Origin of the sequence: Streptomyces sp. NPDC006368, from assembly GCF_040612535.1 — a bacterium.
In the GTDB taxonomy this organism is placed as follows: domain Bacteria; phylum Actinomycetota; class Actinomycetes; order Streptomycetales; family Streptomycetaceae; genus Streptomyces.
The window spans coordinates 1-57,671 of record NZ_JBEXQK010000037.1; the positions used below are offsets into that span (position 1 = coordinate 1).

General features: G+C 72.4%; 48 protein-coding genes, 2 pseudogenes and 1 riboswitch (1 of these 51 running past the window's edge). Of the genes and pseudogenes, 36 read left to right on the plus strand and 14 right to left on the minus strand.

Going from position 1 to position 57,671, the window contains the following annotated elements:
- Positions 1-107: 107 nt before the first annotated feature.
- The gene (locus ABZZ38_RS23395; RefSeq protein WP_356743111.1) at positions 108-1,403 is read right to left on the minus strand and encodes an extracellular solute-binding protein; all 1,296 of its coding nucleotides are present in this window, start codon (positions 1,401-1,403) and stop codon (positions 108-110) included.
- 238 nt (positions 1,404-1,641) lie between these two features.
- Here ABZZ38_RS23395 and ABZZ38_RS23400 point away from each other — a divergent pair, with 238 nt between their 5' ends.
- Positions 1,642-4,422, plus strand: a complete 2,781-nt coding sequence (locus ABZZ38_RS23400; protein WP_356743113.1) for a glycosyl hydrolase — start codon at positions 1,642-1,644, stop codon at positions 4,420-4,422.
- Between the two features lie 63 nt (positions 4,423-4,485).
- Here ABZZ38_RS23400 and ABZZ38_RS23405 read toward each other — a convergent pair whose 3' ends face one another.
- Both ABZZ38_RS23405 and ABZZ38_RS23410 read right to left on the minus strand, forming a co-directional pair.
- A complete protein-coding gene (locus ABZZ38_RS23405) occupies positions 4,486-5,538 on the minus strand; it encodes a LacI family DNA-binding transcriptional regulator (RefSeq protein ID WP_356743224.1) in 1,053 nt (350 codons plus the stop codon).
- Positions 5,539-5,688: 150 nt separating this feature from the next.
- Positions 5,689-7,266 (minus strand): M1 family metallopeptidase, encoded by a 1,578-nt coding sequence (locus ABZZ38_RS23410; protein ID WP_356743115.1) that lies wholly within the window; start codon positions 7,264-7,266, stop codon positions 5,689-5,691.
- A gap of 260 nt (positions 7,267-7,526) precedes the next feature.
- On the opposite strand from ABZZ38_RS23410, the pseudogene ABZZ38_RS23415 reads away from it, so the two are divergent.
- The 4 genes and pseudogenes from ABZZ38_RS23415 to ABZZ38_RS23430 all read left to right on the plus strand — a co-directional run.
- Positions 7,527-8,879 (plus strand): annotated as a pseudogene (locus ABZZ38_RS23415) (CocE/NonD family hydrolase); the annotation flags it as partial.
- A 62-nt stretch (positions 8,880-8,941) separates the two neighbouring features.
- On the plus strand, positions 8,942-10,231 hold the full coding sequence (locus tag ABZZ38_RS23420; RefSeq protein WP_356743117.1) for a M14 family metallocarboxypeptidase: 1,290 nt from the start codon (positions 8,942-8,944) through the stop codon (positions 10,229-10,231).
- Positions 10,232-10,346: 115 nt separating this feature from the next.
- Positions 10,347-12,083: a BCCT family transporter gene (locus ABZZ38_RS23425; RefSeq protein ID WP_356743226.1), complete on the plus strand. Its 1,737-nt coding sequence runs from the start codon at positions 10,347-10,349 to the stop codon at positions 12,081-12,083.
- 387 nt (positions 12,084-12,470) lie between these two features.
- Positions 12,471-14,108: an ABC-F family ATP-binding cassette domain-containing protein gene (locus tag ABZZ38_RS23430; RefSeq protein ID WP_356743120.1), complete on the plus strand. Its 1,638-nt coding sequence runs from the start codon at positions 12,471-12,473 to the stop codon at positions 14,106-14,108.
- Between the two features lie 46 nt (positions 14,109-14,154).
- Here the strand turns inward: ABZZ38_RS23430 and ABZZ38_RS23435 are convergent, their stop codons facing one another.
- The 4 genes from ABZZ38_RS23435 to ABZZ38_RS23450 all read right to left on the minus strand — a co-directional run bounded on the left by ABZZ38_RS23435 (position 14,155) and on the right by ABZZ38_RS23450 (position 18,079).
- The gene (locus tag ABZZ38_RS23435; protein ID WP_356743124.1) at positions 14,155-14,334 is read right to left on the minus strand and encodes a hypothetical protein; all 180 of its coding nucleotides are present in this window, start codon (positions 14,332-14,334) and stop codon (positions 14,155-14,157) included.
- Between the two features lie 146 nt (positions 14,335-14,480).
- Positions 14,481-16,862 (minus strand): Tex family protein, encoded by a 2,382-nt coding sequence (locus tag ABZZ38_RS23440; RefSeq protein ID WP_356743126.1) that lies wholly within the window; start codon positions 16,860-16,862, stop codon positions 14,481-14,483.
- An 83-nt stretch (positions 16,863-16,945) separates the two neighbouring features.
- Complete coding sequence (locus ABZZ38_RS23445) at positions 16,946-17,077, minus strand: LPFR motif small protein (RefSeq protein WP_356743128.1); 132 nt, start codon at positions 17,075-17,077, stop codon at positions 16,946-16,948.
- A 135-nt stretch (positions 17,078-17,212) separates the two neighbouring features.
- Complete coding sequence (locus ABZZ38_RS23450) at positions 17,213-18,079, minus strand: hypothetical protein (protein ID WP_356743131.1); 867 nt, start codon at positions 18,077-18,079, stop codon at positions 17,213-17,215.
- A gap of 123 nt (positions 18,080-18,202) precedes the next feature.
- On the opposite strand from ABZZ38_RS23450, the gene ABZZ38_RS23455 reads away from it, so the two are divergent.
- Both ABZZ38_RS23455 and ABZZ38_RS23460 read left to right on the plus strand, forming a co-directional pair.
- A complete protein-coding gene (locus ABZZ38_RS23455; RefSeq protein WP_356743133.1) occupies positions 18,203-19,171 on the plus strand; it encodes a GlxA family transcriptional regulator in 969 nt (322 codons plus the stop codon).
- 12 nt (positions 19,172-19,183) lie between these two features.
- On the plus strand, positions 19,184-19,807 hold the full coding sequence (locus ABZZ38_RS23460; RefSeq protein WP_356743136.1) for a DJ-1/PfpI family protein: 624 nt from the start codon (positions 19,184-19,186) through the stop codon (positions 19,805-19,807).
- 70 nt (positions 19,808-19,877) lie between these two features.
- On the opposite strand, the gene ABZZ38_RS23465 is transcribed toward ABZZ38_RS23460, so the two are convergent.
- A complete protein-coding gene (locus ABZZ38_RS23465) occupies positions 19,878-20,627 on the minus strand; it encodes an enoyl-CoA hydratase/isomerase family protein (RefSeq protein WP_356743138.1) in 750 nt (249 codons plus the stop codon).
- A gap of 100 nt (positions 20,628-20,727) precedes the next feature.
- On the opposite strand from ABZZ38_RS23465, the gene ABZZ38_RS23470 reads away from it, so the two are divergent.
- Together ABZZ38_RS23470 and ABZZ38_RS23475 are read left to right on the plus strand one after the other, a co-directional pair.
- On the plus strand, positions 20,728-21,375 hold the full coding sequence (locus ABZZ38_RS23470) for a DUF308 domain-containing protein (protein WP_356743140.1): 648 nt from the start codon (positions 20,728-20,730) through the stop codon (positions 21,373-21,375).
- A 129-nt stretch (positions 21,376-21,504) separates the two neighbouring features.
- The gene (locus ABZZ38_RS23475) at positions 21,505-22,005 is read left to right on the plus strand and encodes an ATP-binding protein (RefSeq protein ID WP_356743228.1); all 501 of its coding nucleotides are present in this window, start codon (positions 21,505-21,507) and stop codon (positions 22,003-22,005) included.
- 147 nt (positions 22,006-22,152) lie between these two features.
- Here ABZZ38_RS23475 and idi read toward each other — a convergent pair whose 3' ends face one another.
- From idi to galE, 4 genes are all read right to left on the minus strand, one after another.
- Positions 22,153-22,746, minus strand: a complete 594-nt coding sequence (idi, locus tag ABZZ38_RS23480; protein ID WP_356743142.1) for an isopentenyl-diphosphate Delta-isomerase — start codon at positions 22,744-22,746, stop codon at positions 22,153-22,155.
- Between the two features lie 119 nt (positions 22,747-22,865).
- Entirely contained in the window at positions 22,866-24,143 is a 1,278-nt protein-coding gene (locus ABZZ38_RS23485; RefSeq protein ID WP_356743144.1) for a bifunctional class I SAM-dependent methyltransferase/N-acetyltransferase, read from the minus strand.
- 232 nt (positions 24,144-24,375) lie between these two features.
- Positions 24,376-25,317, minus strand: a complete 942-nt coding sequence (locus tag ABZZ38_RS23490) for a cation diffusion facilitator family transporter (protein ID WP_356743146.1) — start codon at positions 25,315-25,317, stop codon at positions 24,376-24,378.
- Between the two features lie 230 nt (positions 25,318-25,547).
- Positions 25,548-26,531 (minus strand): UDP-glucose 4-epimerase GalE, encoded by a 984-nt coding sequence (galE, locus tag ABZZ38_RS23495; protein ID WP_356743148.1) that lies wholly within the window; start codon positions 26,529-26,531, stop codon positions 25,548-25,550.
- A gap of 182 nt (positions 26,532-26,713) precedes the next feature.
- Between galE and ABZZ38_RS23500 the strand changes: the two genes are divergently transcribed.
- The 19 genes and pseudogenes from ABZZ38_RS23500 (at position 26,714) to ABZZ38_RS23590 (ending at position 47,196) form a co-directional block, all read left to right on the plus strand.
- Positions 26,714-28,873: a DUF5941 domain-containing protein gene (locus ABZZ38_RS23500; protein ID WP_356743230.1), complete on the plus strand. Its 2,160-nt coding sequence runs from the start codon at positions 26,714-26,716 to the stop codon at positions 28,871-28,873.
- Entirely contained in the window at positions 28,870-29,607 is a 738-nt protein-coding gene (locus ABZZ38_RS23505; RefSeq protein ID WP_356743150.1) for a phosphocholine cytidylyltransferase family protein, read from the plus strand. Before ABZZ38_RS23500 ends, ABZZ38_RS23505 begins: the two co-directional genes overlap by 4 nt.
- On the plus strand, positions 29,595-30,656 hold the full coding sequence (locus tag ABZZ38_RS23510) for an iron-containing alcohol dehydrogenase family protein (protein WP_356743152.1): 1,062 nt from the start codon (positions 29,595-29,597) through the stop codon (positions 30,654-30,656). The genes ABZZ38_RS23505 and ABZZ38_RS23510 overlap by 13 nt, the downstream gene beginning before the upstream one ends.
- A complete protein-coding gene (locus ABZZ38_RS23515; RefSeq protein ID WP_356743154.1) occupies positions 30,634-31,413 on the plus strand; it encodes a CDP-alcohol phosphatidyltransferase family protein in 780 nt (259 codons plus the stop codon). Before ABZZ38_RS23510 ends, ABZZ38_RS23515 begins: the two co-directional genes overlap by 23 nt.
- Before the next feature lie 8 nt (positions 31,414-31,421).
- Positions 31,422-32,294: a glycosyltransferase gene (locus tag ABZZ38_RS23520; protein ID WP_356743156.1), complete on the plus strand. Its 873-nt coding sequence runs from the start codon at positions 31,422-31,424 to the stop codon at positions 32,292-32,294.
- Between the two features lie 99 nt (positions 32,295-32,393).
- Entirely contained in the window at positions 32,394-33,332 is a 939-nt protein-coding gene (locus tag ABZZ38_RS23525) for an ABC transporter permease (RefSeq protein WP_356743157.1), read from the plus strand.
- A complete protein-coding gene (locus ABZZ38_RS23530) occupies positions 33,325-34,125 on the plus strand; it encodes an ABC transporter ATP-binding protein (RefSeq protein ID WP_356743159.1) in 801 nt (266 codons plus the stop codon). Before ABZZ38_RS23525 ends, ABZZ38_RS23530 begins: the two co-directional genes overlap by 8 nt.
- Positions 34,126-34,543: 418 nt before the next feature.
- Complete coding sequence (gene hpnC, locus ABZZ38_RS23535; RefSeq protein ID WP_356743161.1) at positions 34,544-35,449, plus strand: squalene synthase HpnC; 906 nt, start codon at positions 34,544-34,546, stop codon at positions 35,447-35,449.
- Complete coding sequence (gene hpnD / locus ABZZ38_RS23540; protein ID WP_356743163.1) at positions 35,446-36,393, plus strand: presqualene diphosphate synthase HpnD; 948 nt, start codon at positions 35,446-35,448, stop codon at positions 36,391-36,393. Before hpnC ends, hpnD begins: the two co-directional genes overlap by 4 nt.
- A gap of 76 nt (positions 36,394-36,469) precedes the next feature.
- The gene (gene hpnE, locus ABZZ38_RS23545) at positions 36,470-37,852 is read left to right on the plus strand and encodes a hydroxysqualene dehydroxylase HpnE (RefSeq protein WP_356743165.1); all 1,383 of its coding nucleotides are present in this window, start codon (positions 36,470-36,472) and stop codon (positions 37,850-37,852) included.
- Between the two features lie 38 nt (positions 37,853-37,890).
- A complete protein-coding gene (locus ABZZ38_RS23550) occupies positions 37,891-38,949 on the plus strand; it encodes a polyprenyl synthetase family protein (RefSeq protein WP_356743233.1) in 1,059 nt (352 codons plus the stop codon).
- A 177-nt stretch (positions 38,950-39,126) separates the two neighbouring features.
- Positions 39,127-41,121, plus strand: a complete 1,995-nt coding sequence (gene shc, locus ABZZ38_RS23555; protein ID WP_356743167.1) for a squalene--hopene cyclase — start codon at positions 39,127-39,129, stop codon at positions 41,119-41,121.
- A complete protein-coding gene (locus ABZZ38_RS23560; RefSeq protein WP_356743169.1) occupies positions 41,121-41,816 on the plus strand; it encodes a 1-hydroxy-2-methyl-2-butenyl 4-diphosphate reductase in 696 nt (231 codons plus the stop codon). The genes shc and ABZZ38_RS23560 overlap by 1 nt, the downstream gene beginning before the upstream one ends.
- Positions 41,817-41,821: 5 nt before the next feature.
- On the plus strand, positions 41,822-42,844 hold the full coding sequence (hpnH, locus tag ABZZ38_RS23565; RefSeq protein WP_356743171.1) for an adenosyl-hopene transferase HpnH: 1,023 nt from the start codon (positions 41,822-41,824) through the stop codon (positions 42,842-42,844).
- A 48-nt stretch (positions 42,845-42,892) separates the two neighbouring features.
- Positions 42,893-43,021, plus strand: a pseudogene (locus ABZZ38_RS23570) (4-hydroxy-3-methylbut-2-en-1-yl diphosphate synthase); the annotation flags it as partial.
- A gap of 24 nt (positions 43,022-43,045) precedes the next feature.
- A complete protein-coding gene (dxs, locus tag ABZZ38_RS23575; protein WP_356743173.1) occupies positions 43,046-44,932 on the plus strand; it encodes a 1-deoxy-D-xylulose-5-phosphate synthase in 1,887 nt (628 codons plus the stop codon).
- Positions 44,929-46,314, plus strand: coding sequence for an aspartate aminotransferase family protein (locus tag ABZZ38_RS23580; RefSeq protein WP_356743175.1), 1,386 nt, complete (start codon positions 44,929-44,931; stop codon positions 46,312-46,314). Before dxs ends, ABZZ38_RS23580 begins: the two co-directional genes overlap by 4 nt.
- Positions 46,315-46,371: 57 nt before the next feature.
- A complete protein-coding gene (locus ABZZ38_RS23585; protein WP_356743178.1) occupies positions 46,372-46,995 on the plus strand; it encodes an XRE family transcriptional regulator in 624 nt (207 codons plus the stop codon).
- Positions 46,996-47,079: 84 nt separating this feature from the next.
- A complete protein-coding gene (locus ABZZ38_RS23590) occupies positions 47,080-47,196 on the plus strand; it encodes a DUF6126 family protein (RefSeq protein WP_356743181.1) in 117 nt (38 codons plus the stop codon).
- Between the two features lie 3 nt (positions 47,197-47,199).
- On the opposite strand, the gene ABZZ38_RS23595 is transcribed toward ABZZ38_RS23590, so the two are convergent.
- Positions 47,200-48,015 carry a tyrosine-protein phosphatase gene (locus ABZZ38_RS23595; RefSeq protein ID WP_356743184.1) on the minus strand — a complete coding sequence of 272 codons (816 nt, stop codon included), beginning with the start codon at positions 48,013-48,015 and terminating at the stop codon, positions 47,200-47,202.
- Between the two features lie 655 nt (positions 48,016-48,670).
- Positions 48,671-48,832, plus strand: a riboswitch (cyclic di-AMP (ydaO/yuaA leader).
- 4 nt (positions 48,833-48,836) lie between these two features.
- Between ABZZ38_RS23595 and ABZZ38_RS23600 the strand changes: the two genes are divergently transcribed.
- From ABZZ38_RS23600 to ABZZ38_RS23635, 8 genes are all read left to right on the plus strand, one after another.
- Positions 48,837-49,727: a LysM peptidoglycan-binding domain-containing M23 family metallopeptidase gene (locus ABZZ38_RS23600; protein ID WP_356743189.1), complete on the plus strand. Its 891-nt coding sequence runs from the start codon at positions 48,837-48,839 to the stop codon at positions 49,725-49,727.
- Between the two features lie 141 nt (positions 49,728-49,868).
- Positions 49,869-50,684, plus strand: coding sequence for an SGNH/GDSL hydrolase family protein (locus tag ABZZ38_RS23605; RefSeq protein WP_356743194.1), 816 nt, complete (start codon positions 49,869-49,871; stop codon positions 50,682-50,684).
- 412 nt (positions 50,685-51,096) lie between these two features.
- A complete protein-coding gene (locus tag ABZZ38_RS23610; RefSeq protein WP_356743198.1) occupies positions 51,097-52,290 on the plus strand; it encodes an MBL fold metallo-hydrolase in 1,194 nt (397 codons plus the stop codon).
- A 393-nt stretch (positions 52,291-52,683) separates the two neighbouring features.
- Positions 52,684-52,875 (plus strand): hypothetical protein, encoded by a 192-nt coding sequence (locus tag ABZZ38_RS23615; protein ID WP_356743200.1) that lies wholly within the window; start codon positions 52,684-52,686, stop codon positions 52,873-52,875.
- Between the two features lie 184 nt (positions 52,876-53,059).
- Positions 53,060-53,623: a MauE/DoxX family redox-associated membrane protein gene (locus ABZZ38_RS23620; RefSeq protein WP_356743202.1), complete on the plus strand. Its 564-nt coding sequence runs from the start codon at positions 53,060-53,062 to the stop codon at positions 53,621-53,623.
- A gap of 25 nt (positions 53,624-53,648) precedes the next feature.
- Positions 53,649-54,206, plus strand: coding sequence for a hypothetical protein (locus tag ABZZ38_RS23625; RefSeq protein WP_356743204.1), 558 nt, complete (start codon positions 53,649-53,651; stop codon positions 54,204-54,206).
- Between the two features lie 95 nt (positions 54,207-54,301).
- Positions 54,302-56,101 carry an ABC transporter ATP-binding protein gene (locus ABZZ38_RS23630; RefSeq protein WP_356743206.1) on the plus strand — a complete coding sequence of 600 codons (1,800 nt, stop codon included), beginning with the start codon at positions 54,302-54,304 and terminating at the stop codon, positions 56,099-56,101.
- Positions 56,098-56,625, plus strand: a complete 528-nt coding sequence (locus ABZZ38_RS23635; protein WP_356743208.1) for a S26 family signal peptidase — start codon at positions 56,098-56,100, stop codon at positions 56,623-56,625. The genes ABZZ38_RS23630 and ABZZ38_RS23635 overlap by 4 nt, the downstream gene beginning before the upstream one ends.
- A 33-nt stretch (positions 56,626-56,658) precedes the next feature.
- On the opposite strand, the gene ABZZ38_RS23640 is transcribed toward ABZZ38_RS23635, so the two are convergent.
- Positions 56,659-57,671 carry the end of a tetratricopeptide repeat protein gene (locus tag ABZZ38_RS23640; RefSeq protein ID WP_356743210.1) on the minus strand. The gene runs 1,555 nt beyond the window's last position, so 1,013 of the gene's 2,568 nt are visible here — the last part of the coding sequence; its start codon lies off the right edge, out of view; it ends in the stop codon at positions 56,659-56,661.

Consider the following 57,671-nt stretch of genomic DNA (forward strand, 5'->3'; position numbering starts at 1 on the left):
TCTTCGTTTCTGGCGGAAGCAAAACCCCGGGGGGCCACCCCGACAGACCCGGCCCCACCTGGGGGGGGGGGGGGGGGGAGCCGGGCGAACCCGGCCCGCCCGCACCGTCAGCCCGTGACGTTGGCGACGCCCTTCTTCGCGGTGGACCAGGCCTTGTCCGCGGGCGTGCCCTTCCGTTCCACCTCGCTCAGCGCGTTGGTGATCTGGTCGGCGACGTTCTTGTCGTGGACGCCCAGGACCTGCACCGGCGCCGCCTTCGCCGCGTCGCCGAAGATCTGGCCGATGGGGGCGTTGGAGAAGTACGGGTCCTTGGCGCTCGCGACCTTGGCGATGGCGCCCGTGGACGAGGGGAAGTTCCCCTGCTTCCGGAAGAGCTTGGCCTGCTGGTCGGGGGCCGTCAGCCACTGGATCAGCTCGTAGGCCTCCTTCTTGTGCTTCGCCGCGCGCGGCACGCTCAGGTAGGAGCCGCCCCAGTTCCCCGCGCCGCCCGGCAGCTTGGCGATGTCCCACTTGCCGCGCCCGGCGTCACCGGCCTGGCCCTTGATGTAGCCGAGCATCCACGCGGGGCAGGGGATCGTGGCGAAGGATCCCGCGGCGAACGCCTGGTTCCACTGCGGCGACCACTGGTCCAGCTTGGCGCTCAGCCCGGCGTCGGCGGCCTCCGCCGCGGTGTCCCAGGCGGCCTTGACGGCGGGGTTCGACTCGTAGATCAGCTCTCCGGAGGCGTCGTAGTACCGCTCCTTCTCCTGTCCGATCATGATCGTGAAGAGGCTGCCGACGCTGTCGAGCCAGGCGCTCTTGGCGGGGGCCTTCGCCTTGTACTGCTTGCCGAGCTCCAGGTAGCCGTCCCAGGTGGCCCACTTCTTGGCCAGCTCGGCGCGGTCCGTGGGCAGCCCGGCCTGTTCGAAGAGGTCCGTGCGGTAGCACATCGCCTCGGGTCCGACGTCGGTGCCGAGCCCCAGGACGCGGCCGTCCTTCGTGGTCGCCGCCGACCACTTGGCCTCGGCGAACTGGCCCTTGAGCTTGTCGGCGCCGTACGCGGTGAGGTCCTCGAACTTGTCGGCCTGCTGCTGGGTGACGGAGGCGATGCGACCCACCTCGATGCCCTGGACGTCGGCGAGACCGCCACCGCCGGCGAGCCGGGTCTGGAGCGACTTCCAGTAGTCCTGTTCGTCCTCGGTGTCCGTCTGCTTGATCTTGATGCCGGGGTGCAGCTTCTCGTACTCGGCGTAGAGCCCGGCCTCCTTGTAGCCGAACGAGCCGAAGAGGTCGACGGTGATGGTGACCGTGCCGTCGGACGCGTCGTCCGAGGCGCCGGATCCGCAGGCGGCGAGCAGGGCCCCGGTGAGGGCGACCGCGCCGAGTCGGACGGCGGCCCTTCTGGCGGCTCGGGCGATGGGCATGAGAAGCCTCCTTGGCTTCGGAAGTGCGAGCGAGATCTGAGAGCGCTCTCAGAAGATGCGTCTGGAGCGTGCCCGGCGCACCCGGCCGCCGTCAAGACTCGAACGCGTAACGGCGGGGCCGACACCCCCAATTCCGTTGCGTGCGCGATCTATTGACAGTCATGTTTCAGGAGTTTTACGTTCCTCCGCAATGAGAGCGCTCTCAAGTGCTCGACCCCCACTCCTCGAGGTGCAGTCCATGAGATCCCCGCGCACCCGATCAGCCGCATTGCTCCTGGCCACCACCCTGGCCACCCTCGGCCTGGCCGGTCCCGCCGCCGTCCCGGCCGCAGCCGCCACCGTCCCCGTCGGAGCGGGCAGCTACTCGGACACACGCCCCGCCGGAACCTCCGGCCCCACCACCAACACCGGCGCCCCGGTCAGCCCCAAGCTCACCGCCGCCGCCCAGGGCAAGCCCGTGCCCACCAACGACTGGTGGTCGTCACTGGCCTTCCAGCGCTACGGCGACAACCCCTGGTCCACCCCCATGTACGGCCACCCCCTCACGTACCAGGCCACCGCCGCCGGTCTGGACATCGGCTACCCGACCGCCCCCGCGATCGTCGGCGACGGCCGCCAGTACGAGTACGCCCACAAGCGGGACCTCACCCTCGGGCTCACGGGCCTGAACGCGCCCGACACCAAGGCCGACACCTGGTCCGACTGGACCGTCACCCCCTACTGGTCCGACGGCACGCGCACCCTCCGTACGACCATCGGACACGGCCTGCCCTTCGTATACGCCAAGGGCACCGGTGGCAGCGCCCACGTGACCACCGCCACCGCGCCCACCGTCTTCGCCGACCAGGGCAACGTCCTCGGCATCACCGTCGCCGGCCACCACTACGCGCTGTTCGCCCCCACGGGCAGCGACTGGTCCGTCTCCGGCTCCACCCTGACGGCGGCCCTCGGGGCGAAGGACTACTTCTCGCTGGCCGTCCTGCCGTCCACGGACGCCCTGGCCACGTACCGGAAGTACGCCTTCAGCTTCGTGACCGGCTCCAAAGTGACCTGGAGTTACACCGGCGGCACGGTCCGGGCCACGTACACGCTCACCACGCAGGCGCAGGAGGGCACCGAGACCGGCACTCTCCAGGCCCTCTACCGTCACCAGTGGCTGAACAGTACGGACCCGCTCACGCCCTACACGTACGTCTCACCCCGCGGCACCATGAAGGTCCGCGAGGGCACCGCGTTCTCGACCGGCCAGCGGGCGGCGGCCGTGCTGCCCGGGCTGCCGAAGTCGTCCGGCGTCGACCCGGCCCGGCTGCGCGGCTACCTGAACGAGGCCGCCAACGCCGCCGACCCCTTCTCCGGCGCCACCGACACGTACTGGACGGGCAAGGCCCTCGGACGCCTCGCCCAGCTCGTGCCCGTCGCCGAGCAGATCGGGGAGACCGCGACCCGCGACAAGCTCATCGGGCTCCTCAAGGGCCGCCTCCAGGACTGGTTCACGGCGGGCGGCGCGAACGAGTTCTCGTACGACAGGGCCTGGAAGACCCTGACCGGCTACCCCGCCTCCTACGGCAGCGACACCGAGCTCAACGACCACCACTTCCACTACTCGTACTACGTGTACGCGGCGGCGATCGTCGCGCAGTACGACCCCGCCTGGGCCGCCGACTCGGCGTGGGGCGGCATGGTCAAGACGCTCGTCCGCGACGCGGCCAACCCCAGCCGCACCGACACCGCCTTCCCCTTCCTGCGCGGCTTCGACGTGTACGCCGGCCACAGCTGGGCCTCCGGCCACCAGGGCTTCGCGGCCGGCAACAACCAGGAGTCGTCGTCGGAGTCCACCAATCTGAGCGCCGGGCTGGTCCTGTGGGGCTCGGCCACCGGTGACACCGCCCTGCGGGACCTCGGCGTCTATCTGCTGACCACGGAGTCCGAGGCCATCGCCCAGTACTGGTTCGACGCCGACCAGCAGGTCTTCCCGGCCTCCTTCGGACACGACACGGCCGGCATGGTGTGGGGGAGCGGCGCCGCCTACTCGACCTGGTGGACCGCCAACCCCGAGGAGATCCACGGCATCAACGTCCTGCCGGTGACCGGCGGTTCGCTGCACCTCGGTGGGGAGAAGGCGGCCATCCGCCGCAACATCGCCGAGATGGAGCGCGAGAACGGCGGCCCGGCCGTCGAATGGCGCGACATCCTCTGGGAGTTCCAGTCGCTCGCCGACCCGGCCGCCGCCAAGTCGAAGTGGGACGCGGGCCATGCCGCGTACACGCCGGAGCAGGGCGAGTCCAAGGCGCACACGTACCACTGGATCGCCACGATGGACACGCTCGGCGCCCCCGACGCGACCGTCACCGGGGACATCCCGACCTCGGCCGTCTTCAGCAAGGGCACGGTACGGACGTACGCGGCCCACAACCACGGCTCCACCGCCCGCACCGTGACCTTCTCCGACGGCGCGAAGCTCACCGTCCCGGCCCGGTCGACGGCCACCGGGACGGGTACGGGCGGCGGCGACCCGGACCCCGGCGACCCCGGGCCGTCCACCGGGAACACCTTCCAACTGCGCACCGGCGGCACCCTGACGACGGCCACGGGCGCCACGGCCGGCAGCGACACCATCGCCTCGGCGGGCGGAGCCAACCACGACGGCACCCCGTACCAGCCGCTGGTGTACGTGGCGAAGGGCGTCACGGGCACGGTGCGGCCGGGCGCCGCCACCGCCTTCCGCCTCCAGGTGGACGCGGGCACCTCGGTGGGCCTCGGCCAGCAGGCCCGCGTCAGCTACGACCTGACCGGTGACGGCACCTTCGAACGGACGGAGACGTACCACTACTTCGCGACCGACCCCGCGGTGGGCTGGGAGGAGTACAACCAGGGGCGCGGGCTGAAGTCGGCCACGGGCGCCCTCGGCGATCTGAAGGGCGGCACCGTACGCCTTGAGGTGTGGCCCGCCATCGGCAACGGCATGGCGAAGCTCCAGACTGGTACGGACCGATCCGTCCTGGTCATCCCGTACGGATAGCCGTCCGTACGGACGGTCCTTCCGTACCGGAGTCATCGGTACGCATGGTCATCCGTACGGAGATCAGGCGGAAGCCCGCCGTACCAGTTCCGTCGGCATGATCACCGAGCCCGGGGCGCTGCCCGCCCCGGGCTCGGCCTGTTCCGGTCCGCTCAGCACGCGCATCAGCAGCCGGACCATCAGGCGGCCCATGCCCTCGATGTCCTGGCGGACCGTCGTCAGCGGCGGATCGGTGGACTCGGCGATCGACCTCATGTCGTCGAAGCCCACCAGGGCGACGTCCTCGGGCACGCGCAGCCCGCGCTCGCGCAGCACCCGTAGCGCCCCGGACGCCATCAGGTCGTTCGCCGCGAACACCGCGTCCAGGTCGGGCCGACGCTCCAGCAGCTCGGCCATCGCCCGCGCCCCGCTCTCCTCCGTGAAGTCGCCCTGCGCGATCAGCCCCGGGCCGGCGTCCAGCAGCACGTCCTGGTACCCGTCCAGCCGGTCCGTCGCGGAGGTCTGGTCGCGCGGCCCGGCGATGTGCGCGACGCGCTCGCGGCCCAGCGACAGCAGATGCCGCACCGCTTCCCGGGCGCCGCCCCGGTTGTCGCAGTCGACGTACGGCACGGCGAGGCCGGCGGTCGCGCCCGGCCAGCCCGGCCGCCCGCCGAATACCGCCGGCACCTGCACACGCCGGATGATCGCGGGGAGTTCGTCGTCGTCGTGCACCGAGAAGGCGAGGGCGCCGTCGACATGCCCGCCGCCCAGGTAGCGACCGATCCGGTCGTAGTCACCGGGCCCCTCCACCCACAGCAGGACGAGCTGGGAGTCGTGGGCGGTCAGCTCACGGCTGATGCCCCGCACCTGCTGCTCGAAGAACGGATCGGAGAACACGCGGAACTCCGGCTCGGCGATGATCACCGCCACCGCGCCGTTGCGCCGGGTCACCAGGGTGCGGGCCGCGTGGTTGGGGATGTAGCCGAGCTCCTCGACGGCCTGACGGACCTTGTCCACCAGGGGCCGGCGGACGCCCGCGCCGCCGTTCACGACCCGGGAGACGGTCGCCCGGGACACCCCGGCGCGGGCGGCGACGGCTTCCAGGGTGGGACGGGTCCCCGGGGGCGGATCGGGCAAGGCGGGCAAGGGACGCTCCTCGGCGACACGGCGGGACCGGACGTACAGAAGCAGGGTATCCGGTCGCCGAGTGGCTGTGAGAGCGCTCTCAAAACCTGGACGCCGTCACCGCCGCCCCCAAAGAGCAGGGCGGCGGTGACGGCGGGGGGCTCAGTGATCGTGCCCGTGGTCCTGGTTCTGGTTCTGGTTCTGCTCCTGGTTCTGGTCGTGGTCGTGGTCGTGGATCGTGTTCGTCGCGGCGATCTTCTTCCACGACTTCGGCTGGGCGGGGGTGGCGGCCGCACCGGGCGCGTCCGCCGACCGCGACCGCGCCGCGATGCCGGCCTCGGCCGCGGTGGGCGCCGCCGGCTTCGACGGCTGGTACAGCCAGGTGTCGAAGAGCTCCGCCAGCGGCTTGCCCGAGACGCGCTCGGCGTACTTCACGAAATCGCCCACCTTGGCGTTGCCGTAGGCCCGCTCGGTCGGCCAGCCCTTGAGGATGGTGAAGAAGTCCTCGTCACCTATCTCGTTGCGCAGCGCCTGCAGGGCGAGCGCGCCCCGGTCGTACACGGCGATGTCGAACTGGTGGTCCGGGCCCGGGTCGCCCGGCTTGACCGTCCAGAACGCGTCGTCGGCCGGGTGCTGTGCGTACACGTAGTCCGCCAGCTCCTGCGCGGTGCCCTCGCCCTCCTTCTCGGACCACAGCCACTGGCTGTAGCGGGCGAAGCCCTCGTTGACCCAGATGTCCTTCCAGCCGTCCACCGACACGCTGTCGCCGTACCACTGGTGCGCGAGCTCGTGCACGACGACGGAGACGTTGGCGCCGTTGGCGAATTGGCGCGGGCTGTAGAACGGGCGGGTCTGCGTCTCCAGGGCGTAGCCGCTGGTCACGTTGGGGACGTAACCGCCGAGCGCGTTGAAGGGGTACGGCCCGAAGACTTCCTCCAGCCACTCGGCGACCTCCTTCGTGCGCTCGATGCTGGCGCGCGCGGCGCCCGCGTTGTCGCCGAGGTCCTTGCTGTAGGCGTTGAGGACGGGCAGGCCCTTGTCGGTCTTGTCGGTGGTGATGTCGAACTTTCCGACGGCGAGCGTGGCGAGGTAGGTGGCCTGCGGCTTGTTGGAGCGCCAGTTGTAGCGCGTCCAGCCGAGCCGTGAGGACTGCGACTGCAGGACGCCGTTGCTGATCGCCTGCGTCCCGTCCGGCACGGAGACGGAGACGTCGAACGTCGCCTTGTCCAGAGGGTGGTCGTTGGACGGGAACCACCACACGGCCGAGTCGGGCTCCTGGGCGGCGACACCGCCGTCGGGCGTGCGGTGCCAGGCCGTCCAGCCGCCGATCTTCAGCTCGGACGGCTTGCCCGCGTACCGGACGACGACCGAGATGGTCCGGCCCTTCTCCAGCGGCGTGGCCGGGGTGACCTCCAGCTCGTGGTCGCCGGAGGTGGCGAACCTCGCCTTGGTGCCGTTCACCCGGACCTCGCTGACCTTCAGGCCGAGGTCGAGGTTGAAGCGGGACAGGTTCTGCTTGGTGGTGGCGAGGATCGTCGCCGTACCCTCCAGCAGGTCCGTCTTCGGCTGGTACTTCAGCCGGAGGTCGTAGTGCGACACGTCGTAGCCACCGTTGCCGCTGGCCGGGTAATAGGGGTCGCCGATACCCGGGGAACCCGGAGTGAAATCGGCCGCCGATGCCGGGATCGCCAGCAGGAGGGAGGCGGCGAGAGCGCTCGGGGCGATCAGTCTGCGGTGCACGTCAAGCTCTCCAAGTCGTATGGACGGAAGATCTCCTGAAGGCTATTCACCCCCGTGGGCACAGTCATGTCCATGGCCCCACCCGTCACACGATCGCCATTCGGCCGACATGAAGCCCCGACATGAACCTCCGGCCGGAAGCCCGGCAAGCAGCCCGACCAGAAGCGCCGTCAGGGAGAGCTCATGGCCCGTCCCCGGACGGCTGCGGCGCCTCCGCGGCGCTCTTCTGTACGGCAGTCGGCCCGTGTACGTTCCCGCCCATGCCCATACCTGTGCGCGGCATCCGCCCGGCGAGGAGACCCCTGGCCGTGGCCGCGGCGGCCGCACTGCTGTCCGCCGTCCTGACCCCGGCCGCGAGCGCGCGGAGCGACACCTCCGAATCCCCGGCCGACCCCTCGGCCTCCGTCCGCCAGTCCGTCCCCGTCCACTCGTACGAGAACGCCATCCGCGAGTCCGTCTGGGTCGACACCGGCCTCGACGGCGACCGTGACGGGCGGACCGACCGGGTCGCCGCCGACATCGTCCGGCCCCGCGAGGCCGCCCAACACGGCCGGAAAGTGCCCGTGATCATGGAAGCCGGCCCGTACTACTCCTGCTGCGGGCGCGGCAACGAGAGCGAGAAGAAGACGTACGACGCGAACGGACACCCCGTCCGTTTCCCGCTCTTCTACGACAACTACTTCGTACCGCGCGGTTACGCCTTCGTCGCCGTGGACCTGGCCGGCACCAACCGCTCCGACGGCTGCTCCGATGTCGGCGGCCCCTCCGACGTCCGGTCCGCCAAAGCCGTCGTGGACTGGCTGAACGGCCGCGCCCGCGCCTACACCAGCCGTACCGGCTCCGACCGCGCCTCCGCCACCGGCTGGTCCACCGGCGACACGGGCATGATCGGCAAGAGCTGGGACGGCACCATAGCCAACGGCGTCGCCGCCACCGGCGTCGAGGGGCTGAGGACCATCGTCCCGATCGGCGCCATCTCCTCCTGGTACGACTACTACTTCGCCAAGGGCGCCCCGCTCTACGACTCCGGCCCCGACCGGCTCTCGCAATACGTCAACAGCCCCGGCGCCCGCGCCCGGTGCGCCCACGTCCAGCAGCGGCTCATCGACGGCGCGCCGCGCACCGGTGACCGGACGCGCCTGTGGGACGACCGCGACCACCTACCGGACGCGGACAGGGTCAGGGCGAGCGTTTTCCTGGTCCACGGGCAGCAGGACCTCAACGTCCGCGCCAAACACTTCGGTCAGTGGTGGGACGCCCTCGCCCGGCACGGCGTCGAGCGCAAGATCTGGCTGTCGCAGGCCGGGCACGTCGACCCGTTCGACTTCCGTCGCGCCGAGTGGGTGCGTACGCTGCACCGCTGGTTCGACCACTACCTGCTCGGCTACGACAACGGCGTCGACCGGGAGCCGATGGCGGACATCGAGCGGGCCCCCGACCGGTGGTCCACCGACCGTCTCTGGCCGCCGCGCGCCACGCACACCACCATCCTGCGCCCCGCCAAGGGCGCGGCAGCCGGCGTCGGCACCCTGTCCCTCACCCCGGCCCGGCCGGGCGCGACCGAGACGTTCACCGACGACCCGGCTCTGGGCGAGATCGACTGGGCGTCGCGCCCGGACCCGACGCCGCACCCGACCCCGCACGTGACATTCCCGACCTCTGGAGGCAGCACCCGATGAGGCCACGCGTCCGCAGTGCCCTGCTGTCCGTCACCGCCGCCGCCCTCGCGCTGCCGCTCGTCACCGCGCCGACGTCGCAGGCGTCGCCGCCCCCGCCACCCCGCACCGGCTTCGAAGCCGGCGCCGGGGCCCGCTGGACCGCCCTGCCCGAGGAGCAACGTTTCCTCGCCGCCGTCGACCGGGCCAGCGACCGCGTGTCGATGACCCGGATCGGTACCACCGAACAGGGCCGCCCCCTTCAGCTCGTCACCATCGGCACCGCCCGTACCTCCCACACCGTGCTGCTCATATGCAGCCAGCACGGTGACGAACCCTCCGGCCGGGAGGCCTGCCTCACCACCATCCGCGACCTCGCGTACGCCAAGGACGCGGCCACCAGCCGCTTCCTCGCCCGGACGACCGTCCTCGTCGTCCCCACGGCCAACCCCGACGGCCGGGCCGCCCACACCCGCGGCAACGCCGACGGAGTCGACATCAACCGCGACCACATCGCCCTGAGGACCGCCGAGGGCCGCGCCCTGGCCGCCGTGATCCGCGACCACCGCCCCGACGTCGTCCACGACCTGCACGAGTACGACGCCACCCCGCCGTACTACGACAAGGCCCTCCTCGCGCTCTGGCCGCGCAACCTCAACACGCACGCGCGCGTGCACGACGAGGCGCGCACCCTCTCCGAGTCGTACGTCCGTCCCGCCGCCGAGCGGGCCGGACACACCACCGGCGTCTACGGCATCTGGACCGATCCCGCCACCGGCGAGCCCGTCAAGCAGGTCGCCGGGGACGGCCAGGAGCGCATCCTGCGCAACACGGCGGGCCTCAAGCACGCCGTCGGCCTGCTCGTCGAGACCAGGGTGACCCCCCTCACGGAGGCCGAGAAGGAGGACGCGGCGCTCAACAACCGCCGCCGTGTCCGCACCCACCTCGTCGCCCTGGGCAGCCTGTTCCGGTACTCCGACGCGCGGCGCGGCAGCATCGAGGCGACCACGACCACCGCCCGGCGCGAGGGCCTGGCGGACCGGGGGCCGGTCCACGTCGGCGGCGCCGACAACGACCCGGCCGAGCCGGCCGAGGTCATCCAGGACCCGCCCTGTGCCTACCGCCTGAGCCCGGAGCAGTACGCCGACGTCCGGGACGAGCTGGCCCTGCACGGCGTACGGGCGCGCCCGGACGGGGACGGCTCCGCCCTCGTGCCCCTGCGGCAGTCCCGGCGCGCCCTGGTCGCGCTGCTCCTCGACGCGCGTGCCGCGTACCGCATCACCACGGGTCAGCCCGCCACCGCCTGTTGATCCCGATTCAGAAGTGACCAGTGTGGTAGGGGGTACCGAAGAGCGAAATCACGTTGAACGCGCGAAAGGTGCCGTTGTGTCGCACGACGAACAGAAGACGGGGCAACGGCTGCGGTTGCCGGTGAAGGCGGCCCTCCCCGGCCGTCACCCGCACGAGGACAAACCGCCCGTCACCGACCGGGTGGTGTTCGGCGTGACGGCCGTCCTCACCCTCGCCTTCGTCATCTGGGGATCCACCGCGACCAAGGCGCTGGAGACCGTCTCCGACTCGATGCTGAGCGGCCTGATGCACAACGGCGGCTGGGCCTTCGTCCTGGCCGCCTCCGGCTTCGTCGTCTTCGCTCTCTGGCTGGCCGTCAGCCGGTACGGACGGATCCAGCTCGGCCAGGAGCACGAGGAGCCGGAGTTCCGCACCGTCTCCTGGGTCGCGATGATGTTCAGCGCCGGCATGGGCATCGGCCTGATGTTCTACGGCGTCAGCGAGCCCCTCGCGCACTACACGACCCCGCCGCCCGGCACCGACCCCGCCGACTCCGCGGACGCCATGCAGACGGCCATGGCCACCACGCTCTTCCACTGGACCCTGCACCCCTGGGCGATCTACGCGGTCGTCGGCCTCGCCATCGCGTACAGCACCTTCCGGCGCCGCAGGCGACAGACCATCAGCGCCGTCTTCGAACCGCTCATCGGGAAGAAGCGCGCCGAGGGCGCACCGGGTCGTGTGATCGACATCCTCGCCATCTTCGCCACCCTCTTCGGGTCCGCCACCTCCCTCGGCCTCGGTGCACTCCAGATCGGCAGCGGGTTCAGGGAGCTCAACTGGATGGGGAAGACCAGCACCGGGCTGCTCGTCGCCATCATCGCGGTGCTGACGGTGGCGTTCGTGTTCTCGGCCGTCTCCGGCGTAGAGAAGGGCATCCAGTGGCTGTCCAACACGAACATGGTGCTGGCCGTCATCCTCGCGATCTTCGTCTTCGTCGCCGGGCCGACCATCCTCATCCTCGACCTCGTACCGACCTCGCTCGCCTCCTACATCGGCGACCTCGCGCAGCTCGCCGGCCGCACGGAGGCGGCGACCGGTGGCGGCGGGGTCGCCGACTGGCTGAGCAACTGGACGGTCTTCTACTGGGCCTGGTGGATCTCGTGGACGCCGTTCGTCGGCATGTTCATCGCCCGCATCAGCCGAGGGCGGACCATCCGTCAGTTCATCGGCGGCGTCATCCTGGTGCCGAGCACCGTCAGCCTGATCTGGTTCGCCATCTTCGGCGGTACGGCGATGCGCCTCCAGGAGGGCAACCGGCTCGGGGGCGAGACCACGCCCGAGGGCCAGCTCTTCGGCGTCCTTCAGCAGTTCCCGATCGCCGGTGTGATGAGCCTGCTGGTCATGGTCCTGGTCGGGATCTTCTTCATCTCGGGCGCCGACGCGGCGTCCATCGTGATGGGCACGCTCTCACAGAAGGGGACCTTCGAGCCGGCCCGGATCGTCGTCGTCTTCTGGGGTGTGGTGACCGGCGGAGTGGCGGCCGTGATGCTGCTCGTCGGCCAGGGCAAGGGCGACGCGCTCGCCGGTCTCCAGCACCTGACGATCCTCGTCGCGGCCCCGTTCGTGCTGGTGATGCTCGGCATGTGCGTGTCCCTGATGCGTGACCTCCGCCGGGACCCGCTGATCGTGCGCGGCGAACTCGCCGAGGAGGCCGTGGAGGAGGCGGTCATCGCGGGCCACGAGAAGTACGCGGGCGACTTCGAGATCCGCATCGGCCCGGGCTCCGACACGGAGGCGCGGAAGCGGACGGACTCCGGGGGGCCGGACGACGAGGCCCCCGGCTCCGGGAGCCGTCCCGGGACCCCGTGACCCCACCCCGTACGTCCCTGCCGGCCGCACCACGCGCGCGCCCGGCCGGGGCGGGACCGGGGTGCACGTCATTCCACGGGGCGCGGGCCGTCGAAGCCCCTCGTGCCGGTCACACCGCCGGCGGCCCGCGTGGGCCGCGGGCCGCCGCGCGCCTGAAGACGCCGTGGACGGACCCGCCCGCCCGGCTCGCCGAGCGGCCCCGGCGCGGCCTGCGCATCGTGGCCGGTCGCGCATCGTGGCGGTCGAGCCGGTCGAGCCGGTCGAGCACGTCGAGCCCGTCGGCGAGGCGGTCCGGGTCGGCCGAGCTGCCCGGCCGCCCGGCCGCCGACCCTCGACGGTCGTTCGCCGGACCGCCCTGACCAGGCGCCCGATAGGATCGGCCCCCTGATGACTGCAACCCTCGTCGCGAAGGACCTCGCCGCCGGCCACGGCGAGCGTTCCCTCTTCTCCGGCCTCGACCTCGTCGTCGCACCCGGCGATGTGATCGGCCTCGTCGGCGTCAACGGCGCCGGCAAGTCGACCCTGCTCCGCCTGCTCGCGGGGCTGGACACACCCGAGCAGGGTGAACTGCGCCTGTCACCGCCCACCGCCACCGTCGGCCACCTCCCGCAGGAGCCCGAACGGCGCGAGGGCGAGACCGTACGCGACTTCCTCGCCCGGCGCACCGGTGTCGCCGCCGCCCAGGTGGCGATGGACGCGGCCACCCAGGGTCTCGTCGACGGCACGCCCGGCGCCGACGACGCGTACGCCGTGAGCCTGGAGCGCTGGCTGAACCTCGGCGGTGCCGACCTCGACGAGCGGGCCGACGAGGTCGCCGCGTCCCTCGGCCTGACCGTCGGGCTCGACCAGCCGATGACCTCCCTCTCCGGCGGCCAGGCCGCCCGCGCCGGCCTCGCCTCGCTGCTCCTGTCCCGGTACGACCTGTTCCTGCTCGACGAGCCGACCAACGACCTCGACCTGGACGGGCTGGAGCGGCTGGAAGGCTTCGTCCAGGGGCTGCGCGCCGGGACGGTCGTCATCAGCCACGACCGGGAATTCCTCGCCCGAACCGTCACGAAGGTCCTCGAACTGGACCTCGCCCAGCAGGAGATCCGGCTCTTCGGAGGCGGTTACGAGGCGTACCTGGAGGAGCGGGAGACCGCCCGCCGCCACGCCCGCGAGGAGTTCGAGGAGTACGCCGACAAGAAGTCCTCCCTCGAAGGCCGCGCCCAGATGCAGCGCTCCTGGATGGACAAGGGCGTCAAGAACGCGCGCCGCAAGGCAAGCGACAACGACAAGATCGGTCGCAAGTTCCGCAGCGAGGCGAGCGAAAAACAGGCTGCCAAGGCCCGCCAGACCCAGCGCATGATCGAGCGCCTGGACGTGGTCGACGAGCCGCGCAAGGAGTGGGAGCTACGGATGGAGATCGCCGCGGCCCCGCGCTCCGGCTCCGTCGTGGCGACCCTCCGCGACGCGGAAGTGCGGCGCGGTGACTTCCACTTCGGGCCGGTCTCGCTCCAGATCGACTGGGCCGACCGGGTCGCCATCACCGGCGCCAACGGCGCGGGCAAGTCCACCCTGCTCGCCGCGCTCCTCGGCCGCCTCCCGCTGGACGCCGGCCACGCCGCGCTCGGCTCCGGCGTCGTCGTCGGCGAGGTCGACCAGGCGCGCCGGCTCTTCCACGGGACGGAGGCCCTGCTGGACGCGTTCTGCGCGGCCGTGCCGGACACCGAGCCGGCGGAGGTGCGCACCCTGCTGGCGAAGTTCGGCCTCAAGGCGCACCACGTCCTGCGCCCGGCGACGTCCCTCTCCCCGGGCGAACGGACCCGCGCCGCGCTCGCCCTCCTCCAGGGCCGCGGCGTGAACCTGCTGGTGCTGGACGAGCCGACCAACCACCTCGACCTGCCGGCCATCGAGCAGCTGGAGTCGGCCCTCGATTCGTACACCGGCACGCTGCTGCTCGTCACCCACGACCGGCGCATGCTGGACGCGGTCAGGACGGCACGCCGCATCGAGGTGGCGGACGGCAAGGTCACCGAGCAGTGACGCACCCCCGCTGAGGGCCTGAGGGCCGCCCGCCGGCCGCCCGCCGCTACGGGCGGTCCTCGGGCTCCTCGTACGTGTCGTACATGTCGTCGTCCGACGCCGCCCCCTCGGGCTCGCCCGGCCGTGACGGCTTGCGGTCCCGGTCCCGGTCCCGGTTCGGTGCCTGGCGCTTCTCCTCCTCCAGGCGCTTGCGGACCTCTTCGGGCTTGTCTCCGACCTGGTTCATGACCGTCTCCCGTTTCCGCGTCGTCGGATGGTGGCGTGACGCGGCCAGCGTCACACAGCCGGTTCGCGCCCGCACCTCGGCCGAAACGCGCCGGGGCGGGCGGGGAAGCCCCCGCCCGCCCCGGTTCGGGCGTCACGCGTGACGCGTCAACGGCGGCCCTTGCCGTCGTTCCCGCCGCCCAGCAGGCCGGCCTTGCGCAGGGCTTCCGCCATGGCGCTGTTCGCGGGCGCCGGCGACGCCTGCGACGGACGCCCGCCGCCACCGCGCCGGTCACGGCCGCCACCGCCGCTGCCCTGGCGCTGTCGCGGGGGCCGGCCGCCCCCGCCCCGCTCGCGCTTGGACGCCGCGCCGGACTCCGTGGCCTCGTCGTCCAGCCGCAGTGTCAGCGAGATCCGCTTGCGCGGAACGTCGACCTCCAGCACCTTCACCTTCACCACGTCGCCCGGCTTCACCACCTCGCGCGGGTCCTTGACGAAGTTCCGGGACATCGCCGACACGTGCACGAGCCCGTCCTGGTGCACACCGACGTCCACGAACGCGCCGAACGCCGCCACGTTCGTGACGACGCCCTCCAGCACCATCCCCGGCTCCAGGTCGCCGATCTTCTCGACGCCCTCCTTGAAGGTGGCCGTCTTGAACGCCGGCCGCGGGTCGCGCCCCGGCTTCTCCAGCTCCCGCAGGATGTCCGTGACCGTCGGCAGACCGAACGTCTCGTCCACGAAGTCGTCCGCCCGCAGGGACCGCAGCACCGAGGTGTTGCCGATCAGCGACGCCACCTCGCCGCCCGTCGTCTTCGCCATCCGCCGCACCACCGGGTACGCCTCCGGGTGCACGCTGGAGGCGTCCAGCGGATCGTCCCCGCCCCGGATGCGGAGGAAGCCCGCGCACTGCTCGTACGCCTTCGGGCCGAGCCGCGGCACGTCCTTGAGCGCCTTGCGCGACCGGAAGGGGCCGTTGGCGTCGCGGTACGCGACGATGTTCTCGGCGAGGCCCGAGCCGATGCCCGACACGCGCGACAGCAGCGGCGCCGACGCGGTGTTGACGTCGACACCGACGCCGTTCACACAGTCCTCGACGACCGCGTCCAGCGACCGCGACAGCTTCACCTCGGACAGGTCGTGCTGGTACTGGCCGACGCCGATCGACTTCGGGTCGATCTTCACCAGCTCGGCGAGCGGGTCCTGGAGCCTGCGCGCGATGGACACGGCTCCGCGCAGCGACACATCCAGCTCCGGAAGCTCCTGCGACGCGAACGCGGACGCCGAGTACACCGACGCGCCCGCCTCCGACACCATGACCTTCGTCAGGTTCAGCTCGGGGTGCCTGGCGATGAGTTCACCGGCCAGCTTGTCGGTCTCGCGCGACGCCGTGCCGTTGCCGATGGCGACCAGCTCGACGGCGTGCTCCTTGGCGAGCCGCGCCAGGGTCGCCAGCGACCGGTCCCACTTGTTGGCCGGCACGTGCGGGTGGATCGTGTCGGTGGCGACGACCTTGCCGGTCGCGTCGACCACGGCGACCTTCACGCCCGTACGGAAACCGGGGTCGAGCCCGAGGGTCGCGCGCGTCCCCGCCGGCGCCGCCAGCAGCAGGTCGCGCAGGTTCGCCGCGAAGACCCGTACCGCCTCGTCCTCCGCGGCCGTACGCAGGCGCAACCGCAGATCGATCCCGAGGTGGACCAGGACCCGGGTCCGCCAGGCCCAGCGCACGGTGTCGGCCAGCCACTTGTCGCCCGGCCGGCCCTGCTGCGAGATCCCGAACCGGGAGGCGATGATCCCCTCGTACGACGAAGGCCCCTCCACCGGCTCCTCGGGCTCCAGGACCAGATCGAGGACGTCCTCCTTCTCGCCGCGCAGCATCGCCAGCACCCGGTGCGAGGGCAGCTCGGTGAACGGCTCGGAGAAGTCGAAGTAGTCGGCGAACTTCGCGCCCGACTCCTCCTTGCCCTCCCGGACCCTGGCGGCCAGCCGCCCGCGCGTCCACATCCGCTCACGCAACTCGCCGATCAGGTCGGCGTCCTCCGAGAACCGCTCGGTGAGGATCGCCCGCGCGCCCTCCAGCGCGGCGGCCGGGTCCGCGACGCCCCTGTCGGCGTCGACGAACGCGGCGGCCGCGGCGAGCGGCTCCACCGACGGGTCGCCGAGCAGCCCGTCGGCGAGCGGTTCCAGGCCGGCCTCGCGCGCGATCTGCGCCTTGGTGCGCCGCTTCGGCTTGAACGGCAGGTAGATGTCCTCCAGCCGCGCCTTGGTGTCGGCGGCGCGGATCCGCGCCGCCAGCTCCTCGGTCAGCTTGCCCTGCTCGCGTACCGAGTCGAGGATCGCGCTCCGCCGCTCCTCCAGCTCCCGCAGATAGCGCAGCCGCTCCTCGAGCGTGCGCAGCTGCGCGTCGTCGAGCATCTCGGTCGCTTCCTTGCGGTAGCGCGCGATGAACGGCACGGTCGACCCGCCGTCGAGCAGCTCGACGGCCGCTCTCACCTGCCGCTCGCGTACGCCGAGCTCCTCGGCGATCCTGCCTTCGATGGACGTCGTCACGGTGTCCCGACTCGCCTTCTCGTGCCTCCAGCTTGCGGATGCATTCTGCCGGGTCACCGTGCGACGTGTCGCGCGCCCTGTCCTCAGGCGCGGCGCGTCCGGCCCCCGCCGCGCGAGGCCCCGCCGAACAGCCGGGCGAGCAGCCGGAACGGCAGGGTCACCACGGTGGCGACGGCGGAACCGATCATGCGGAAGAAGTCGGCGATCGTGCGCACGGGGCACCTCCAGGTGCTGTCGGGGTCGCCCTGTGCGGATTGCCGCCGCGCATCCGGCGAAACGTCTCCCCCTCCCGGCTCTCTCCCGGCTCCCTCCGGGCGAACCGCCTCGGCGCCCGCTTCCCGGTCCCGGGCTCAGTCCTTGCCGCCCGCCAGGTCAGCCGGGAACGCGCCCGCGGCGACCGCGGCGCCGAGGAAGCCCCGCCCCAGTTCGGTGAGCCGCTCGACGCCCGCCGCGCCGAGGTGCTCGTACGGAGCGGCGTCCAGGCGGTCCGTACGGTCCTCCACCTCGGCGCGCAGGGCGGAGCCCGCACTCGTCAACTCGCCCCGCTCGTCCAGCAGGCCCCGCTCGCGCAGCCGGCCGGCCGCCGCGTCCCAGTCGGCGCGTCGCCAGCCGCGCGTGGCGAGGATCCAGCGTGGCGCCATGCCCTTGCCGGTGGCCGTGTGGCTGACCAGCGCCTCCAGCGGGTCGAGCCCGGCGTCGAGCAGCGCGGCCAGGTGCGCGTCACCGCGGTGCTCGCGCAGCAGCGTCGCGGCGTGCCAGTACGCGAGGTGCGGCTCCTCGGGCACGGGCAGGTCGGCGTGCGCGGCGTACAGCGGGCGGGCGTGGCGCGTGCACCCTTCGGCGGCGCGCAGCGCGAGCCCGGCGGCCTCCGCCATCGCCTCGGAGGTGACCGTCGCGTCGCCGAGGAGACGCCGCAGCGTGGCGTCGGCGGCCCGCAGCCGCGCCGCCAGCACCTCCTCGGGTGAGGCGATGTCCCAGACGGCCGGGAGGTGCCGGGCGATCAGCTCGTGGTTGAAGTTGTAGAACGTGGCCGCGACGACACCGGGGCCGACGGCGCCCATCGCGGCGGCGCGCCCGGCGAAGTACGCGGCGGAGGAGTCCTCGACACCGAGGCCGGCCAGCTCCTCGGCGTAGTCGGGGGAGAAGTAGAGCGACGAGTGGATCGGGTTCAGGGCGTTGTGGCAGCGGCGTCCGGCGCGCGGCGGCAGAGTCGTCATAACCGCAGGTTACCGACTGGTTGGTACGTCAGCCAGGCCCGGCTCCGCATGGCAGGCGTGATGGCAGGAAAGGTGGGCTGTTCGTCCTTGTGGACGTCCGCGCCTGCCCGAAGGATGAGAGGCATGACGAAGCGATCCGTACTCGTCGTCCTCTTCGACGACGTGCAGAGCCTGGACGTCACCGGGCCGGTGGAGGTGTTCGCCGGAGCGGCCCACGTCAGCGGTGACCCCGGGGCGTACCCGATCCGCACCGCATCGCTCGACGGATCGCCCGTCCGCACCCAGAGCGGCCTGCGGCTGGCCGCCGACAGCTCGCTGGCCGACGCCGACCGGCCGCACACCCTGCTGGTCCCCGGCGGCGAGGGCACCGCCAACCCCGACCCCCGCCTGATCGAGTGGCTGCGCACCCACGCCCCGCGCGCCGACCGCCTGGTCTCGGTCTGCACCGGCGCACTCCTGCTCGCCGAGGCCGGTCTGCTGGACGGCCACCGCGCCACCACGCACTGGGCGTTCTGCGACCACCTCGCCCGCAACCACCCGGCGGTGGACGTCGAACCGAACCCGATCTTCGTACGCGACGGGAAGCTCTCCACCTCCGCCGGGGTCACCGCCGGCATCGACCTCGCCCTCGCCCTGGTCGAGGAGGACCTGGGCCGCGACGCGGCGCTCACGATCGCCCGCCACCTCGTGGTCTTCCTCCGCCGCCCCGGCAACCAGGCCCAGTTCAGCGTCCAGCTCGCAGCCCAGACCGCCCGCCGGGAACCGCTGCGCGAGCTCCAGCAGTTCATCACCGAACAGCCGGCGGCCGACCTGTCCGTCGAGGCCCTGGCCGCCCGCGCCCGGCTCTCGCCCCGCCACTTCGCCCGCGCCTTCCGGACCGAGACCGGCACCACCCCCGGCCGGTACGTCGAGCGCGTCCGCCTGGAGCACGCGCGCCGTCTCCTGGAGGAGACCCGCGGCGGCGTTCGGGAAGTCGCCCGCGCGGCCGGCTACGGCACGCCCGAGGCGATGCGCCGCGCCTTCGTCAAGGCGCTGGGCACCCCGCCCGCCGAATACCGGCGCCGCTTCCAGGCCCCCGCACCCACCCACTGAAAGGCCACCCTCATGCAGATCGCCATCCTCCTCCACCCCGGCTTCACCGCTCTCGACGCCGTGGGCCCCTTCGAGATGGTCAGCCAACTGCCCGGCGCCGAGACCGTGTTCGTCACCAAGGAGGCCGGTCCCGTCCGCAACGACCAGGGCAACCTCGCCCTCGTCGCCGACCGCACCCTGGCCGAGGTGCCCCGCCCGGACATCGTCCTCGTCCCCGGCGGACCCGATGTGGCGGAGGCCACCCGTGACGAGGACCTGCTCGACTGGCTCCGCGCGGTGGACGCCACCAGCACCTGGACCACGTCGGTGTGCACGGGCTCGCTCTTCCTGGCGGCCGCGGGCCTCCTCAAGGGCCGCCGCGCCACCACCCACTGGCTCGCGATGGACGACCTGAAGGCGCTCGGCGCCGAACCGACCGGCGAGCGCGTCGTCTTCGACGGCAAGTACGTCACGGCCGCCGGCGTCTCGTCCGGCATCGACATGGCCCTCCACCTGGTCGGCCGGATCGCGGGCGACGGGGTCGCCCAGACCGTACAGCTGATGACCGAGTACGACCCCGAGCCCCCCTACGACGCGGGCTCCCCGGGCAAGGCCCCGGCCGCGATCGTCGCCCGCTGCCGCAATGAGGCCGCCTGAGCGGCACCCGGGGGACGCGACCGGCCGCGCCGGGTCCGCAGCCGGGCGCCCGCGCGGTGGCGCCGTCACCTCAGACCCCGTACGTGAAGCGCGGCGCCCGGCGCTCCAGGAAGGCGGCGACCCCCTCCGCGGTGTCGCCGCTGCCGCGCGCCTGGTCCGCCCAGTGCGCGTCCCGGTCCGTACGCCCGGCCGCGAACTCCTTGGCCGCCGCCTGGGTCAGCAGCGAGCGGGAGGTCAGGATCCGGGTGAACTCCGCCACCCGCTTGCCCAGTTCACCGGTCGGCAGCACCTCGTCCACCAGGCCCGTGCGCAGCGCCCGCCCCGTATCGATCAGCTCACCCGAGAACAACAGGTACTTGGCGGCGGACGGGCCCACCAGCGCCACCAGCCGCCGCGTGGACGAGGACGGGTAGACGATCCCCAGCTTCGCCGGCGTCACACCGAACAGCGCGCCTTCCTCGGCGAACCGCAGGTCGCAGGCCGCCGCCAGCTGGCTGCCGCCGCCCACGCAGTAGCCGCGCACGGCGGCCAGCGTCGGCTTCGGGAAAGCGGCCAGCGCCTCCTCGGCCCGTACCGCGAGCGCCTGCTGCTCGTCGCCGGGTTCGCGCAGCGACGCGATGTCCGCCCCGGCGCAGAAGGTGGCGCCCGCACCGGTCAGCACGAGCGCCCGGACGGAGCGGTCGGCGGCCAGGTCCGTCAGCAGCTGCGGCAGAGCGCGCCACATGGCGGCGGTCATGGCGTTGCGCTTGGCGGGGTTGCTGATGACGACGGTGGCGACGCCGTCCGTGACGCTCTGTTCCAGCTGCGGCTGCTGCTCCATGCGCCGGATGCTATCCGGCGACGCCGAACGTACGATCACAGAAGGGGGTGCCGCCCGGACAAGCGACGACACGCACGTCTGCGAGGAAGCGAGCACGCTCATGGCCGACCCCACCCCCGCACCCGCCCCGGGCCCGTCCCCCGACCCCGCTCGGGAATCCGCTCCCCGTGACGGGCGCAACCTCAAGCGCAGTTTCGGCGTGCTGGTGCTGCTCGGTGTGCTCCTGGTGATCGCGGGGCTGGTCGGGCTCCTCTACACGGGCTTCGCCACCCTCACCTCGATGCTGCTCTTCGGCTGGCTGCTGCTGGTCGGTGGCGCGGTCGGCCTGGTGCACGCCGTCCAGTCGCGCCACGAGGGTTACTTCTGGCTCGCCGTGGTGGTCGCCGCGCTCAACATCGCGGCCGGGTTCGTCGTCATCCGCCATCCGGGGGAGTCGGCGGAGGCGCTCACCATGTTCGCCGCGCTGCTGTTCCTCACCGGTGGGGTCTTCCGGCTGGTGGGCAGTGTGGTGGTGCGAGGGCCGCAGTTCGGCTGGACGCTGCTGCAAGGTGCCTTCGGACTGCTGCTCGGTCTGCTGGTGCTGTTCGACTGGCCGCGCAGCAGCCTGTACGTGCTGGGGACGTTCTTCTCGCTGGCGCTGCTCTTCGACGGGTTGGGCCTGGTGGCGATCGGGGTGGGGGGCCGCAGGATCGTCGGCCTCATGTCGACAAAGCTGTCAGAAGACAATCCGCGGCGGTCGCTCAACTGACGCTGTCATACCCGGTCGATCAGAATGCGTCGATAGTCGGTGACTTCCGTTCACCGGCCCGGTCCGGAGTGAAAGAGTCCCAACACTCGATGCGTGGCGACAATCGAGCACGAGGGTGACAGACGGACCATCGAGAGCCGCGGGGGCGTCCCGGCGCGGCCACCGGCGTACGAAGGGGTCTGGCGCTTCACCGCCCCCGCGGTCGATGTCTCCGTACCGCAGGCCCGGCACGCCGTCCGGGATCTGCTGAAACGTCAAGGCGTCCCGCTCCAGGACGATGCCGTCCAGGGACTGCTGCTGATCGTCTCGGAGCTGGTGACCAACGCCGTACGGCATGCGGCGCTGCTCTCGCCCGAGGTCGCGGTCGAGGTCGCGATAGGACCGGAGTGGATCCGGGTGTCCGTGGAGGACAACCATCCGTACCGCCCGAAAGCGCTGGAGACGGATGCCGGCCGGACGGGGGGACGGGGGCTGCTGCTCGTCCGGGAGATCACGCGTGAGGCGGGCGGGGTCTGCGACGTCGAGCACACCGCGACCGGCGGAAAGATCATCTGGGCGGCACTCCCGCTGAGACCGGCCCCGTCCCCGGCCCCGCCCGCGCCCCCGGCCATCCCCTCGCCCTCCGCCTGAAGGCACCGCGCCCACCACCGGGTGGCGGAGCCGCAGGACGGGGCCGAACCGGCGAGGACCGCAGGCCCCGCGGAACCGGCCGTCCTCGCGGCGGTGGCCCGGCCCGGACCGACCGCCGCGAGGCTCACGGGCGCGGCGTCGCCGGCCTCACCAGCCGCCGTTCTCGCCGGTCAGTTCCTTGATCGCCGGACGCGCGGCGTCCAGCACCGTCATGAACCAGGCGGAGAACGGCGCGGCTGCGTGCCGCTCGAACAGCTCCGGTGCGGTCACGAACGCCGTTTCCTCCACCTCCGCCGGGTCCGGCCTCAGTGCGGCCTGCACCATCCCGACGAAGAGATGGTTGTACTCCTGCTCCACCAGCCCCGACGCCGGGTCGGGATGGTTGTAGCGGACCGTACCCGCCTCGGCGAGCAGCGACGGCGAGACGCCGAGCTCCTCGAAGACGCGCCGGGAGGCCGCCGCGAACGGCGCCTCACCCGGGTACGGATGCCCGCAGCAGGTGTTCGACCAGACGCCGGGGGAGTGGTACTTCCCCAGCGCCCGCCGCTGCAGCAGCAGCCGCCCCGCCTCGTCGAAGAGGAACACCGAGAAAGCCCGGTGGAGCCGGCCGGGGGCCTGGTGGGCGGCGAGCTTCTCCGCCGTGCCGATGGTGTTGCCGTCCTCGTCGACCAGTTCGAGCATGATCGATGGCTTGACTCCGTTCGACGAGCTGCTCGCCGCCGTGGCTGGTGTGATCGGCATGACCATCCTTCGCTTCGGTTCCCGGCCCTGTGGGGCAGTCTCAGTCTGCCGCACAAAAGCCGCTTGTCAGGACCCGCGACCCGTGTCCATTATGTCTGCTCCGTCCGGGTGGTGGACGGTCAGACGCCGAAGGCGGGCGGATATTCGATCATGCCCCGTGCGACTGCCCCGGAAGAGTCCGTGACCAGCGCCATCATCGCCTCGTCCGGCACGTCGAAGGGCGCCTCGATGCCGTACCGCGAAGCCGGTACGAAACCGAAGCGGGGGTAGTACTCCGGATGACCGAGCACCAGGACCAGCCGCTCCCCGCGCAGCCGCGCCGCGTCCAGCGCCGCCCGCACCACCGCCTCCCCGGCGCCCTGCCGCTGGTGCGCGGGCGCCACCGCGACCGGGGCCAGCGCCGCCGCCGGCAAGCCGCCGACCCGGCACCGGGTGATCAGGGCGTACGCCGCGACCGTTCCGTCGGGCGCCTCGGCGACGTACGACAGGCCGGGCAGCCAGGCGGCCGGGTCCTCACGCAGCGCGTCCACCAGGTCGGCCTCCTCCTCCCGCCCGAAGGCGGCGGCGATGACCTCCCGTACGGCGTCCACGTCGGCGTCCGTCTCAGGCCGGGTGCGCCGGCTGGGGTCGGCCGGGCGCAGGACGTAACCGCGATAGCCGTACTCGCCACCGTGCTCGCGGCGCATGGCGATCTCCGCGCGGGTGGCGGCGAGCGCCTCCGCCATGCCGGGCACGGCCGGATCGGCCGCGTCGGCCCGCTCCCCGAGCGGCCCGTAGTACTCGTCCCAGTCGCTCTCCGGCTGCGCGTGCGTGCCCAGCACGTGGTACCCGGCGGCGACCGCCGCCGCGGTGTTCGCGGCGGCGGACCGCAGCGCGTAGTGCCGGTCCCAGAACGCTCGGGCCTCGGGGGACGGTTCGGCGGTCGTCCACTCGCACTCGGTGACGACCAGCGCGCCGCCGGGCGCGATCAGCCGTCGCCAGGAGCGCAGCGCACGGTCGAAGCCGATCGCGTACGCCGAGCTCTGAGCCCACACGAGGTCGAACGAACCGTCGGGGAACGGCGGCTCGGCCATGTCGGCCCTGACGGTGCGGATGGACCCGCCGAGCCCGCGGGCGTCGGCGGCCCCGCGCAGCTCGGCCAGGAACGGCTCGTGCAGATCGAGGGCCGTCACCTCGGCGCCGGCCGTACCGGCCTCGGCGGCCATCAGCAGGGCGGAGCGGCCGGGACCACAGCCCAGATCGAGCACGCGGGGACGCTCCGGCAGCGCACCGGGAAGGCCGGCCAAGGCGAGCAGCCGACGGGTGGTGTCGTCGGAACCGGGACCCTGCCGCGGCAGACCGTGGTGCAGGGCGAAGAAGGCGTCGTGGAGAGCGGTGGTGGCGTTGTTGTCGGACAACGTGGGAAACCCTTGGTGTGAGAGGGCCCCGGCCGACGTACCGGATCAGGTCCGGATCGGATCAGGCGGATCGGATCACGTGCGGACGTCAGGTGATCAGGTCAGGTGATCGGATCGGGCGATCGGGTCAGCCGAGAACCCGGAGGCTGAGGTTCGAAGTCGAGGGGGTGGTCACCGCGACAGTCATCAACCTCAGCTCCTCTCACGGGCATGGCACGGAACGCTGATGTTATCAGTGGCAGAGCCGCGCCTCGTGCTCCGCGTGACCGCTCGGCTCCAGCTGGAACGTGCAGTGCTCCACGTCGAAGTGGCCGCCCAGGCACTCCTGGAGGGCGTGCAGCATCTTCTCGTGACCCACGGAGTCCAGCGCGCCCGGGTCGACCACCACGTGCGCCGAGAGGACCGGCATCCCCGAGGTGATCGTCCACGCGTGCAGGTCGTGGACGTCCTCCACCCCGGGCAGCGCCAGTATGTGCGCGCGCACCTCGGCCATGTTCACGCCCTTGGGCGCCGCCTCCAGCAGGACGTCGAGGGTCTCCCGCAGCAGCTTGAGTGTGCGCGGCACGATCATCAGGCCGATCACGAGGGACGCGATCGGGTCGGCGGCCTGCCAGCCGGTGGTGAGGATGACGCCCGCCGAGATCAGCACCGTCACGGAGCCCAGCGCGTCCGCCAGCACCTCCAGATAGGCGCCGCGCACGTTGATGCTCTCCCTCTGCCCCCGTACCAGCAGCGAGAGGGAGATCATGTTCGCCACCAGACCGAACAGCGCGAACGCGATCGCCAGGCCGCCCTTCGTCTCGGCGGGCGTGATGAACCGCTGCACCGCCTCGAAGAGCAGATAGCCACCGGCGCCGAGCAGCAGCAGACAGTTCGCCAGCGCGGCGAGGATCTCGGCCCGGGCGTAGCCGAAGGTGCGCTTGTCGGTGGCCGGGCGGGCCGCGAAGTGGATGGCCATCAGGGCCATGGCCAGGCCGACCGCGTCGGTCGCCATGTGCGTGGCGTCGGCGATCAGCGCGAGCGAGTCGGACAGGATGCCGCCGACGATCTCGGCCACCATGACGGAGAGCGTGATCGTGAGCGCGATGCGCAGCCGGCCCTTGTACGCGGCGGCCGCGGTCCCGGTGGGCGGTGGGCCGCCGTGCGTATGCCCGTGGTCGTGCCCAGCCCCCATGCGGCGCCTCCCGGTGATCGAAACAACGGTCCGAGCGGCCAGTGAACTACGGGTGGGGGGTATGTGCAAGCCGGGACTGAACACCGTTGTCATATGCTCTGACCTGCGGCGATGTCCGCAGGTCAGAGCGGCGACCCTCTGCGCGGCTCGGGGTGGCGAGTGTGCGCGGGCCCGGTCGGTGGGTGCGTACGCCGGTCGTGGCTGTGCCTACGGTCAGCGGGCGCGTCCGGTCAGCGGGCGCGCGCCTCGGGGTGGCGCAGGCGCCAGCCCTCCCAGGCCGACTCGACCATCTCGCGCACGCCGTACGACGCCGTCCAGCCCAGCTCCTTGGTGATCCGCTCGACCGACGCGACGGCCTTGGCCGCGTCGCCCGGCCGGCGCGCGTCGACCACCGGCGGCGCGGTGTGGCCGGTGACCTCGGCGACCAGGTCGGCCAGCTCCCGTACGGAGACGCCCTCGCCGCGGCCGATGTTCACCGTCAGGTCCCCGGCGCCGTCCTGGACGGCCAGGCGGCGGGCGACGGCGAGATGCGCGTCGGCCACATCGGCGACGTGAATGTAGTCACGCACGCAGGTGCCGTCCGGCGTCGGATAGTCGGCGCCGAAGATCCGCGGGGCCTCGCCGCGCGTGATCCGGTCGAAGAACATCGGGATGATGTTGAACACCCCGGCGTCCGCCAGCTCCGGCCGCGCGGCGCCCGCCACGTTGAAGTAGCGCAGGCAGGCCGTGGCCATCCCGTGCGCCCGGCCCGCCGCCCGGACCAGCCACTCGCCCGCCAGCTTGGTCTCGCCGTACGGGTTGATCGGCACCGCGGGGGCGTCCTCGCCGATCAGCTCGACGTCCGGGACGCCGTACACGGCGGCGGAGGAGGAGAAGAGGAACCGCTTCACCCCGGCGGCCACCACGGCCTCCAGCAGCACGATCAGCCCGTGCACGTTCTCCCGGTAGTAATGGAGGGGCCGCTCGACCGACTCCCCGACCTGCTTCTTCGCGGCGAGGTGCACCACACCGGTCACCTCGTGCTCGGCGAGCGTCCGGTCGAGCAGCTCCCGGTCCGCGACCGAGCCACGGACCAGGGGTATCGCCGCGGGCAGCCGCCCGGTGACCCCGGAGGACAGCTCATCGAGCACGACGACCCGCTCGCCCGCGTCCGCCATGGCGTGCGCCACATGGGCACCGATATATCCCGCTCCGCCTGTGATCAGCCAAGTCATGGCGGTCAGCCTATGCCCTGGCGACCGGCGGTTTGTGGGGCGAGGCGTGGATCGACGATGATGATCTCGGCCGCCCGCACCCCCTGCACGCCTCGGTGAACTTCGCCTTCCGTTCATCCGATAGCCTCAGCCGGCGTGCCGCCGCGCGCCCATCCCTGTCCAGGCCCAAGGAGTGAGTTCGTCTGTCGACCGCCATCCTCACCGGTCCTCCGGTACCCGGATCGCCGCTCGAGGGCGATCTGCGGTCGCTGGGCTTCGACGTCCGGGTCGCCACGGACCCGCGCGAGACCGCCGCGCTGCTGGCCGCCGTGCCGCCCGCCGAACGCGTCGCGGTCGTGGACCCCCGCTTCGTCGGCCACGTCCACGCCCTCCGGCTCGCCCTGACGGACCCCCGCTTTCCCGTGGCCGCCGCGCCCGGCGCGCTCACGGCGCGGCCGGAGGCCCGCGCGGCGCTGACCCGGGCGCTGACGTCCGTGGCGGCCACCACCGGCGCCGCCGCGGCCCCCGCGCCGGGCGACACCCCGTCGCCGGAGCCCGCCGTCGCCGCGCGCCCGGTCTCGTCCGGCGCGACCCCGGCCCCGGACACCGCGAACCCGACCCCGGCCGTGTCCGGCGCGACCGCCCCGGACACCGCGTCCCCGGCCGTGCGCCCGGCCCCGGGCACGGCGAACCCGGCCCCGGACGCCGCGTCCCTCCCAGGTGCCGCGGCGAGCCGCGCCGCGTCCGGCGCCGCCCCCGCCCAGGCGTCCGCCGAGCCCGCCCGCGCCACGACGCCCACCGGCGGTGACGCCGCCGCCCCGCAGGGCGCGTCCGCCCCCGCCCCGCAGGGGGCCCGCCCCACGGGCGGCTCCGCCGTGCTCACCCTCCCCGACCTGCTGGCCGACGCGCTCGGCGCCGACGGCGTCGACGTGCACCGGCCCGAGTTCGGCACCCTCGTCGCCGCCGTGCCGGCCGACCCGCAGAGCCGGAAGGAGACGCGGGACGCCGTCGCGGCCGTCGACGACGAAGCCGTACGGCTCCGTTCCGCCGTGAAGGCCCGCGACGGGTTCTTCACCACCTTCTTCGTCAGCCCGTACTCGCGCCACATCGCCCGCTGGTGCGCCCGCCGCGGCCTCACGCCCAACCAGGTCACCACCGCGTCGCTGCTCACCGCGCTCGTCGCGGCGGGCTGCGCGGCCACCGGCACGCGCGGCGGGTTCGTCGCCGCGGGCGTGCTGCTCCTCTTCTCCTTCGTCCTGGACTGCACCGACGGGCAGCTCGCCCGCTACTCCCTGCAGTACTCGACGATGGGCGCCTGGCTCGACGCGACGTTCGACCGTGCCAAGGAGTACGCCTACTACGCGGGCCTCGCCCTCGGCGCCGCCCGGGGCGGGGACGACGTATGGGCGCTCGCGCTCGGCGCGATGGTGCTCCAGACGTGCCGCCACGTCGTGGACTTCTCCTTCAACGAGGCGAACCACGACGCCAGCGCCAACACGAGCCCGACGGCGGCCCTCTCCGACAAGCTGGACAGCCGGGGCTGGACGGTCTGGGTACGGCGGATGATAGTCCTGCCCATCGGTGAACGATGGGCCATGATCGCGGTGCTGACGGCCGTCGCCACGCCCCGCATCGTCTTCTACGCCCTGCTCGTCGGCTGCGCCTTCGCCGCCTGCTACACCACCGCCGGCCGCCTCCTGCGCTCGGTGACCCGCAAGGCCCGCCGCACCGACCGCGCCGCCCGCGCCCTGGCCGACCTCGCCGACTCGGGGCCGCTCGCCGAGCTCGTGGCCCGCGCGCTGGGCCGCCTCAAGGCGCAGCCGCCGTACGGGTCGCGCACGGTGCTCGCCGCCACGGGCGCCGCGCTCCTGATCGCCGCCGCCTGGGCGGAGCCGTTCGGCAGCCCGCTGACGGTCGGCGCGGCGGCGCTGTACGCGGTGCTGGCCGGGGCGGCCGTCGCGCTGCCCCTCAAGGGCGCCCTCGACTGGCTCGTCCCGCCCGTCTTCCGGGTCGCCGAGTACGTCACGGTCCTCGTCCTCGCGGCCCGCTCGGACGCCCCGGGGGCTCTCCCCGCGGCATTCGGCCTGGTCGCGGCCGTCGCCTACCATCACTACGACACGGTGTACCGCATCCGCGGCGGCACCGGCGCGCCGCCCGCGTGGCTGGTGCGGACGATCGGCGGCCACGAGGGCCGCGCGCTCGTGGTGACGGTCCTCGCGGCGGCACTGGCGACCGGGAGCCACTTCACCCTCGCGCTCACCGCCCTGGCGGTGGCCGTCGCGCTGGTCGTGCTCGTGGAGTCCATCCGCTTCTGGGTGTCCTCCGGAGCACCCGCAGTACATGACGAAGGAGAACCCGCATGATCGGCCTCGTACTCGCAGCCGGTGCCGGACGGCGTCTGCGCCCCTACACCGACACGCTCCCGAAGGCCCTCGTGCCCGTCGACGGCGAGAGGACGGTCCTCGACCTGACCCTCGCCAACTTCGCCGCCGTCGGCCTCACCGAGGCCGCCATCGTCGTGGGCTACCGCAAGGAAGCCGTGTACGAGCGCAAGGCCGCCCTGGAGGCCGCGTACGGCCTGAAACTCACGCTCGTCGAGAACGACAAGGCCGAGGAGTGGAACAACGCCTACTCCCTGTGGTGCGCCCGTGACGTCCTCGCGCAGGGCGTGATCCTCGCCAACGGCGACACCGTCCACCCGGTCTCCGTCGAGGAGACCCTCCTCGCGGCCCGCGGCAACGGGCGGCGGATCATCCTCGCCCTCGACACGGTGAAGAGCCTCGCCGACGAGGAGATGAAGGTCATCACCGCCGACGGCGAGGGGGTCCGGCGCATCACCAAGCTGATGGACCCGGCCACCGCCACCGGTGAGTACATCGGCGTCACCCTCATCGAGCCCGAGGCCGCCGCCGACCTCGCCGACGCGCTGAAGGCCACCTTCGAGCGCGACCCCGACCTCTACTACGAGGACGGCTACCAGGAGCTCGTGAACCGCGGTTTCCAGATCGACGTGGCGCCCATCGGCGACGTCAAGTGGGTCGAGATCGACAACCACGACGACCTCGCGAAGGGCCGTGAGATCGCGTGCCTGTACTGACCCGTCTCATCCCCTCGCCGGTCGTCGTCGACATCAGCCGCGGGGCGATGGACGATCTGGCCGGCCTCCTGGCCGACCAGCGGATCTCCGCCTCCGGCAAGCTGGCCATGGCGATCAGCAACGGCTCCGGCCAGGCGCTGCGCGAGAAGCTGGCGCCGGTGCTGCCGGACGCCGACTGGTACGCGGTCGCCGACGGCAGCATCGACTCCGCCGTCCGGCTCGCCGACGCGATCAAGGGCAAGCGGTACGACGCCGTGGTCGGCCTCGGCGGCGGCAAGATCATCGACGTGGCGAAGTACGCCGCGGCGCGGGTCGGCGTCCCCATGGTCTCGGTCGCGACGAACCTCTCGCACGACGGCATCTGCTCACCGATCTCGACACTCGACAACGACAACGGCCGCGGCTCGTACGGCGTGCCGTCGCCGATCGCCATGGTCATCGACCTGGACGTGATCCGCGACGCCCCGGCGCGCTTCGTCCGCTCCGGCATCGGCGACGCGATCTCCAACATCTCGGCGATCGCCGACTGGGAGTTGTCGCACCGCCACACCGGTGAGCAGATCGACGGCCTGGCCGCCGCCATGGCCCGCACGGCCGGCGAGGCCGTGCTGCGCCACCCGGGCGGCATCGGTGACGACGAGTTCCTCATCGTCCTCGCCGAGGCGCTCGTCCTCGGCGGCATCGCCATGTCGATCAGCGGCGACTCCCGGCCCTCGTCGGGCGCCTGCCACGAGATCTCCCACGCCTTCGACCTGCTGCACCCCGCGCGCGCCGCGCTCCACGGCGAGCAGGTCGGACTCGGCGCCGCCTTCGCGATGCACCTGCGCGGCGCCCGCGAGGAGTCGGGGCTCTTCGCCGAGGTGCTCCGCAGGCACGGCCTGCCGGTGCTGCCCGACGAGATCGGGTTCTCCGCGGACGAGTTCGTCCGGGCCGTGGAGTACGCGCCGCAGACCCGCCCCGGACGCTTCACCATCCTCGAGCACCTCGACCTGTCCACCGACCAGATCAGGGACGCGTACGCCGACTATGCCAAGACCATCCGTAGCTGAACTCCGCCCGGTCGTACACCCGGAGGGAGTGAAGGACCGGCGAAGCGGTGAGCACTGGGGCGGCCGCCTCTACATGCGCGAGATCTCCCTGCGCATCACCCGGTACCTGGTCACCACACGCGTCACCCCGAACCAGCTGACGTACGTGATGACGATCGCCGGCGTCCTCGCCGCCCCGGCGCTGCTCGTTCCGGGCATCCCCGGCGCGCTCCTCGGCGCGCTCATGGTCCAGCTCTACCTGCTGCTCGACTGCGTCGACGGCGAGGTCGCCCGCTGGAAGAAGCAGTTCTCGCTCGGCGGGGTGTACCTGGACCGGGTGGGTGCCTATCTGTGCGACGCCGCGGTGCTGGTCGGGTTCGGCCTGCGCGCCGCCGACCTGTGGGGCGGCGGGCGGATCGACTGGCTGTGGGCCTTCCTCGGCACCCTCGCCGCCCTCGGCGCCATCCTGATCAAGGCAGAGACCGACCTCGTCGGTGTCGCCCGCCACCAGGGCGGCCTGCCGCCGGTCAAGGAGTCGGCGTCCGAGCCCCGCTCGTCCGGCATGGCGCTGGCCCGCAAGGCCGCCGCTGCGCTGAAGTTCCACCGGCTCGTCCTGGGGATCGAGGCGTCGCTGCTCATCGTGGTCCTCGCGATCCTCGACACGGTCCGCGGCGACCTGTACTTCTCCCGCCTCGGCGTCGCGGTCCTGGCCGGCATCGCGCTGCTCCAGACCGTGCTGCACCTGGTGTCGATCCTCGCCTCCAGCAGGCTGAAGTGAGGACGCCGATGAAGCTGGGCGCCGTCATCATCACCATGGGCAACCGCCCCGACGACCTGCGGGCCCTGATCGACTCCGTCCACAAGCAGGACGGTGACCCGATCGACATCGTCGTCGTCGGCAACGGCGCCCCCGTCACGGGCGTCCCCGACGGCGTACGCACGATCGACCTCCCGGAGAACCTGGGCATCCCCGGCGGCCGCAACGTCGGCATCGAGGCGTTCGGCCCCGGCGGCACCGACGTCGACGCCCTGCTCTTCCTGGACGACGACGGTCTCCTCCCGAACACGGACACCGCCGAGCTGGTCCGCCAGGCGTTCACCGCCGACCCGAAGCTGGGCATCATCAGCTTCCGGATCGCCGACCCGGACACCGGCGTCACCCAGCGCCGGCACGTGCCGCGGCTGCGCGCCTCCGACCCGATGCGCTCCTCGCGCGTGACGACCTTCCTCGGCGGCGCCAACGCCGTCCGTACGCGGGTCTTCGCCGAGGTCGGCCCGCTCCCCGGCGAGTTCTTCTACGCGCACGAGGAGACCGATTTGGCCTGGCGGGCGCTCGACGCCGGCTGGCTGATCGACTACCGCTCCGACATGGTGCTGTACCACCCGACGACCGCGCCCTCCCGGCACGCCGTCTACCACCGCATGGTGGCCCGCAACCGGGTCTGGCTGGCCCGCCGCAACCTGCCCGCCCCCCTGGTGCCGCTCTACCTCGGTGTGTGGCTGCTGCTCACCCTGGCCCGGCGCCCCTCGGGGCCCGCGCTGAAGGCGTGGTTCGGCGGGTTCAAGGAGGGCTGGACGAGCCCCTGCGGACCCAGGCGCCCCATGAAGTGGCGTACGGTGTGGCGGCTGACGAGACTGGGCCGCCCTCCGGTCATCTGACAAGCTCTACCGTACGAACACCGGGCGTACTCGGGACTCTCCCGCCACCTGACCCGCGCCCCTTTTCGCCGCGCATCTTGAACACGAAAGTTTCAACTTGTGAGTGAGACAACCCATGACGGAGCGATCGCCGTGAGCACGACCGCCGCCCCGCCATCTCCCGACGACGGCCTGACCCCGGCGGAGCTGGCCGCCAAGTACGGTCTCTCGGTGAGCGGTGCCCGGCCCGGCCTGGCGCACTACGTCCGGCAGCTGTGGGGCCGGCGCCACTTCATCCTGACCTTCTCGCAGGCGAAGCTCACGGCGCAGTACAGCCAGGCCAAGCTGGGCCAGCTGTGGCAGGTGGCGACCCCGCTGCTGAACGCGGTGGTCTACTTCCTCATCTTCGGCCTGATCCTGGAGGCCGACCGGGGCATGCCGAAGGAGGTCTACGTCCCGTTCCTGGTGACGGGCGTGTTCGTCTTCACCTTCACCCAGACCTCCGTCATGTCGGGTGTCCGCTCGATCGCGGGCAACCTGGGCCTGGTGCGGGCGCTGCACTTCCCGCGCGCCTCGCTGCCCATCTCGTTCGCGCTGCAGCAGCTCCAGCAGCTGATGTACTCGATGATCGTGCTGTTCGTCATCGTGGCCGGGTTCGGCAGCTACCCGTCGCTCAGCTGGCTGCTCATCCTGCCCGCGCTGGCGCTGCAGTTCGTCTTCAACACCGGCCTGGCGCTGATCATGGCCCGGCTGGGCAGCAAGACCCCCGACCTGGCCCAGCTGATGCCCTTCGTCATGCGGACGTGGATGTACGCGTCGGGCGTCATGTTCTCGATCCCGATGATGCTCGAGGACAAGCCGGCCTGGATCGCCGACGTGCTGATGTACAACCCGGCGGCCATCTACATGGACCTGGTCCGGTTCGCCCTGATCGACGGCTACGGCTCCGACATGCTCCCGGCGCACGTCTGGCTGGCCGCGCTGCTCTGGGCGGTCGGCATCGGCTTCGCCGGGTTCGTGTACTTCTGGAAGGCAGAGGACCGGTACGGCCGTGGCTGAGCAGACCAAGGACATCACCGCGGGCGGGGCGCGCGTCCCCACCGTCATCGCCGACGACGTGCACATCGTGTACCGCGTCAACGCCGGTTCCGGCGGCCGGGGCAGCGCCACGGCCGCCCTGAGCCGGATAGTCCGCCGCGGCAAGAGCGAACCGCGGGGGGTGCGGAAGGTCCACGCCGTACGCGGCGTCTCCTTCACCGCGTACCGCGGCGAGGCCATCGGTCTCATCGGCACCAACGGCTCCGGCAAGTCCACCCTGCTGCGCGCCATCGCGGGCCTGCTGCCCACGGAGAAGGGCAAGGTCTACACCGACGGCCAGCCCGCGCTGCTGGGTGTCAACGCGGCGTTGATGGGCGACCTGACCGGTGAGCGCAACGTCATCCTCGGCGGCCTGGCCATGGGCATGTCGCGCGAGGAGATCCGCGCCCGTTACCAGGACATCGTCGACTTCTCCGGGATCAACGACAAGGGCGACTTCATCACCCTCCCCATGCGGACGTACTCCTCCGGCATGGGCGCCCGGCTGCGGTTCGCCATCGCCGCGGCCAAGGACCACGACGTCCTGATGATCGACGAGGCGCTGGCCACCGGTGACCGCACGTTCCAGATCCGCTCCGAGCAGCGCATCCGCGAGCTGCGCAAGGAGGCCGGCACGGTCTTCCTGGTCAGCCACAGCAACAAGTCGATCAGGGACACCTGTGACCGCGTCCTGTGGCTGGAGAAGGGTGAGCTCCTGATGGACGGCCCGACGGACGAGGTGCTCAAGGCGTACGAGAAGGAGACCGGCAAGTAGTCCGGTCGTGGTGGACGCCGCCGGAGGGGCCCCTGCCGGAGCACCGGGCAGGGGCCCTCGCGCGGCGCTCCGTCCTCCGGGGCCCGGGCGCGTCAAGTTCCGCGTGGGTCCGGGAGGTTGCACACGCGGGCGGCACGGTCCGCATGGGTGTTCCCGTGCGTGTGACACCCCGCCAGGGATCCGGGCGTTGTACAACGTAAGCTGTACCGGTGCTGATTCGCGGCAAGTGGGGCGATACCTTCATGGGTCGCACCTCCGGGGCCCGCGGCCCCGCTCGGCGGTCGCACCACTGAGGACCGGCGGCGTGTCCGAAATAGGATGTTTTGGGTCAGCAGTGTAGAACGGGAGATGTGACGGCAATGACGGAAGATCTCCAGCTCCGCGAGGGTCCCGCCGTCCCCGCGCCGGGCAGTCCGCGGTGACAGGTACCCGGCAGGTGCGCCTCGATGCCTCCGCGCGCGCCACACTCGACAAGGCCGCGCACGAGAACTTCCCCGTGGCCCCCTTCTTCCTGCCGCGCGCCTGGCGCGACGACCTGATGGCCATCTACGGCTACGCCCGGCTCGTCGACGACATCGGCGACAGCGACCTCGCCCCTGGCGGTGCCGACGCCCGCCACCTGGGCGCCGAGGGCGAAACGGACCCGCTCACCCTCCTCGACGCCTTCGAGGCCGACCTGCGCCGCGTCTTCGACGGAGTCCCCGCCCACCCGCTGCTGCGCGCCCTCCAGCCCACCGTGCGCCGCCACGCCCTGAGCCCCGAGCCGTTCCTCGGCCTCATCGAGGCGAACCGCCAGGACCAGCTGGTGCGGCGCTACGAGACGTACGACGACCTCGTCGCGTACTGCGTGCTCTCCGCCAACCCCGTCGGCCGCCTCGTCCTGGGCGTCACCGGCACCACCAGCCCCGAGCGGGTCCGCCTCTCCGACGCCATCTGCACCGCCCTGCAGATCGTCGAACACCTCCAGGACGTCGCCGAGGACCTCGCCCGCGACCGCGTCTACCTGCCCGCCGAGGACCTGAAGCGGTTCCACGTCACCGAGGCCGACCTCGCCCGCCCCACCGGCGGCGCCTCGGTGCGCGCCCTCGTCGCGTACGAGGCGGAACGCGCCCGCCGGCTCCTCGACGCGGGAACCCCGCTGGTGACCAGCGTCGACGGCAGGCTCCGCCTGCTGCTCGCCGGGTTCGTCGGAGGCGGGCACGCCGCCCTCGACGCCATCGCCCACGCCGGATACGACGTCCTTCCCAGGCCGCCCCGGGCCGCGAGGCCACAGGTGTTCCGCCGAGCGGGAGCCGCCCTGCGAAGAGGACGTGGGAAGGGGTGAGCGGGACCATGGAAGGGCACGCGCAGATGTCCGCGCCGGTGCAGGCCGCGTACAGCTACTGCGAGGCCGTCACCGGACAGCAGGCCCGTAACTTCGCCTACGGCATCCGCCTCCTGCCCACCGAGAAGCGGCAGGCCATGTCGGCGCTGTACGCCTTCTCCCGGCGCGTCGACGACATCGGCGACGGCAGGCTCGACGTGACGGCGAAGCGGGACCGGCTGGAGTCCACCCGCGACCTGCTGGACCGCATCCGCGCGGACGCCGTCCCCGAGGACGACACCGATCCCGTGGCCGTCGCCCTCTCCGACGCGGCACGCCGCTTCCCGCTGCCGCTCGACGGCCTCGACGAACTCATCGACGGCGTCCTGATGGACGTACACGGCGAGACGTACGAGACATGGGACGACCTCAAGGTGTACTGCCGCTGCGTCGCGGGCGCCATCGGCAGGCTCTCGCTCGCCATCTTCGGCACGACACCCGGCGCGCGCGGCGCGGAACGCGCCTGCGACTACGCCGATACGCTCGGCCTCGCCCTCCAACTCACCAACATCCTGCGGGACGTTCGCGAGGACGCGGCCAACGGCCGCACCTACCTTCCCGCCGACGACCTCGCCAAGTTCGGCTGCGGCGACGGCTTCCACGCCGACCAGCCGCCCGGCGCCGACTTCACCGGACTCGTGCACTTCGAAGCGCGGCGCGCCCGCGCCCTGTTCGCCGAGGGCTACCGGCTGCTGCCCATGCTCGACCGCCGCAGCGGCGCCTGTGTCGCCGCCATGGCCGGCATCTACCGGCGCCTCCTCGACCGCATCGAGCGCGACCCCCAGGCCGTGCTGCGCGGTCGCGTCTCCCTGCCCGGCCGCGAGAAGGCGTACGTCGCCGTGCGCGGCCTCTCCGGATTCGACGCCCGGACCATCTCCCGGCACACCGTCAGGGGGCCTGCCTGATGCCCGACCACGCGACCCTCGCCTCCGGCGCCGCGTCCCCGACCACGACAGCGGGACCGGGACGACGGGAGGCCGCATGAGCGACGGACTGACACCCGGCCACGCCGTGGTGATCGGCGGCGGCCTCGCCGGGATCACCGCAGCCCTGCGCCTCGCCGACGCCGGCGTACGCGTCACGCTCCTCGAAGGCCGGCCCCGCCTCGGCGGCCTCGCCTTCTCCTTCAAGCGCGGCGACCTCACCGTCGACAACGGCCAGCACGTCCACCTCCGCTGCTGCACCGCCTACCAGTGGTTCCTCGACCGGATCGACGGCGCCCACCTCGCCCCGCTCCAGCGCCGGCTCGACGTACCCGTCCTCGACGTCGCCCACCCACGCGGCCCCCGCCTCGGCCGGCTGCGCCGCACCGCCCTGCCCGTCCCGCTCCACCTCGCCGCGAGCCTCGCGGGCTACCCCCACCTGACGTTCGCCGAGCGCGCGGGCGTCGGACGCGCCGCCCTCGCCCTGAAGCGGCTCGACCCCGCCGACCCCGCCCTCGACGGCATCGACTTCGCCACCTGGCTGACCCGCCACGGCCAGTCGCCGCGCACCGTCGAAGCCCTCTGGGACCTCGTCGGCGTCGCCACCCTCAACGCCACCGCCCGGCACGCCTCCATGGGCCTGGCCGCGATGGTCTTCAGGACCGGCCTCCTCTCCGACCCGGGCGCCGCCGACATCGGCTGGTCCCGCGTCCCCCTCGGCGACCTGCACGACACCCTCGCCCGCAAGGCCCTCGACTCCCTCGGCGTCCGCACCGAGCTGCGCGCCAAGGCCACCTCCCTGTCCCGCACCGACGGCGGGCGGTGGCGCGTGACCCTGCCCGGCGAGACGCTGGAGGCGGACACCGTCGTCCTCGCCGTCCCGCAGTACGAGGCCCACGACCTGCTGCCGCACGGCGCACTCGACGACCCCGGCAAACTCCTCGACATCGGCACCGCGCCCATCCTCAACGTCCACGTCCTGTACGACCGCAAGGTGGTGCGCCGGCCCTTCTTCGCCGCGCTCGGATCCCCGGTCCAGTGGGTCTTCGACCGCACCGGCGCCTCCGGGTACACCGGCGGCCAGTACCTGGCGCTGTCCCAGTCGGCCGCCGGGGACGAGATCGACGAGCCCGTCGCCGTCCTGCGCGAGCGCTACCTGCCCGAGCTGGAGCGGCTGCTGCCCGCCGCCCGCGGTGCCAAGGTGCGCGACTTCTTCGTCACCCGGGAGCGGACAGCGACGTTCGCCCCCACCCCGGGGGTCGGCCGGCTGCGCCCCGCCGCCCGCACCCGGGCGCCCGGCCTGTACCTGGCCGGCGCGTGGACCGCCACCGGCTGGCCCGCCACCATGGAAGGCGCGGTACGCAGCGGCATCAGCGCCGCGGGCGCCGCCCTCTCGGCACTCGGCCGCCCCCACGTACATCCGCTCGAGGAGGCGGCATGAGCCTGAGTACTGGAACAAGAGGAGAGACCGTGCCGACTGTGCCCCCGGTGAATCCGGCTGTCGACACCGTGGACGTCACCGCCCTGCTGGAGCGCGGGCGGACCCTGTCCACCCCGGTCCTGCGCGCGGCCGTGCAGCGGCTCGCGCCGCCCATGGACACCGTCGCCGCCTACCACTTCGGCTGGATCGACGCCCACGGACGGCCCGCCGACGGCGACAGCGGCAAGGCCGTACGCCCCGCGCTCGCCCTGCTGTCCGCCGAGGCGGCCGGAGCGGAGCCCGAGGTCGGCATCCCCGGCGCGGTCGCCGTCGAGCTCGTGCACAACTTCTCGCTGCTGCACGACGACCTGATGGACGGCGACGAGCAGCGCCGCCACCGCGACACCGTGTGGAAGGTGCACGGCCCGGCGCAGGCCATCCTCGTCGGTGACGCGCTGTTCGCGCTCGCCAACGAGGTGCTGCTGGAGCTCGGCACCGTCGACGCCGGCCGCGCCACCCGCCGGCTGACCACCGCCAGCCGCAAGCTCATCGACGGCCAGGCCCAGGACATCTCCTACGAGCACCGCGAGCGGGTCACCGTCGAGGAGTGCCTGGAGATGGAGGGCAACAAGACCGGCGCCCTGCTCGCCTGCGCCTGCTCCATCGGCGCCGTCCTCGGCGGCGCGGACGACCGCACCGCCGACACCCTGGAGGCGTACGGCTACCACCTCGGCCTCGCCTTCCAGGCCGTCGACGACCTGCTCGGCATCTGGGGCGACCCGGAGGCCACGGGCAAGCAGACCTGGAGCGACCTGCGCCAGCGCAAGAAGTCCCTGCCGGTCGTCGCAGCGCTCGCCGCGGGTGGCCCGGCCTCCCAGCGCCTCGGGGAGCTGCTGACGGCCGACGCCAAGAGCACCGACCTCGACAGCTTCTCCGAGGAGGAGTTCGCCATGCGCGCGGCCCTCATCGAGGAGGCGGGCGGCCGTGAGTGGACTTCCGAGGAGGCCCGCCGCCAGCACGCCGTCGCGATCGAGGCGCTGCACCGTGTCGACATGCCGGAACGGGTCCGCGCCCAGCTCACCGCGCTCGCGGACTTCGTCGTCGTACGAAAGAGATGACCGCCATCCTCACCATATGAATCGCCTAGGGCCTGTCGTCCGGATCCTGCCGGGTTCGCGTGCTCCCTGATCCGGCCTCATCCGGAGGACGGGCCCTAGTCGCCGGCCGGTGCCCCACGGGCACCGGCCGACGGCCCACCCGCAGCCGCAGCACGCCAACTGCACGAAGGGGAAGCCATGACAGCGACGACCGACGGAAGCACCGGAGCCCTCGAGCCCCGAGCCCCCTCGGCCAGAACGACCACCACGACGATCCCCGGCGCGAGCGGGGTACGGGAAGCCGCCGCGCGTGCCGCCGAACGCTCCATCGCCCATCTCCTCGGCCGGCAGGACGCCGAGGGCTGGTGGAAGGGCGACCTGGAGACCAACGTCACCATGGACGCCGAGGACCTCCTGCTGAGGCAGTTCCTCGGGATCCAGGACGAGACGATCACCCGCGCCACCGCCCGGTACATCCGCGGCGAACAGCGCGGGGACGGCACCTGGGCCACCTTCCACGGCGGTCCGGGGGAGCTCTCCGCCACCGTCGAGGCGTACGTCGCGCTGCGTCTGGCGGGTGACCGGCCGGACGAGCCGCACATGGCGCGCGCCGCCGCCTGGGTCAGGGAACAGGGCGGCGTCGCCGCGTGCCGCGTCTTCACCCGCATCTGGCTGGCGCTGTTCGGCTGGTGGAAGTGGGAGGACCTCCCCGAGCTGCCACCCGAGCTGATCCACCTGCCGCCGTGGTTCCCGCTCAACATCTACGACTTCGGCCAGTGGGCGCGGCAGACCATCGTGCCGCTCACCATCGTCTCCGCCAAGCGCCCGGTCCGTCCCGCGCCCTTCTCGCTGGACGAGCTGCACAGCGACCCGCGCCGACCGAACCCCCCGCGCCCCCTCGCCCCGGCGAACACCTGGGACGGCGTCTTCCAGCGGCTCGACAAGGTGCTGCACGCGTACCACAGGGTGGCCCCGCGCCGGCTGCGCGGGGCCGCGATGAACGCCGCGGCTCGCTGGATCATCGAGCGGCAGGAGAACGACGGCTGCTGGGGCGGGATCCAGCCGCCCGCCGTCTACTCCCTCATCGCGCTCCGCCTGCTGGGCTACGACCTCAACCACCCGGTGATGCGCGCGGGCCTGGAGTCCCTCGACCGGTTCGCCGTCTGGCGTGACGACGGCACCCGCATGATCGAGGCGTGCCAGTCGCCCGTCTGGGACACGTGCCTCGCCACGATCGCGCTGGCCGACGCGGGCCTGCCGCCCGACCACCCGGCGCTGGTCAAGGCGGCCGACTGGATGCTCGGCGAGCAGATCGTACGGCCGGGGGACTGGTCCGTGCGCAGGCCCGGGCTCACCCCCGGCGGCTGGGCGTTCGAGTTCCACAACGACACCTACCCGGACATCGACGACACCGCCGAGGTGATCCTCGCGCTGCGCCGGGTGCGCCACCCCGACCCCGAGCGGCTCGACGCGGCCGTCCTGCGCGGCGCCCGCTGGACGCTCGGCATGCAGTCCGCGAACGGAGCCTGGGCGGCCTTCGACGCGGACAACACCAGCTCCCTCCCCAACCGGCTGCCGTTCTGCGACTTCGGCGAGGTCATCGACCCGCCGTCCGCCGACGTGACCGCGCACGTGGTGGAGATGCTGGCGTGCGAGGGCAAGGCCCATCACCCCCGTACGCGCAGGGGAATCGAGTGGCTGCTCGCCGAACAGGAGGCGAACGGCGCCTGGTTCGGACGCTGGGGCGTCAACTACGTCTACGGAACCGGGTCGGTGGTGCCCGCGCTGACCGCGGCCGGCCTGCCCGGCTCCCACCCCGCCATCCGGCGCGCCGTCGCCTGGCTGGAGTCCGTCCAGAACGACGACGGGGGCTGGGGCGAGGATCTGCGCTCGTACCGGGAGCAGGAGTGGGCCGGCCGCGGCGCCTCCACCCCTTCGCAGACCGCGTGGGCGCTGATGGCCCTGCTCGCGGCGGGGGAGCGGGAGTCCATGGTGGTGGAGCGCGGGATCCTCTGGCTCGCCCGGACCCAGGCGCAGGACGGTTCGTGGGACGAGCCGTACTTCACCGGCACCGGGTTCCCGTGGGACTTCTCCATCAACTACCACCTGTACCGGCAGGTGTTCCCGCTGACCGCGCTCGGCCGGTACGTCAACGGCGAACCGTCCGTCGGGGCGCTCGGCGGGGAGGGCTGATGACGGCCGCACCGGAGCCGTCACCATCCGACGCGGCCCCCGAAGCGGCCCGCGACACCGTCCCTGCCGCGCCGCCGCTGCTGATCGCCTGCGCGCTCGGCATCGAGCGCCTCGCGCTGCGCGGCCGGCGGCGCCACGGCCGCGCGTCCGGCCCGGTGACCGTGGTGCGTACCGGCATGGGTCCGGCGAACGCAGAGCGCGCGGTGGTGCGGGCGCTCGCCGGTGAGCGGCTGCGGGACGCCGCGGTCGTGGCGTCCGGCTTCTGCGCCGGCCTCGCCCCGGGCATGCGCCCCGGGGACCTGGTCGTCGCCGACGAGACCCGCGGCCCCGGCGGCCCGGCCGGCTGCACGGGTACGGACCTGCTGGTGGCGGCGCTGTCCCGGACGGTCCCCGGGCGCACCGTGCACACCGGTCCGCTCACCGGCTCCGACCACGTCGTACGCGGTCAGGAGCGGGCCGAGCTGCGCGCCACGGGCGCGATCGCGGTGGACATGGAGTCCGCCGCCACCCTCGGCAGCGCGCTGGGCGCGGGGCCCCGTCCGGTTGCGGCCGTCCGAGTGGTCGTGGACGCTCCAGAGTACGAACTGGTCCGCATCGGCACAGTGCGCGGGGGAATATCGGCGTTCCGCGTTCTTCGTGCTGTATTGCCCGCGCTTTACGACTGGCACCGTTCTTTGCTGCTCCCCAGGAGGTGAGCCAGATGGCCATGCCGCTTCGCCAAACCATCCGGGTCGGGACCTATCTTTTCGGACAGAAGCTCCGCAAGCGTGACAAGTTCCCACTGATCGTTGAGCTCGAACCCCTCTACGCGTGCAACCTGAAGTGCGAGGGGTGCGGGAAGATCCAGCATCCGGCCGGGGTCCTGAAGCAGCGCATGCCGGTCGCCCAGGCGGTCGGAGCGGTCCTGGAGTCCGGTGCGCCGATGGTGTCGATCGCGGGCGGCGAGCCACTGATGCACCCCCAGATCGACGAGATCGTCCGGCAGTTGGTGGCCAAACGGAAATACGTCTTCCTGTGCACCAACGCCCTGCTGCTCCGCAAGAAGATCGAGAACTTCACCCCGTCGCCGTACTTCGCCTTCGCCGTGCACATCGACGGGCTGCGCGAGCGGCACGACGAATCGGTTGCCAAGGAAGGCGTCTTCGACGAGGCGGTGGAGGCCATCAAGGAGGCCAAGCGGCGCGGCTTCCGGGTCACCACCAACTCCACCTTCTTCAACACCGACACCCCGCAGACCGTCATCCAGGTGCTGAACTTCCTCAACGACGACCTGAAGGTCGACGAGATGATGATCTCGCCCGCGTACGCCTACGAGAAGGCCCCCGACCAGGAGCACTTCCTGGGCGTCGAGCAGACCCGCGAGCTGTTCCGGAAGGCCTTCGCGGGCGGCAACCGGCGGCGCTGGCGCCTCAACCACTCGCCGCTCTTCCTGGACTTCCTGGAGGGCAAGGCCGACTTCCCGTGCACCGCCTGGGCCATCCCCAACTACTCGCTCTTCGGCTGGCAGCGACCCTGCTACCTGATGGCCGACGGGTATGTAACGACGTACCGCCGGCTCATCGAGGAGACCGACTGGAGCGCATACGGCCGCGGCAAGGACCCCCGCTGCGCCAACTGCATGGCGCACTGCGGCTACGAGCCGACCGCCGTCCTCGCGACCATGGGCTCGCTCAAGGAGTCCCTGCGCGCCGCCCGCGAGACGGTCTCCGGAAGCCATGGGTGAGCTGACACCGCAGCCCGTGGCGCCGGGGGAGCCCGCCCCGCCGGCCCGGGTGAGGTGATCAAGGCCGTTCCGGAGTCGAAGATCGTCGAGACCCTCATCGAGGACGTCATGAAGATCGCCGCGTCCATGGCGGACACCGGAGTCCCCTCGGGGCCGCCCGCCGTCACCGTGAGCTGAACCGACCAGAGAGGGGGCCGGAGCGTGACAATGCTGGAGAACATCCGGGGGCCGCGCGACCTGAAGGCAGTCGACAGCGCGAGGCTCGACGAACTCGCGGGGGAGATCAGACAGTTCCTCATCCGGGCGGTGGCCAGGACCGGAGGCCACCTGGGACCCAACCTGGGCGTCGTCGAGCTCACCATCGCCCTGCACCGGGTCTTCGACTCGCCCGTCGACCGCGTCCTGTGGGACACCGGCCACCAGTCCTACGTGCACAAACTGCTCACCGGACGCCAGGACTTCTCCAAGCTGCGCGGCAAGGGCGGCCTGTCCGGTTACCCGTCCCGCGACGAGTCCGAGCACGACGTCATCGAGAACTCGCACGCCTCCACCGCCCTCGGCTGGGCCGACGGCCTCGCCAAGGCCAACGAGGTTCTGAAGAAGGACGGCCACGTCGTCGCGGTCATCGGCGACGGCGCGCTCACCGGCGGCATGGCCTGGGAGGCCCTCAACAACATCGCAGACGCCCGGGAACGTCCGCTGATCATCGTCGTCAACGACAACGAGCGCTCCTACGCCCCGACGATCGGCGGCCTCGCCAACCACCTCGCCACCCTCCGCACCACCGACGGGTACGAGCGCTTCCTCGCCTGGGGCAGGGACGCCCTGCGGCGTACACCCGTCATCGGACAGCCCCTGTACGGCTCGCTGCACGGCGCCAAGAAGGGCCTGAAGGACTTCATCGCCCCGCAGGGCATGTTCGAGGACCTCGGCCTGAAGTACGTCGGGCCGATCGACGGCCACGACATCGGGGCCGTCGAGTCGGCGCTGCGCCGCGCCAAGCGCTTCCACGGGCCCGTGCTGGTGCACTGCCTGACCGAGAAGGGCCGGGGCTACCAGCCGGCCCTGGACGACGAGGCCGACCGGTTCCACGCGGTGGGCGCGATGGACCCGATGACGGCCGAGCCGCTCGCCTCCTCCGGCGGGCTCTCCTGGACCTCCGTGTTCGGTGACGAGATCGCCGCGATCGGCGCCGAACGGCCGGACGTCGTGGCCCTCACGGCCGCGATGCTCCAGCCCGTCGGGCTCGCGGCGTTCGCCGAGCGGTTCCCCGACCGCGTATGGGACGTGGGCATCGCCGAACAGCACGCCGCCGTCTGCGCCGCCGGGCTCGCCACGGCGGGGCTGCACCCGGTCGTCGCCGTGTACGCCACCTTCCTCAACCGCGCCTTCGACCAGCTGCTGATGGACGTCGCCCTGCACAAGTGCGGCGTCACCTTCGTCCTGGACCGGGCGGGCGTCACCGGCGCGGACGGACCCTCGCACAACGGCGTATGGGACCTGTCCCTCCTCCAGGCCGTCCCCGGGCTGCGGATCGCCGCCCCGCGCGACGCCGACCAGTTGCGGGCGCAGCTGCGCGAGGCCGTCGACGTGGACGACGCGCCGACCGTCCTGCGCTTCCCCAAGGAGGCCGTGGGGCCCGGTGTGCCGGCCGTCGGGCGGATCGGTTCCATGGACGTCCTGCACCGGCCGGACAGCGGCGAGCCGGACGTACTGCTGGTGGCCGTCGGCGTCATGGCGCCCGTCTGCCTGGCGGCGGCCGGACTGCTGGCCGAGCGGGGCGTCACCTGCACGGTCGTCGACCCGCGCTGGGTCAAGCCGGTCGACGAACGGCTCGCGCCGCTGGCCGCCGTCCACTGTCTGGTCGCCACCGTCGAGGACAACAGCCGCAACGGCGGCGTCGGCTGGGCGGTCGGGCAGGCCCTGCGCGACGCCGGGGTGGACGTACCACTGCGCACCTTCGGCGTCCCGGAGCAGTTCCTCGCCCACGCCAAGCGCGGCGAGGTCCTGGCCGACATCGGACTCACCCCTGTGGAGATCGCGGGACACCTCAGCGCCGCGGTGGCACGCGAGGAGAACGACGCATGAGCAGGAAGTTCGATCTGGCGGCGCTGCTCGCCGAGCGCGGCGCCGAACGGTACGAGCTGCACGCCCAGCACGTGAACCACCAGTTGCCGCGCATGCTCCGCACGATCGGCTTCGACAAGTTCTACGAACGGGCCGAGGGCGCCTACTTCTGGGACGCCGACGGCCACGACTACCTCGACATGCTCTCCGGCTTCGGCGTGATGGGTCTGGGCCGGCACCACCCCGTCGTCCGCAAGGCGCTGCACGACGTCCTCGACGCGCAGCTCCCCGACCTCATCCGCTTCGACTGCGGCCCGCTTCCCGGACTGCTCGCCGAGAAGCTCCTGTCCCACTCGCCCCACCTGGACCGGGCGTTCTTCGCCAACAGCGGTACGGAGGCGGTGGAGACCGCCCTCAAGTTCGCCCGGTACGTGACCGGCAGGCCACGCGTGGTGTACTGCGCGCACGCCTTCCACGGCCTGACCACCGGCTCCTTGTCGGTCAACGGCGAGGAGTGCTTCCGCGACGGGTTCTCCCCGCTGCTGCCCGACACCGCGATCGGCCTCGGTGACCTCGACGCGCTGGAGCGGGAGCTGAAGCGAGGTGACGTGGCGGCCCTGATCGTCGAACCGATCCAGGGCAAGGGCGTCCACGAGGCGCCCCCCGGCTTCCTGCGCGCCGCCCAGGAGCTGCTCCACCGGCACAAGGCGCTGCTGATCGCCGACGAGGTGCAGACCGGCCTCGGGCGGACCGGTGACTTCTACGGCTACCAGCACGACGAGGGCGTCGAGCCGGACCTGGTGTGTGTCGCCAAGGCGCTGTCCGGAGGCTATGTGCCGGTCGGCGCCACCCTCGGCAGGGACCGGATCTTCAAGAAGGTGTTCTCCTCGATGGACCGGGTGCTCGTCCACTCGGCCAGTTTCGGGTCGAACGCCCAGGCCATGGCGGCCGGGCTCGCGGTCCTGTCCGTCATGGAGGACGAGCAGGTCGTGGCCAACGCCCGGCGGACTGGCGAGGAGCTCAAGACGCGGCTCACCGCGCTGAAGGACCGCTACGAGCTGCTGCACGACGTGCGCGGACGCGGCCTCATGATCGGTATCGAGTTCGGCCGGCCGTCATCGCTGGGGCTGCGCGGCCGCTGGACGATGCTCCAGGCGGCCCGCAAGGGCCTCTTCGCGCAGATGGTGGTCGTACCGCTGCTGCGGCGGCACCGCATCCTCACCCAGGTGTCCGGCGACCGGCTGGAAGTGATCAAACTGATTCCCCCGCTGATCATCGGGTCGCGGGAGGTGGACCGTTTCATGGACGCCTTCACGGCCGTGATGGACGAGGCGCACGCCGGGGGCGGCCTCATGTGGGACTTCGGCAGGACCCTGATGGAACAGGCCCTGGCCAACCGCTGATTTTGCCTCCGGGGCAAGAAAATTGCCCTGGAGGTCATTTCCTGGCGCAATGGACGCATGCCCAGCTCGCCCGGGGAGCCGTCCCCGGAACCCGTGCCCGACCTGTTGCCGGACGTCGCGCCCCAGCTGCGCGCCCTGCGCCGCCGCCGCGGCCTCACCCTGGAGGCCGCCGCCCGGCGCGCCTCTCTGTCGCCGGCGCACCTGTCCCGGCTGGAGACCGGGCGCCGCCAGCCCTCGCTGCCGATGCTCCTGGGGCTTGCCCGCATCTACGGTACGACCGTCTCCGGGCTTCTCGGCGAGGTGGAGCCGGAGCGGGACCCCATCGTCCGGGCCGGGCGCACCGAGCCCGTCGAGGCCGACGGGTGGACGTACCACCAGGCGGGCGGCCCGGGCCGGGCCATGCAGGCGCTGCGCGTGAAGGTGCCGTACGAGAGCCGGGGCGACCTCGTCCGCGTTCACCCGGGGGAGGAGTGGCTGTACGTCCTGGAGGGGCGGGTGAGGCTCGCCCTGGGGGACGCCGTCCACGTCCTCGACCCCGGCGACAGCGCGCACTTCGATTCACTCACCCCGCACCGGATCGCCGCGGCCGGACGGGACGGGGCCGAGCTGCTCTTCGTCCATACCCTCCTGCAGAGCCCCGCCGCCGATCTCTGCCTCGGCGGCTGCGCCCCGCGCCGCTGACGGCGCCGCCCGCCGCTCACACCCGCGGTGGCCACCCGTCGCCCGCACCCGTCGTTCGCACCCGCCCGAGAGAGGCACCCGGCCATGTCCCAGGAGTGGAAGTTCCCGCGAGGGCTCGTCATCCGGCTCTTCGCGTATCTGGTGGCGGGCCACCTGTTCGCGGCGTTCCTCTATCTGCTGTTCGCGCTCGGGGCCGAGTAGGGCTCACCCCTCGTCGAGGAGCCGCTCGCGCAGTCGCTCGCGGGTCTCGGGCGCCAGCTTCAGGCCCTCGGAAAGGTACCGGTCGGTCGTGCCCCAGGTCTCCTCGATCGTCGCGAACGCCGTCGCCAGGTACTCGATCCGGGCGTCGAAGAGCGGGCTGAGCAGCTCCAGCACCTCGGGCGACATCCCGGAGGCGGTGGTGTCGCTGCGGCGCACCTTGTAGCGGCGGTGCGGGTCGTTCGACTTGAGGTAGTCCTCCTCGATCGCCTCGCGCTCGACGCCGAGCGCGAGCAGCGTCACCGCTATGGACAGGCCCGCCCGGTCCTTGCCGGCCGCGCAGTGCATCAGGGCCGGCACGCTGTCCTCGGCGAGGGCGTGCAGCACCCGGCTGTGCTCGGCGGTGCGGTCCTGGATGATCGCGCGGTACGCGTGCGACATCCGGGCCGCGCCCTTGCCGTCCGCCAGGATCTCGCGGAGCTGGTCGAGGTCCCCGTCGCGGACCATCCGCCAGAATTCGGCGCCGTCCGCCGGGTCGGAGAGGGGGATGTTCACGTTGCGTACGCCGGGCAGGGCCACGTCGGGGCCCTCCAGCCGCTGGTCGGCGGCGTTGCGGAAGTCGAAGATCGTGTGGAGTCCGAGGGAGCCCAGGAACGCCGCGTCCTCGCCGGTGGCGTGCGCGAGGTGGCCGCTGCGGAAGAGACGGCCGTACCGGACGCGCCGCCCGTCCACCGTCGGCAGTCCGCCCACGTCGCGGAAGTTGCGCACCCCGGTCAGTTCGGGCTCCTCGGTCGACGGGATGTGCGGCAGCTGCTGCGTCACGGGGGCTCCTCCGCGTCTGCCGTCGGCGCTGGTCGCCGACGATGTCGCGATCCGACGATACGACATCGATACCCCGGGCAATCATCTCCGTGCGGCCCGGAACGCCGTGCGGATACGCCGTGCGGAGACCGGGATGCAGGGGGTCGGCCGGGGCCGGAGCGGGCATGGCTCGCGCGGTGCGATTGGTCCGCCTTGCGCCGTTTGCTCCTTCTCGAGTGGCGCGGGCTCGGCGCCGGCCGGAGGCGCGGGCCGGCCTGGTGGTGTGGGCCGGCCCGGTGGCGTTGTCGGGGGCGGCCTTGTATGAATGCCGCGAAAGCGGACACTTCAGCGCTTTACCCCGCACTCCTGGGGGGATCGATTGCGAATGACGGTTCTGTCCGTATTGGGCTGTTCGGTATAACGTGCCCCAGTACCAAGGGAGATGGGACGGGGCACGTGAGCAGCGTCATAAGCGTGACGGTCCGTGGCCGGGAGCCGCGCGCAAATCCCTTGCCCGCAAAGGGGATACATGATCCGTAATCCACGGAGGGTGACCGTGATTCCGATGCGCCGGTCCGGAAATGAATGCCTTTCGGAAAGGCGTGGCTTGTTCGCGTCGACCCGACTGCTTTACGGTCACGGCAATCCGGCCGGACCGCCGAATCCTGCCGCCGGCCCGGAATTCGCACCCACTCACGCGTGGCAGGAGCGGGGGAACCAGGTAGTACGCCGATCCCGAAATCCCGGGACCGGCTTGGGGTGAAGTCGCGTCGACCACGCGACCGGGCATCTCCAGCCCGAACCCGACAGCTCACCTCGCAGGCGCCGGAGAGGAATTCGCCATGCCCGCGAAGGGTAAGCACCGCCGTCCCAAGTCCAGCACGATCACCCGTGGTTTCGTCGCCGCCGGTACCGGTGGCGCCGCCATCGCCATCCCGCTGCTCGGCGCCACCGGCGCCCACGCCGTGGAGAAGACCGCCGCGCCGACCGCCGCCCCGCAGCAGGTCGTCGCCGCCGCGAAGGCCGCGCCCCGCACGTACACCGTCGTCGCCGGCGACTATCTCGCCAAGATCGCCCACAACAAGAACGTCAAGGGCGGCTGGCAGAAGCTGTACAAGGACAACCGCGAGGTCATCGGTGAGGACCCCTCCCTCATCCTCCCGGGCATGAAGCTCACCCTCGGCGCCAAGTCCGCGGCCAAGCCCGCCACGGCCAAGCCCGCCGCGGCCAAGCCGAAGGCCGCCGACACCCGTGAGGAGACCCGCGCCTCCCGCTCCGCCGCCAAGGCCGAGGCCGCCCCGGCGCAGCCCGCCGCCGAGACCAGCGGTTCGGGCTTCACCGCCCCGGTCTCCGCCGGCGTCAGCACGCCCTACCGCGCCTCTGGCTCCATGTGGTCCTCCGGTTACCACACCGGTGTGGACTTCACGGCCTCCTCCGGTACCAGCGTCAAGGCCGTCGGCCCCGGCACCGTCGTCTCCGCCGGCTGGAGCGGTTCGTACGGCAACGAGGTCGTCATCAAGCACGCCGACGGCAACTACTCGCAGTACGCCCACCTCTCCTCCCTCTCCGTCTCCTCCGGGCAGAGCGTGAGCGGCGGCCAGCAGATCGGCCTGTCCGGCTCCACGGGCAACTCCACCGGTCCGCACCTGCACTTCGAGATCCGCACCAGCCCCAGCTACGGTTCGGACATCGACCCGCTCGCGTACCTCCGCCAGCACGGCGTCTCCATCTGAGACACCCGGCGGGCGTGAAGCCCGACCTCTGCCCGGCACCCCTGGTGCCGGGCAGAGGCGTATTCCGGCTTGGGCGAATCTTGACCGGTGGTGTTTCTCACCCTCCGTCAACCCCGCCTTACGGTCGCGTAGGTCACATCGATGGGTGAAAGATGGGTTCTCGTGGCAGACGATTCGACCTTCAGAGACAGTGACGCATTCGGGTCGTACGCGGCGATCGGTGACAGCTTCACCGAGGGCGTCGGAGACCCCGGTCCCGGTGGGACGTTCGTCGGCTGGGCGGACCGCCTGGCGGTGCTGCTCGCCGACCGGGTGCCGGATCCCGAGGCGTTCCGGTACGCCAACCTCGCCGTCCGCGGACGGCTCCTCGACCAGATCGTCGAGGAACAGGTCCCGCGGGCGAAGCAACTCGCCCCCGACCTGGTGACCTTCTGCGCGGGCGGCAACGACATCATCCGGCCCGGCAGCGACCCGGACGATGTGGCGGAACGCTTCGAGCGCGCCGTCGTCGACCTGACGTCCGCGGTGGGCACCGTCCTGGTGACGACCGGCTTCGACACCCGTGGCGTGCCGGTGCTGCGCCACCTGCGCGGCAAGATCGCCACGTACAACGGCCACGTCCGCGCCGTCGCCGACCGCTACGGTTGCCCCGTACTCGACCTCTGGTCCCTCAAGTCCGTCCAGGACAGGCGCGCTTGGGACGCGGACCGGCTCCATCTGTCCCCCGAGGGGCACACGCGCGTCGCCCTGCGGGCCGCCCAGGTGCTGGGCCTGCCGATCCCCGCCGACCCCGACCAGCCCTGGCCCCCGCTGCCGCCGCGCGGCACCCTCGAGGTGCGCCGCGACGACATCCAGTGGACGCGCGAGTACCTCGTGCCCTGGATCGGCCGCCGTCTGCGCGGAGAGTCGTCCGGCGACCACGTCTCCGCGAAGCGCCCGGACCTGCTGCCGCTGTAGGGCCCGATGGCGCTTCAGGGCCGGTGACCAGCCCGGGTCCCGGCCCGGAGACCGGGCCGACGCCCCGGCACGAACCCGTGGGCCCGGGCCCCGGCTTGCCGGCGGGCGGGCCGTCATGGCCCCGGCGTACTCCGTCACTGCCCGCGGGGCGACGGGCGGCCGGAACCGGGGACCGGCACGGAGCACGCGCGCGTTGCGCCCCCTCGCGCGGACCGGGTCGTGCCCCTCGTCGTACGCGCGCCGCGGGGGCCGTCGCACGGCGCGGCTGAAGCGCGTGCGCGGGCCGTGTGGTGGACGACCTTGCACGCGTACGACGTACGAGGCCTCCGCCGGATGCGATCCGCCCGGGGCCGGACATCCCGCTGTCACACCCCCCGCCCATAATGGAGGGACCCAAGCCCCTGGAGGTGCTGTGACCGGCGCTGACTCCACCCATCCGCTGCGTTCCCGGCTGCGCGCGCTGCGGCCGGCCGCCTTCGGCGCGGACCCCGCGGGAGAGCGGATGGAGCGGATCCGCCGCTCGCCGAACTTCGCGGACGGGGTGTTCCAGAACCCGGTGAGCGCCCGGCACAGACCGTCCGGCTCGGCCGTGGAGTTCGCGAAGGTCTACTTCGAGAAGGAGGGGCGCCGTCGCCGTGCCCCGGCCGGCCCCATCCCGGTGCACGCCACCACCGCCGCCGACCTCGCCCGGCCCCCGGCGAGCGGACTGCGTCTGACCTGGATGGGACACTCCAGCGTGCTCGCCGAGATAGACGGGCGGCGCGTGCTGTTCGACCCGGTGTGGGGCTCCCGCTGCTCACCGTTCTCCTTCGCCGGCCCCCGGCGGCTGCACGCCGTGCCGCTGCCGCTCGCGGCACTCGGCCCCGTCGACGTCGTCGTGATCTCCCACGATCACTACGATCACCTGGACCTGCCGACCATCCGGGCGCTGGCCGCCACGGACACCCTCTTCGCGGTGCCGCTCGGTGTCGGCGCGCACCTGGAGCGCTGGGGCGTGCCCGCGTCCCGCCTGCGGGAGCTGGACTGGCACGAGTCCACGGAGGTCGGCGGTGTCCGGCTGACCGCGACCCCCGCCCGCCACTTCTGCGGACGCGGCCTGCGCAACCAGCAGCACACCCTCTGGGCGTCCTGGGTTGTCGCCGGTCCGGAGCACCGCGTCTACCACAGCGGTGACACCGGGTACTTCACCGGCTTCCGGGACATCGGCGCCGAGCACGGCCCGTTCGACGCCACGATGATCCAGATCGGTGCGTACAGCGAGTACTGGCCGGACATCCACATGACCCCGGCCGAGGGGATGCGCGCCCACCTCGACCTCCAGGGCGGCGGCCCGTCCGGTGTGATGCTGCCCATTCACTGGGCCACGTTCAACCTCGCCCCGCACCCGTGGGACGAGCCGGGCGAGGGCACGGTCGCGGCAGCCGCCGACGCGGGCGCCCGCATAGCCCTGCCGCGCCCGGGCGAGCCGTTCGAGCCCGCGGGGACCCTCCCCGTGGAGCTCTGGTGGCGAGCGGTGTCGGCACCCGTCGCCCGCCCCTCCCGCCGCCCGAAGGACGCCGCTCCGGAGGTCGTCCGGGACGAGCTCGACCTCGCGGGCGGCCGGTGACGCCGACGGGACGGATAACGCCGGCGGCGTAGCCCACCGCTCACCGCCCACCCGCACCGCTCACTACTCGCGCGGAAGCGGACAGCCGCCGCCCCGCGTCCGCCGGAACCCCCGCGTACCGGAGAGCCCCCGGCGGACGCGCGACCGGGACGCCGCCGCACGCGATCGAGGCGCCGTGACGCCCGTTCGCGCGGTGTCCTGAACAGTCCCGAACACCTCTGGCCGTTGTCACCGACCGCGGCCCGGCGAAGACTCTGTGTTGCCCCGGCCGACCCGGACACCCGGCCGGCCGATCGGTGGGGCGCACCCCGCGTCGCGGGGAGGACCGCCCAGTGGTGCGGTCCGGCGCCCCGGCGCAATCGACAGAGAACACCCGACGGAAGGGACATCGCCATGAAGACCGTACGTGGGCTGGCCGACCGCATGCTGGAACGCCTGGTGCCGCAGGAGACGGCGAGCGCCTGCACCGGCTACTGGATCCCCCGGTGCATCACCGGCTCGTGCGCCAACTACAGCAGGTACACGCAGCGCGTCTGGTCCTGCGACCTCAACAGGCGCGAGTTCCTGTTCTGCGGCTGCTCGTAAGCCGGGGCCCGCCCCGACTCCGTGAACCCCTGCGGAGTCGGGGCGGCCCCCTCCCCTCGGCATCCCGGCGCCGTCACCTGCCGCCACCGCCGAGGGGACCGCTCCACCTCGGGCACCGTGCACACACGTCCCGTGGCCCGGCCCGCGCCAGGGCCGGGCCACGGATCTCTCCCCGGGAGACCCAGTGGAATTCGTCTCGGCGCTGAGCCAGGCCTCGCTCGTCCTCGTCTTCGCAGCAGCATTCCTCGGCAAGATCAGGAACGCGGCGTCGTTCCTCGCGTTCCAGGACGCCGTGGCGGCACTGGGCCGGGTCCCCGCCGCACGGGCGGGCGTCCCCGCGGCGGCAGTCGTCTTCGCGGAAGCGGCGACCGTGCTGCTCCTGGCCGTTCCGTGGCCGCACGGCGACCGGCTTCCGGCCGTCATCGGCCTCCTGACGGCGATCGGGCTGCTGGCCTCGTTCACCTACGCCATCGCCCGCGCCCTGCGTGCCGGAACACGCGTGGCCTGCCGCTGCTTCGGCACCTCGGCAGGGCCCGTAGGCCCGCCCCAACTCGTACGCAACGCCGTGCTCCTCGTGGTGGCGGTGGCAGCGCTCCCCGGAGTGGCGGAGAGCGGGCACCTGTCCTGGCAGGCCCGGTTCGCCGCCTGGCTGTGCGGGGCGACGGCGGCTCTCGTCCTGGTGGTGGGAGACGAACTGGCGGCGCTGCTGCGATCCGTCCCCACCGCCCCGACCCGTACGCGCACCTGAACCCTCTACCGAGAAGAGGCCGACCATGGTCTACCTGGCCATAGCCCTGGTGGTTGTCGCCGCGCTCTGCGCACTGGACCTGATGCTGACGCTCGCGGTCCTCCGCCGGCTCCGGGACCGGCCCTCCGCCGCCCCGGTCCTCACCGAGGAGGGCGGTATCGCCGTGGGCGCGGTCGTGGAACCCTTCGCCACCCGGTGCTCCGAGGGCGTGCGGCTCACGGAAGGCGACCTCACCGACGGCGCCGTGGTGTCGTTCTTCACGCCGGGCTGCCAACCGTGCCGGGACAAGCTGCCCGGCTTCATCGAGAAGGCCACCGCGCTCCACGGGCGCCGCCAGGTGATCGCCGTCGTCGTGTCGGGCAGCGGTGAGCGGCAGCACGAGGACGAGGCCCGTGCGATGGCCGAGCGCCTCGCGGCCGTGGCGCGGGTGGTACGGGAGGAACCCGACGGCCCCTGTACGACCGCGTTCGGCGTCCGCGCCTTCCCCTCCCAGTTCGCCGTCTCGGCTCCGGGCGGGGAACCGCCCATGGTGGCCGCCGTCGGGGACTCGGTCCTCACCGCCGTACCGGCCGGGCGGGCATGAGCCCCGCCCCGGGGACCGCCGCACCGCCCCGTACGGCGCCGCTCCACCGCGCCGTGATGCCGGCCCTCGGTCTCGCCGTCCGTGCCACTCCCTTCATGTTGACCGCGTATCTGGCGGTGACCCTGGTCGGCGCCGCGGCACCCGTGGTGGTCACCTGGCTGGTCAAGGACATCCTGGACGGGCTCGCGGCGGGCACCGGTGTACGAGAGGTCTTCGCCCCCGCGTTCTCACTGGCCGTCACCGGCGCGGTGATGGCCTGCGCGCCCCAGCTCACCGCCTACCTCCAGGCCAGGATGACGCGCGCGACGAGCCTTCTCGTCCAGGAGCGACTGCACGCCTCCGTCGACGGCTTCGTGGGACTGCGCCGCTTCGAGAACCCGGAATTCCTGGACCAGCTCAGGCTGGCGCAGCACGCCGGGGGACTGGCCCCCTTCCAGGTGGTCCAGGGGGTGGCGGGCGTCGTCCGCAGCTCCGTCCTCCTCGCCGGTTTCATCGGTTCCCTCGCGGTCCTGCATCCGTTGCTCGCCCTCGTCGTGTCGCTGTCCGGTGCCCCCGTGCTCTGGGCGGAGGTCATGCTCAGCCGCCGGCGTGCCGCCACCTTCTGGGAGATCAGCCCCACCGAGCGCCGGGAGCTCTTCTACGCCGCCCTGCTGTCGAGCGTGGAGGCCGCGAAGGAGATCCGGCTCTACGCCGCGGGGCGCTTCCTGCGGGAGCGTCTGCTGGGCGAGCGACGCAAGGCCGACGCTCTCCGGGAGCTGATGGACCGCCGAGAGCTGCGCGTGCAGTCGTTCCTGCAGGTGGCCGCCTCCGTCCTGGCGGGGACCGCGCTGCTGTGGGCGGTCGAGTCCGCCGCACGGGGAACCATGACGGTCGGCGACGTCTCCCTGCTGCTGGCCGCCATCCCCGCCGTCCAGAGCGGCATCGGCGGGCTGGCCACTGAGACCGGGCAGGCGCACCACTCCCTGATGATGTTCGACCACTACGTCACCGTCGTGGGGCTCGGCCCCGACCTCCCCACCCCCCGCCGCCCCGCCCCGGTCCCGCCTCTGCGTGACGCCATCGAACTGCGGGACGTGTGGTTCCGCTACGAGGAGGGGATGCCCTGGGTGCTGCGCGGCGTCGACCTGCGGATCGAGGCGGGGAAGGCCCTGGCGCTCGTGGGGGTCAACGGCTCGGGGAAGTCGACGCTGGTGAAGCTGGTGTGCCGGTTCTACGACCCCACCCGCGGCCGCATCCTCTGGGACGGCACCGACCTTCGCGACATGGAGCCGTCGGAGCTCCGGCGACGCGTCGCGGCCACCTTCCAGGACCCGATGCGCTACGAACTGACCGCCCGGGAGAACATCGGCATCGGCGACCTGAGCGCCCTCGACGCACCCGGCCGGTGCGAGAAGGCGGCACGGCTGGCGGGCCTGCACGAGGACATCGCACGGCTGCCGCACGGATACTCCACCCTCCTCAGCCGCACGTTCTGGGCCGAGGACGACCACACATCCGGTGTGCAGCTGTCCGGGGGGCAGTGGCAGCGGATGGGCCTCGCGAGGTCGTTCCTGCGCGCGGACGCGGACCTGCTGATCCTCGATGAACCCAGCTCCGGCCTGGACCCGGCCGCCGAGTACGAGATCCACACCCGGCTGCGGGCCCGCCGCGCCGGACACACCAGCGTGCTGATCTCGCACCGGCTCGGCGCGGTCAAGGACGCCGACACCATCGCGGTCCTGGAAGGCGGGCGGATCACCGAACTCGGGGACCACGCACACCTCCTGGGCCACGGCGGCACCTATCACCGGCTGTTCACGCTCCAGTCCCGTGGCTACCGCGAACGGACGGACGACACCGCAGGTGAGGAGGCGGACGTGGCACACCCCCTCTCCCTGCCCGGCCAGGGCTCATGAGACGGTCGGCGAAGGGGGGCTCCGGGCGCGCGGCGGCGGTGACCGTCACCGCGCTCGCGGCCCTGGGCCCGACGGCGGCGTTCCTGCTCCGCCGCCGCTGCACCCTGCTCGACGTCAGCGGCTCCAGCATGCTCCCCACCTACCGCGACGGGGACCGGCTCCTGGCGCTCAGGGTGCCGGTACGCCTGGTGCGCCGGGGGGCGGTCGTCGCCATCCGGATGCGAGCGGCGGACGCCCCGGCCCATCCGGCCCGAGCGCAAGGGCAGGACATCACCCCCGGGGACCCCCTGCCCACCTGCATGATCAAACGCGTCGCCGCCCTTCCCGGGGACCGGATGCCGGGGCCGCCCTCCTCGACGGACGTCGTCCCGGCCCGCCGGGTGTTCGTCGTGGGCGACAACCACGAGGCCAGTTACGACTCACGCCATACCGGCCCCGTGCCGGTCGACCTGCTCACCGCGGTGGTCCTGTGCCGGATCCGCCACGGCGCCACCACGCGGAACGCGGACCACCGTGCGAGGTGAGGGCGACGGCCGCCACCCGCCGCCGGGGAGGGATCAGGGGCCCGAGCCACCCCGGGCCGTCCGCGCCGCCGCGGCCGCGTCGCGAGCCCGAGCCGCGGCCACCTGGTCACCGGCCAGCGCATGCGCCCTGGCCAGGGTTTCCAGGCCGGTGGCCAGCCACGTCCGGGCGCCGATCCGCCGCCACAGTCCGACGGCGGCCTCGGCGCGTCGGCGGGCCTGCGCCGGACGGCCGACCGCCAGCTGCGCCTCCGCCAGCGCGTACAGCGTGGCCGCCTCGCCCCACAGGTTGCCGAATTCGCGATACGTCCACAGGCTCCGGGCCAGCAGCCGGCGGCCCTCGCGAGCGGCGCCCTGGCGCACCAGGACGTCCCCGAGCCAACAGGTCGCGTGCGTGGCGCCCAGCCGGTCGCCGAGGTCCTCGCTGATCGCGGCGGCCAGCCGGAAGGAGTCGGCGGCGGGGGCGTGGGCGCCGAGGGCGCGATGGCTCTGCCCCAGGCACCGCAGGGCCTGCGCCTCGCCGGGCCGGTAACCCTCGCTCCGGCTCACCCGCAGACACTCCGTGAAGTGCTCCATGGCCGCCTCGACACGGCCATGCTCCAGGTCGATGACGCCGATGCCGTTGGTCGCGTAGACGAGACAGTTGACGTTGCCGGCGGCCCGGGCCAGCTCGGCGGCCTCTTCGAACCGCCGCACGGCCGCGGCGTACTGGCCGAGGAGCCGGTGCACGTACGCGAGCCCGGCCGTGGCACTGGCCCGGTACGACGGCCCCAGCCCCTCGGCCAGCAGCAGGGCCTGCTCGAAGTGGGCCAGCGCCTCCGGATAGCGGTCGAGAACGGTGGTGAGTTCGCCGAGGCAGCGGTGGAGCTGGGAGGCGCTGCGCTTGTCGCCGACGTGCAGCGCCGCCTTCAATGACCGCTGCTGCAGCCGCTCCCAGTCGTCGAAGTGACTGCCGACCTGGAAGAGCGTCGTCAGCGCCGTGGCCAGCCCGGCCGCCGGTGCGGTGTCCGCCCTGTCCAGCGCCTGGTCCGCCACGCTGATGAGGAACT

Excerpts from the sequence above, each read along its gene's own strand:
- ABZZ38_RS23600 (WP_356743189.1), top strand. The coding sequence starts at position 48,837 with ATGCCCGCGAAGGGTAAGCACCGCCGTCCCAAGTCCAGCACGATCACC.
- ABZZ38_RS23605 (WP_356743194.1), top strand. The coding sequence starts at position 49,869 with ATGGGTGAAAGATGGGTTCTCGTGGCAGACGATTCGACCTTCAGAGAC.
- ABZZ38_RS23520 (WP_356743156.1), top strand. The coding sequence starts at position 31,422 with ATGAAGCTGGGCGCCGTCATCATCACCATGGGCAACCGCCCCGACGAC.
- ABZZ38_RS23400 (WP_356743113.1), top strand. The coding sequence starts at position 1,642 with ATGAGATCCCCGCGCACCCGATCAGCCGCATTGCTCCTGGCCACCACC.
- ABZZ38_RS23435 (WP_356743124.1), bottom strand. The coding sequence starts at position 14,334 with ATGAACCAGGTCGGAGACAAGCCCGAAGAGGTCCGCAAGCGCCTGGAG.
- ABZZ38_RS23420 (WP_356743117.1), top strand. The coding sequence starts at position 8,942 with ATGAGGCCACGCGTCCGCAGTGCCCTGCTGTCCGTCACCGCCGCCGCC.
- ABZZ38_RS23630 (WP_356743206.1), top strand. The coding sequence starts at position 54,302 with ATGTTGACCGCGTATCTGGCGGTGACCCTGGTCGGCGCCGCGGCACCC.
- ABZZ38_RS23490 (WP_356743146.1), bottom strand. The coding sequence starts at position 25,317 with ATGGGGGCTGGGCACGACCACGGGCATACGCACGGCGGCCCACCGCCC.
- hpnH (WP_356743171.1), top strand. The coding sequence starts at position 41,822 with ATGGCCATGCCGCTTCGCCAAACCATCCGGGTCGGGACCTATCTTTTC.
- ABZZ38_RS23505 (WP_356743150.1), top strand. The coding sequence starts at position 28,870 with ATGATCGGCCTCGTACTCGCAGCCGGTGCCGGACGGCGTCTGCGCCCC.
- ABZZ38_RS23585 (WP_356743178.1), top strand. The coding sequence starts at position 46,372 with ATGCCCAGCTCGCCCGGGGAGCCGTCCCCGGAACCCGTGCCCGACCTG.
- ABZZ38_RS23580 (WP_356743175.1), top strand. The coding sequence starts at position 44,929 with ATGAGCAGGAAGTTCGATCTGGCGGCGCTGCTCGCCGAGCGCGGCGCC.
- ABZZ38_RS23455 (WP_356743133.1), top strand. The coding sequence starts at position 18,203 with ATGACGAAGCGATCCGTACTCGTCGTCCTCTTCGACGACGTGCAGAGC.
- ABZZ38_RS23590 (WP_356743181.1), top strand. The coding sequence starts at position 47,080 with ATGTCCCAGGAGTGGAAGTTCCCGCGAGGGCTCGTCATCCGGCTCTTC.
- idi (WP_356743142.1), bottom strand. The coding sequence starts at position 22,746 with ATGCCGATCACACCAGCCACGGCGGCGAGCAGCTCGTCGAACGGAGTC.
- ABZZ38_RS23465 (WP_356743138.1), bottom strand. The coding sequence starts at position 20,627 with ATGGAGCAGCAGCCGCAGCTGGAACAGAGCGTCACGGACGGCGTCGCC.
- ABZZ38_RS23395 (WP_356743111.1), bottom strand. The coding sequence starts at position 1,403 with ATGCCCATCGCCCGAGCCGCCAGAAGGGCCGCCGTCCGACTCGGCGCG.
- ABZZ38_RS23635 (WP_356743208.1), top strand. The coding sequence starts at position 56,098 with ATGAGACGGTCGGCGAAGGGGGGCTCCGGGCGCGCGGCGGCGGTGACC.
- ABZZ38_RS23515 (WP_356743154.1), top strand. The coding sequence starts at position 30,634 with ATGCCAAGACCATCCGTAGCTGAACTCCGCCCGGTCGTACACCCGGAG.
- ABZZ38_RS23625 (WP_356743204.1), top strand. The coding sequence starts at position 53,649 with ATGGTCTACCTGGCCATAGCCCTGGTGGTTGTCGCCGCGCTCTGCGCA.
- ABZZ38_RS23560 (WP_356743169.1), top strand. The coding sequence starts at position 41,121 with ATGACGGCCGCACCGGAGCCGTCACCATCCGACGCGGCCCCCGAAGCG.
- ABZZ38_RS23460 (WP_356743136.1), top strand. The coding sequence starts at position 19,184 with ATGCAGATCGCCATCCTCCTCCACCCCGGCTTCACCGCTCTCGACGCC.
- ABZZ38_RS23615 (WP_356743200.1), top strand. The coding sequence starts at position 52,684 with ATGAAGACCGTACGTGGGCTGGCCGACCGCATGCTGGAACGCCTGGTG.
- ABZZ38_RS23470 (WP_356743140.1), top strand. The coding sequence starts at position 20,728 with ATGGCCGACCCCACCCCCGCACCCGCCCCGGGCCCGTCCCCCGACCCC.
- ABZZ38_RS23450 (WP_356743131.1), bottom strand. The coding sequence starts at position 18,079 with ATGACGACTCTGCCGCCGCGCGCCGGACGCCGCTGCCACAACGCCCTG.
- galE (WP_356743148.1), bottom strand. The coding sequence starts at position 26,531 with ATGACTTGGCTGATCACAGGCGGAGCGGGATATATCGGTGCCCATGTG.
- ABZZ38_RS23430 (WP_356743120.1), top strand. The coding sequence starts at position 12,471 with ATGACTGCAACCCTCGTCGCGAAGGACCTCGCCGCCGGCCACGGCGAG.
- hpnE (WP_356743165.1), top strand. The coding sequence starts at position 36,470 with ATGAGCGACGGACTGACACCCGGCCACGCCGTGGTGATCGGCGGCGGC.
- shc (WP_356743167.1), top strand. The coding sequence starts at position 39,127 with ATGACAGCGACGACCGACGGAAGCACCGGAGCCCTCGAGCCCCGAGCC.